This is a genomic window from Flavobacterium tistrianum (genome assembly GCF_003254545.1).
Classification (GTDB): domain Bacteria; phylum Bacteroidota; class Bacteroidia; order Flavobacteriales; family Flavobacteriaceae; genus Flavobacterium; species Flavobacterium tistrianum.
The window spans coordinates 115344-173014 of record NZ_QJRH01000065.1; the positions used below are offsets into that span (position 1 = coordinate 115344).

General features: G+C 33.4%; 58 protein-coding genes and 3 tRNA genes (2 of these 61 cut by a window edge). 36 read left to right on the forward strand and 25 right to left on the reverse strand.

Translation table 11 applies throughout. The features are described from left to right. From DMB71_RS07525 to map, 4 genes are all read right to left on the reverse strand, one after another. On the reverse strand, positions 1 to 2430 hold the 5' portion of the coding sequence (locus DMB71_RS07525) for a DEAD/DEAH box helicase (RefSeq protein WP_111364996.1). 477 nt of this gene lie to the left of the window's left edge; only the first 2430 of its 2907 coding nucleotides appear in the window; the start codon lies at positions 2428 to 2430; its stop codon lies beyond the left edge, outside the window. Between the two features lie 123 nt (positions 2431 to 2553). Beyond that, entirely contained in the window at positions 2554 to 3327 is a 774-nt protein-coding gene (locus DMB71_RS07530; RefSeq protein WP_008467221.1) for a class I SAM-dependent methyltransferase, read from the reverse strand. A gap of 44 nt (positions 3328 to 3371) precedes the next feature. Next, entirely contained in the window at positions 3372 to 3773 is a 402-nt protein-coding gene (locus DMB71_RS07535) for a GxxExxY protein (protein ID WP_111364998.1), read from the reverse strand. A 68-nt stretch (positions 3774 to 3841) separates the two neighbouring features. After that, positions 3842 to 4660 carry a type I methionyl aminopeptidase gene (gene map / locus DMB71_RS07540; RefSeq protein WP_057117239.1) on the reverse strand — a complete coding sequence of 273 codons (819 nt, stop codon included), beginning with the start codon at positions 4658 to 4660 and terminating at the stop codon, positions 3842 to 3844. 220 nt (positions 4661 to 4880) lie between these two features. On the opposite strand from map, the gene DMB71_RS07545 reads away from it, so the two are divergent. Beyond that, positions 4881 to 6134 carry a DUF445 domain-containing protein gene (locus DMB71_RS07545; protein ID WP_111365129.1) on the forward strand — a complete coding sequence of 418 codons (1254 nt, stop codon included), beginning with the start codon at positions 4881 to 4883 and terminating at the stop codon, positions 6132 to 6134. Between the two features lie 226 nt (positions 6135 to 6360). On the opposite strand, the gene gpmI is transcribed toward DMB71_RS07545, so the two are convergent. Then, positions 6361 to 7878: a 2,3-bisphosphoglycerate-independent phosphoglycerate mutase gene (gene gpmI, locus DMB71_RS07550; protein WP_111364999.1), complete on the reverse strand. Its 1518-nt coding sequence runs from the start codon at positions 7876 to 7878 to the stop codon at positions 6361 to 6363. Between the two features lie 512 nt (positions 7879 to 8390). Between gpmI and DMB71_RS07555 the strand changes: the two genes are divergently transcribed. Continuing rightward, entirely contained in the window at positions 8391 to 9116 is a 726-nt protein-coding gene (locus DMB71_RS07555) for a murein L,D-transpeptidase catalytic domain family protein (protein WP_111365001.1), read from the forward strand. Here the strand turns inward: DMB71_RS07555 and DMB71_RS07560 are convergent. Beyond that, entirely contained in the window at positions 9105 to 10688 is a 1584-nt protein-coding gene (locus DMB71_RS07560) for a L,D-transpeptidase family protein (protein WP_111365003.1), read from the reverse strand. The genes DMB71_RS07555 and DMB71_RS07560 overlap by 12 nt on opposite strands. A gap of 1 nt (position 10689) precedes the next feature. Next, the gene (locus DMB71_RS22165; protein ID WP_317048396.1) at positions 10690 to 11052 is read right to left on the reverse strand and encodes a GNAT family N-acetyltransferase; all 363 of its coding nucleotides are present in this window, start codon (positions 11050 to 11052) and stop codon (positions 10690 to 10692) included. Between the two features lie 211 nt (positions 11053 to 11263). Between DMB71_RS22165 and DMB71_RS07570 the strand changes: the two genes are divergently transcribed. Both DMB71_RS07570 and DMB71_RS07575 read left to right on the forward strand, forming a co-directional pair. Beyond that, positions 11264 to 11336: transfer RNA gene (locus tag DMB71_RS07570), tRNA-Gly, on the forward strand. A 96-nt stretch (positions 11337 to 11432) separates the two neighbouring features. After that, positions 11433 to 11505: transfer RNA gene (locus DMB71_RS07575), tRNA-Gly, on the forward strand. A 142-nt stretch (positions 11506 to 11647) separates the two neighbouring features. On the opposite strand, the gene pepE is transcribed toward DMB71_RS07575, so the two are convergent. After that, complete coding sequence (gene pepE / locus DMB71_RS07580) at positions 11648 to 12355, reverse strand: dipeptidase PepE (protein WP_111365005.1); 708 nt, start codon at positions 12353 to 12355, stop codon at positions 11648 to 11650. A 166-nt stretch (positions 12356 to 12521) separates the two neighbouring features. On the opposite strand from pepE, the gene DMB71_RS07585 reads away from it, so the two are divergent. The 7 genes from DMB71_RS07585 to DMB71_RS07615 all read left to right on the forward strand — a co-directional run bounded on the left by DMB71_RS07585 (position 12522) and on the right by DMB71_RS07615 (position 18623). Next, positions 12522 to 13289 carry a carboxypeptidase-like regulatory domain-containing protein gene (locus DMB71_RS07585; protein ID WP_111365007.1) on the forward strand — a complete coding sequence of 256 codons (768 nt, stop codon included), beginning with the start codon at positions 12522 to 12524 and terminating at the stop codon, positions 13287 to 13289. Further along, positions 13276 to 14001, forward strand: a complete 726-nt coding sequence (locus DMB71_RS07590; RefSeq protein WP_111365131.1) for a carboxypeptidase-like regulatory domain-containing protein — start codon at positions 13276 to 13278, stop codon at positions 13999 to 14001. Before DMB71_RS07585 ends, DMB71_RS07590 begins: the two co-directional genes overlap by 14 nt. Next, positions 13991 to 14746, forward strand: a complete 756-nt coding sequence (locus DMB71_RS07595) for a hypothetical protein (RefSeq protein ID WP_111365008.1) — start codon at positions 13991 to 13993, stop codon at positions 14744 to 14746. The genes DMB71_RS07590 and DMB71_RS07595 overlap by 11 nt, the downstream gene beginning before the upstream one ends. After that, positions 14743 to 15249 carry a DUF6702 family protein gene (locus DMB71_RS07600; protein WP_111365010.1) on the forward strand — a complete coding sequence of 169 codons (507 nt, stop codon included), beginning with the start codon at positions 14743 to 14745 and terminating at the stop codon, positions 15247 to 15249. Before DMB71_RS07595 ends, DMB71_RS07600 begins: the two co-directional genes overlap by 4 nt. Before the next feature lie 66 nt (positions 15250 to 15315). Then, a complete protein-coding gene (locus DMB71_RS07605; RefSeq protein WP_111365011.1) occupies positions 15316 to 17559 on the forward strand; it encodes a M1 family metallopeptidase in 2244 nt (747 codons plus the stop codon). A 153-nt stretch (positions 17560 to 17712) separates the two neighbouring features. Beyond that, positions 17713 to 18060: a Sec-independent protein translocase subunit TatA/TatB gene (locus tag DMB71_RS07610; protein ID WP_111365013.1), complete on the forward strand. Its 348-nt coding sequence runs from the start codon at positions 17713 to 17715 to the stop codon at positions 18058 to 18060. After that, positions 18060 to 18623, forward strand: coding sequence for a phosphatase PAP2 family protein (locus tag DMB71_RS07615; RefSeq protein ID WP_091492530.1), 564 nt, complete (start codon positions 18060 to 18062; stop codon positions 18621 to 18623). Before DMB71_RS07610 ends, DMB71_RS07615 begins: the two co-directional genes overlap by 1 nt. A gap of 276 nt (positions 18624 to 18899) precedes the next feature. On the opposite strand, the gene DMB71_RS07620 is transcribed toward DMB71_RS07615, so the two are convergent. The 7 genes from DMB71_RS07620 to DMB71_RS07650 all read right to left on the reverse strand — a co-directional run bounded on the left by DMB71_RS07620 (position 18900) and on the right by DMB71_RS07650 (position 24525). Then, positions 18900 to 19619, reverse strand: coding sequence for a phytanoyl-CoA dioxygenase family protein (locus tag DMB71_RS07620; protein ID WP_111365015.1), 720 nt, complete (start codon positions 19617 to 19619; stop codon positions 18900 to 18902). 155 nt (positions 19620 to 19774) lie between these two features. After that, positions 19775 to 20416, reverse strand: a complete 642-nt coding sequence (locus DMB71_RS07625; protein ID WP_111365017.1) for an O-methyltransferase — start codon at positions 20414 to 20416, stop codon at positions 19775 to 19777. A 114-nt stretch (positions 20417 to 20530) separates the two neighbouring features. Next, complete coding sequence (locus DMB71_RS07630) at positions 20531 to 20896, reverse strand: hypothetical protein (protein WP_111365132.1); 366 nt, start codon at positions 20894 to 20896, stop codon at positions 20531 to 20533. Positions 20897 to 21073: 177 nt separating this feature from the next. After that, positions 21074 to 21625 (reverse strand): hypothetical protein, encoded by a 552-nt coding sequence (locus tag DMB71_RS07635; RefSeq protein ID WP_111365019.1) that lies wholly within the window; start codon positions 21623 to 21625, stop codon positions 21074 to 21076. Between the two features lie 11 nt (positions 21626 to 21636). Continuing rightward, positions 21637 to 23088: a hypothetical protein gene (locus DMB71_RS07640; RefSeq protein WP_111365020.1), complete on the reverse strand. Its 1452-nt coding sequence runs from the start codon at positions 23086 to 23088 to the stop codon at positions 21637 to 21639. A 5-nt stretch (positions 23089 to 23093) separates the two neighbouring features. Further along, a complete protein-coding gene (locus tag DMB71_RS07645; RefSeq protein WP_239452944.1) occupies positions 23094 to 23663 on the reverse strand; it encodes a YceI family protein in 570 nt (189 codons plus the stop codon). A 301-nt stretch (positions 23664 to 23964) separates the two neighbouring features. Next, positions 23965 to 24525, reverse strand: a complete 561-nt coding sequence (locus DMB71_RS07650) for a YceI family protein (RefSeq protein ID WP_111365023.1) — start codon at positions 24523 to 24525, stop codon at positions 23965 to 23967. Positions 24526 to 24858: 333 nt separating this feature from the next. Here DMB71_RS07650 and rlmN point away from each other — a divergent pair, with 333 nt between their 5' ends. Continuing rightward, positions 24859 to 25902, forward strand: coding sequence for a 23S rRNA (adenine(2503)-C(2))-methyltransferase RlmN (gene rlmN / locus DMB71_RS07655; protein ID WP_111365025.1), 1044 nt, complete (start codon positions 24859 to 24861; stop codon positions 25900 to 25902). A 149-nt stretch (positions 25903 to 26051) separates the two neighbouring features. Here the strand turns inward: rlmN and DMB71_RS07660 are convergent, their stop codons facing one another. Next, positions 26052 to 26915: a hypothetical protein gene (locus DMB71_RS07660; protein ID WP_111365026.1), complete on the reverse strand. Its 864-nt coding sequence runs from the start codon at positions 26913 to 26915 to the stop codon at positions 26052 to 26054. 159 nt (positions 26916 to 27074) lie between these two features. Between DMB71_RS07660 and DMB71_RS07665 the strand changes: the two genes are divergently transcribed. The 5 genes from DMB71_RS07665 to dnaG all read left to right on the forward strand — a co-directional run bounded on the left by DMB71_RS07665 (position 27075) and on the right by dnaG (position 32828). Next, positions 27075 to 28052, forward strand: coding sequence for a polyprenyl synthetase family protein (locus DMB71_RS07665; RefSeq protein ID WP_111365028.1), 978 nt, complete (start codon positions 27075 to 27077; stop codon positions 28050 to 28052). Positions 28053 to 28252: 200 nt separating this feature from the next. Continuing rightward, a complete protein-coding gene (locus tag DMB71_RS07670; protein ID WP_111365029.1) occupies positions 28253 to 28813 on the forward strand; it encodes an RNA polymerase sigma factor in 561 nt (186 codons plus the stop codon). Then, entirely contained in the window at positions 28800 to 29531 is a 732-nt protein-coding gene (locus DMB71_RS07675) for a hypothetical protein (protein ID WP_111365030.1), read from the forward strand. Before DMB71_RS07670 ends, DMB71_RS07675 begins: the two co-directional genes overlap by 14 nt. Before the next feature lie 67 nt (positions 29532 to 29598). Continuing rightward, positions 29599 to 30627 carry a hypothetical protein gene (locus tag DMB71_RS07680; RefSeq protein ID WP_111365031.1) on the forward strand — a complete coding sequence of 343 codons (1029 nt, stop codon included), beginning with the start codon at positions 29599 to 29601 and terminating at the stop codon, positions 30625 to 30627. Between the two features lie 128 nt (positions 30628 to 30755). Next, positions 30756 to 32828: a DNA primase gene (gene dnaG, locus DMB71_RS07685; RefSeq protein WP_111365033.1), complete on the forward strand. Its 2073-nt coding sequence runs from the start codon at positions 30756 to 30758 to the stop codon at positions 32826 to 32828. Between the two features lie 95 nt (positions 32829 to 32923). On the opposite strand, the gene DMB71_RS07690 is transcribed toward dnaG, so the two are convergent. Continuing rightward, entirely contained in the window at positions 32924 to 33553 is a 630-nt protein-coding gene (locus DMB71_RS07690; protein ID WP_008467169.1) for a response regulator transcription factor, read from the reverse strand. Between the two features lie 92 nt (positions 33554 to 33645). Continuing rightward, positions 33646 to 34452 carry an NAD(+) synthase gene (gene nadE, locus DMB71_RS07695; RefSeq protein WP_111365034.1) on the reverse strand — a complete coding sequence of 269 codons (807 nt, stop codon included), beginning with the start codon at positions 34450 to 34452 and terminating at the stop codon, positions 33646 to 33648. Positions 34453 to 34551: 99 nt separating this feature from the next. Here nadE and gldB point away from each other — a divergent pair, with 99 nt between their 5' ends. Further along, positions 34552 to 35508, forward strand: a complete 957-nt coding sequence (gldB, locus tag DMB71_RS07700; RefSeq protein WP_111365036.1) for a gliding motility lipoprotein GldB — start codon at positions 34552 to 34554, stop codon at positions 35506 to 35508. Beyond that, on the forward strand, positions 35508 to 35840 hold the full coding sequence (gldC, locus tag DMB71_RS07705; RefSeq protein ID WP_008467164.1) for a gliding motility protein GldC: 333 nt from the start codon (positions 35508 to 35510) through the stop codon (positions 35838 to 35840). Before gldB ends, gldC begins: the two co-directional genes overlap by 1 nt. A gap of 96 nt (positions 35841 to 35936) precedes the next feature. On the opposite strand, the gene yihA is transcribed toward gldC, so the two are convergent. After that, entirely contained in the window at positions 35937 to 36548 is a 612-nt protein-coding gene (yihA, locus tag DMB71_RS07710) for a ribosome biogenesis GTP-binding protein YihA/YsxC (protein WP_111365037.1), read from the reverse strand. A 43-nt stretch (positions 36549 to 36591) separates the two neighbouring features. Then, positions 36592 to 37356, reverse strand: coding sequence for an alpha/beta fold hydrolase (locus DMB71_RS07715; protein ID WP_111365039.1), 765 nt, complete (start codon positions 37354 to 37356; stop codon positions 36592 to 36594). 379 nt (positions 37357 to 37735) lie between these two features. Between DMB71_RS07715 and DMB71_RS07720 the strand changes: the two genes are divergently transcribed. The 17 genes from DMB71_RS07720 (at position 37736) to DMB71_RS07800 (ending at position 55038) form a co-directional block, all read left to right on the forward strand. Further along, positions 37736 to 38209, forward strand: coding sequence for a division/cell wall cluster transcriptional repressor MraZ (locus DMB71_RS07720; protein ID WP_035691746.1), 474 nt, complete (start codon positions 37736 to 37738; stop codon positions 38207 to 38209). Beyond that, positions 38184 to 39092 (forward strand): 16S rRNA (cytosine(1402)-N(4))-methyltransferase RsmH, encoded by a 909-nt coding sequence (gene rsmH / locus DMB71_RS07725; protein ID WP_204251771.1) that lies wholly within the window; start codon positions 38184 to 38186, stop codon positions 39090 to 39092. Before DMB71_RS07720 ends, rsmH begins: the two co-directional genes overlap by 26 nt. A gap of 21 nt (positions 39093 to 39113) precedes the next feature. Continuing rightward, positions 39114 to 39461, forward strand: coding sequence for an FtsL-like putative cell division protein (locus DMB71_RS07730; RefSeq protein WP_111365040.1), 348 nt, complete (start codon positions 39114 to 39116; stop codon positions 39459 to 39461). Next, entirely contained in the window at positions 39452 to 41458 is a 2007-nt protein-coding gene (locus DMB71_RS07735; protein ID WP_111365042.1) for a penicillin-binding protein, read from the forward strand. The genes DMB71_RS07730 and DMB71_RS07735 overlap by 10 nt, the downstream gene beginning before the upstream one ends. Further along, entirely contained in the window at positions 41455 to 42918 is a 1464-nt protein-coding gene (locus tag DMB71_RS07740) for a UDP-N-acetylmuramoyl-L-alanyl-D-glutamate--2,6-diaminopimelate ligase (RefSeq protein ID WP_111365043.1), read from the forward strand. The genes DMB71_RS07735 and DMB71_RS07740 overlap by 4 nt, the downstream gene beginning before the upstream one ends. 80 nt (positions 42919 to 42998) lie before the next feature. Then, the gene (mraY, locus tag DMB71_RS07745) at positions 42999 to 44231 is read left to right on the forward strand and encodes a phospho-N-acetylmuramoyl-pentapeptide-transferase (protein WP_111365135.1); all 1233 of its coding nucleotides are present in this window, start codon (positions 42999 to 43001) and stop codon (positions 44229 to 44231) included. Next, positions 44232 to 45563, forward strand: a complete 1332-nt coding sequence (gene murD / locus DMB71_RS07750) for a UDP-N-acetylmuramoyl-L-alanine--D-glutamate ligase (protein ID WP_111365045.1) — start codon at positions 44232 to 44234, stop codon at positions 45561 to 45563. It abuts the gene before it with no gap. 88 nt (positions 45564 to 45651) lie between these two features. Then, positions 45652 to 45990 (forward strand): four helix bundle protein, encoded by a 339-nt coding sequence (locus tag DMB71_RS07755; RefSeq protein ID WP_239452945.1) that lies wholly within the window; start codon positions 45652 to 45654, stop codon positions 45988 to 45990. Between the two features lie 50 nt (positions 45991 to 46040). Beyond that, positions 46041 to 47360, forward strand: a complete 1320-nt coding sequence (locus DMB71_RS07760; RefSeq protein WP_111365048.1) for an FtsW/RodA/SpoVE family cell cycle protein — start codon at positions 46041 to 46043, stop codon at positions 47358 to 47360. Positions 47361 to 47405: 45 nt separating this feature from the next. After that, a complete protein-coding gene (murG, locus tag DMB71_RS07765; RefSeq protein ID WP_111365049.1) occupies positions 47406 to 48494 on the forward strand; it encodes an undecaprenyldiphospho-muramoylpentapeptide beta-N-acetylglucosaminyltransferase in 1089 nt (362 codons plus the stop codon). 1 nt (position 48495) lies between these two features. Continuing rightward, the gene (locus DMB71_RS07770) at positions 48496 to 48687 is read left to right on the forward strand and encodes a hypothetical protein (RefSeq protein WP_111365051.1); all 192 of its coding nucleotides are present in this window, start codon (positions 48496 to 48498) and stop codon (positions 48685 to 48687) included. Between the two features lie 5 nt (positions 48688 to 48692). Then, the gene (gene murC, locus DMB71_RS07775; protein ID WP_111365052.1) at positions 48693 to 50042 is read left to right on the forward strand and encodes a UDP-N-acetylmuramate--L-alanine ligase; all 1350 of its coding nucleotides are present in this window, start codon (positions 48693 to 48695) and stop codon (positions 50040 to 50042) included. Further along, positions 50029 to 50751 (forward strand): cell division protein FtsQ/DivIB, encoded by a 723-nt coding sequence (locus DMB71_RS07780; RefSeq protein ID WP_111365054.1) that lies wholly within the window; start codon positions 50029 to 50031, stop codon positions 50749 to 50751. Before murC ends, DMB71_RS07780 begins: the two co-directional genes overlap by 14 nt. Positions 50752 to 50757: 6 nt before the next feature. Then, on the forward strand, positions 50758 to 52164 hold the full coding sequence (gene ftsA, locus DMB71_RS07785) for a cell division protein FtsA (protein ID WP_111365055.1): 1407 nt from the start codon (positions 50758 to 50760) through the stop codon (positions 52162 to 52164). Positions 52165 to 52243: 79 nt separating this feature from the next. After that, the gene (ftsZ, locus tag DMB71_RS07790) at positions 52244 to 54232 is read left to right on the forward strand and encodes a cell division protein FtsZ (RefSeq protein ID WP_111365057.1); all 1989 of its coding nucleotides are present in this window, start codon (positions 52244 to 52246) and stop codon (positions 54230 to 54232) included. Between the two features lie 200 nt (positions 54233 to 54432). Continuing rightward, positions 54433 to 54882, forward strand: a complete 450-nt coding sequence (locus tag DMB71_RS07795) for a GatB/YqeY domain-containing protein (RefSeq protein ID WP_008467137.1) — start codon at positions 54433 to 54435, stop codon at positions 54880 to 54882. 82 nt (positions 54883 to 54964) lie between these two features. Then, positions 54965 to 55038: transfer RNA gene (locus DMB71_RS07800), tRNA-Arg, on the forward strand. Positions 55039 to 55112: 74 nt separating this feature from the next. Here DMB71_RS07800 and DMB71_RS07805 read toward each other — a convergent pair. The 5 genes from DMB71_RS07805 to DMB71_RS07825 form a co-directional block, all read right to left on the reverse strand. Continuing rightward, complete coding sequence (locus DMB71_RS07805) at positions 55113 to 55664, reverse strand: GNAT family N-acetyltransferase (RefSeq protein WP_111365059.1); 552 nt, start codon at positions 55662 to 55664, stop codon at positions 55113 to 55115. Positions 55665 to 55794: 130 nt separating this feature from the next. Then, complete coding sequence (locus DMB71_RS07810) at positions 55795 to 55983, reverse strand: hypothetical protein (RefSeq protein ID WP_111365060.1); 189 nt, start codon at positions 55981 to 55983, stop codon at positions 55795 to 55797. A 40-nt stretch (positions 55984 to 56023) separates the two neighbouring features. Beyond that, entirely contained in the window at positions 56024 to 56884 is an 861-nt protein-coding gene (locus tag DMB71_RS07815; RefSeq protein WP_111365062.1) for a hypothetical protein, read from the reverse strand. A gap of 142 nt (positions 56885 to 57026) precedes the next feature. Further along, a complete protein-coding gene (locus tag DMB71_RS07820; protein ID WP_111365063.1) occupies positions 57027 to 57491 on the reverse strand; it encodes an Mpo1 family 2-hydroxy fatty acid dioxygenase in 465 nt (154 codons plus the stop codon). Positions 57492 to 57536: 45 nt separating this feature from the next. Beyond that, a protein-coding gene (locus DMB71_RS07825; protein WP_162614799.1) for a DUF2199 domain-containing protein crosses the window boundary here: on the reverse strand, positions 57537 to 57671 show its 3' portion. It continues 381 nt past the right edge of the window; 135 of the gene's 516 nt are visible here — the last part of the coding sequence; its start codon lies beyond the right edge, outside the window; the stop codon is at positions 57537 to 57539.

Below are 57671 nucleotides of genomic sequence, written 5' to 3' on the forward strand. Positions count from 1 at the left end.
AAGATAATTGGTAACCGCAATATATTTTCCAGAATCAACTTCAGATTCCTGATCAACCATTTTTGGGTGATTGCTCAGCTGTCTCAGCTTCATCAAAGTATTAATGATGTTGATTTTGTCTGGACCAGATCCGTCAGTTTTAAGCAAGAAATTACGCGCCTTAGATTTCTCTTTTTCGTATAATTTTTCCTGTTCAGGATCCATGTCGCAGTAATAAATCTGCTCAGTCAATTCTGGCAAATCTTTTAGGACCTGTTCTTTAGTTCGTCGCAAAATATAAGGAGCGATGAGGTTTTTTAATTCTGTTAAAACTTCTTCATTTTGTTTTTTCTCAATCGGATTTTTGAAGTTCTCCATAAAGAAAGCATAACTTCCCAAAATCTCAGGATTGATAAACTGCATTTGCGACCATAAATCGTCAAGCGAATTTTCGATTGGCGTTCCACTTAAAGCAATTTTATGCCCTGTGCTGATTTTATTTATGGCTTTAAAAATCTTAGAATTTTTGTTTTTGATGTATTGACTTTCGTCTAAAATCAAATAACGGAAATCGTATTTTTCTAAAATAGAAATATCTCGATGAATGATGCTGTAACTTGTGAAAATTAAATCGGTCGAATTAATTCTGCTTGCTAAAGATTTTCTTTCATTACCCACATATTGTATTTTCGAAAAGTGCGGGGTGAATTTTCCAGCCTCATTAAACCAGTTAAAAACCAATGAAGAAGGCAGAACTATCAAAGCTTTTAATGGTTCTCTTTCAATAGTAGTTTCGTTGGCAAACAAATCAAAATTGGTCGTTTTGGTTGTAAAACCTAATTGTTCTTGTACAGAAACCAAAACAGATAAAGTCTGCAACGTTTTTCCAAGTCCCATATCGTCAGCCAGACACGCACCCATGTTGGAGTTGAAATGTCCTAAAAGCCATTTTACTCCGTCAATTTGATATGGTCTCAAAGTTGCTTTTATTAAATCAGAACCAGTAAATTCAGCTTGATGAATTTGGTCTAAATCATTGTCAATTTCTGAAATTCCGTCTAAAGCGGTAAAATTGCTTTTTCGTAAAAGTAAAGCGCCATTTTCTGTTTTAGCCAATTTTGCTAAAGAGCCGTACTTGCTAAACCATTCTAACGGAATCAAAAAGTAGTTTCCGTCTGGCAATGCAAAAAGTCTTTCTTTGCTTTTTATGTTCGGAATAATTTCGCTGAAATTGATTTTATAATTTCCAACTGTAATGATTATTTTAATGTCGAACCAATCTCCAGTTGTTTCTTTTGAAGCAGAAATAGTATAGTTTTCTGTAATGATTTCTTTGCTTTCCAGTTTTAGATTTTCAATAGTAAAACCTAAATTTTTCAGTTCTTCTTTATGGTCAATAATCAACTGAATATTGACGAAAGGATCTGTGTTTTCAGCTTCTGAATTTAATCCAAATAATTCGTTTTTGATTTTGGTTAAACCAATTTCATTTAATTTATCGACATATAAACTCTCGTCAGGATTTCTTTTAAACTGAATTATTTTAGGTTCATTAGCAATACTAAAATCTACAAAAGAATGTGTTTTTTTAATTTTGCTTGCATCAAATGAATATCCGTTATAATCAAAATAAAGATTAAGATAATAACAGTTTTTAAAGAAATCATGAATAGGCTGAATCGTGCAAGAAATGATTTTGTCACGAAGTTCAATTTCAAAACCTGTCGCTTCAATATCAATTTTCTTTGCGATTTGCGGAATGAAACTTTTAAAGTAATCGTCAACTAATTTTGATGGTATTTCAATAGATTTTTTCTTTAAAAAAGGTGTCAGTTTTTTAGAGTTCAACTCTTTTAGTTGCCCTAGTTTTTTGTCTATAATAAGCCAGCCTGGTTCGTCTAAAAGAACGTCGACTTTGCTATTCATTGGAGAAAAAGTGGTTTCATTTTCTTTTAAAGAAAGTGTATAAGTAATTCCTTCAGTATGTTTGTCAAACTGAATCTGTGGTTCAAAATCAAGCGGTTCAATGCTAACTCTCGAACGATAGAAATCTTTTTCAGGTCCAAGATTTAAAGACAGAGGAAATTGCTCTTTTACAATTAAATCGTAAAACGAACTTAAATTGAATTTTAAGTGTTGGCGAATCGCAAATTCAATTTTTGAATCTTTCTGTAAATCGGCAATTGTTTTGGCTGACTTAATTTTGGCACCGAATTTTTTAAAAATAAATTCAGGTTTAAGAGAATCGCATGCCGTTAATATTCTTTTTGAGTTGGAATCTAAATTATCAAAAGTGATTCCGAAACTTTCAAGTACATCGGGACTTGCTTTTTTGTCTAAATATTTGATTTCGCTAGTATTCTCAACAATGTATGCGGTTGGAATATAGACATTCAGATTTTTTTCCAAACTGATGTCAAAACAGAACTGAAATGATTTTGTAGGTTCCAAGATTTAGGGATTTGGTTAGGCTTGTAATTTAGGTTTGGGCAAAAAAATAAAAGGAGTTTTCAAAATAGTAATAATTTGAAAACTCCTTTTAAATGAACTTGTATCACTTATATGGTGAAAAAATTAGTTTTCCTGTTTAAAGCAAAGCGGAATAATTTCGCCTTTTGCTAAACAATATTTTTCAACCAATTCTGGTGCAATTTTATTCGTATAATCTTCTTCGATAACAATAAAACCAATGCTTCTTAATTTATCGAAATAATCGCGTCCGTAAACACGCACGTGATCGTATTGTCCGAAAATTTTAGCACGTTCTTTTTGATCTGTAATCGAATCATCTGCAAACGTAACTTCGCGAGATAAATCCTGAGGAATTTGAAGAATCGCCATTCCGCCTGGTTTTAAAACACGATACAACTCTTGCATTGCTTTTGTATCGTCTGGAATGTGCTCTAAAACGTGATTACATAAAATAACGTCATATTCGTTGTCTTTGAAAGGCAAATTACAGATATCTGCTTTTACATCTGCCAATGGCGAAAGTAAATCAGTCGTTGTGTAGTCTAAGTTTTTCTGCTTGCGAAATCTTTTGTAGAAAGCTTGCTCTGGAGCAAAATGCAATACTTTTTTTGGCGCTGTAAAAAAATCAGTCTGATCGTTTAAATATAACCAAAGTAAACGGTGTCTTTCTAAAGAAAGTGTACTTGGCGAAAGCACATTATTACGTTGTTTTCCGTAACCGTAAGGCAGAAAAGATTTAAAGCTTTTTCCGTCAATAGGATCTGTAAATTTATCTCCTTTTAAAGAGAAAGCTAAAATTGGGCGTGCTACATAACTCAAACGAATTAATAATGGACGCGGAATTGTATTAAGGACTAATTTAAAAAGTTTCTTCATGGGGGCTATTTCGCAGAGTTACACAAAGTGAGCACAAAGCTTCACTAAGTGTTTATAAATCTTTTTATATTGTTTTTTAATATTTTTGAATCAAAATTGATTAACAATCCTAAGGGATAATTTCCGAGTTTTAGATAGGTTAGTATTTGCGCAAAATGAACATCTGTAAAAGCTTCAACAGTTTTTAATTCAATTACGATTTTGTTTTCAATAAGCAAATCAATTCTGTATCCATGATCAAGTTTTACGTCTTTATAAATTATAGGTAGGGCTTTTTGTTTTTCAACAGTTAAACCAGAATTTATAATTTCGTAGTATAAGCATTCCTGATAAGCGGATTCCAGTAAACCGGGACCTAATTGTTTGTGAACTTCAATTGCTAAACCTATAATTTTATATGAGATAGTATTTAGTTCGTCTTGTGATACTTCATTTTCCAAATACATTTTTTAAAAGGCGTATAAATAAATTTTGCGAATCTCGGCGTATATCTTTGTGAATCTCTGTGGAATAACTACAATACCAAAGGCACTTGTCTGAATTCATCCTCTTCGTTGCTTTCGATTCCTAAAGCTTTATAGATGTATTGGAAAGTCGATAATAATTCAGGTTTTCCATCAATTAAAGCTACATCATGCTCAAAATGCGCACTAGGTTTTCCGTCGGCAGTTAAGATTGTCCAGCCATCTTTCAGTTGTTTGATGTTTCTAGTTCCCATGTTGATCATCGGTTCGATTGCTACAACCATTCCTTCAACAAAAAGCTTTCCACGTCCGCGTTTTCCGTAGTTTGGCATTTCTGGCTCCTCGTGCATTTTTTGCCCAACACCATGTCCAACCAATTCACGAACTACGCCGTAACCGTGCGCTTCAGTGTATTTTTGAATCGCGTTTCCAACATCTTCTACACGATTTCCTGCTTTAAATTCTCTAATTCCAACGTAAAGAGATTCTTTAGTAACACGTAAAAGCTTTTTAACTTCTGGTGCAACTTCTCCAATTTCGAAACTGTATGCGTGGTCTCCGTGAAAACCATTTTTAAAAGCACCGCAGTCAACCGAAATAACATCACCGTTTTTAAGAGGAACATTATTTGGGATACCATGAACAACCTGAGCGTTTGGACTCATGCAAAGCGAATTCGGGAAATCATACAATCCAAGGAAACTTGGAACTGCACCGTGATCACGAATAAATTCTTCGGCTAATTTGTCAAGATATAATGTTGTAACTCCTTCTTTAATTTCAGAAGCAATCATTCCTAATGTTTTTGATACGATTAAAGCACTTTCGCGCATTAATTCGATTTCCTCTCTAGTTTTTTGGATAATCATATTTTTTCCATTTTCAGTTGGCAAAAGTACAATTTTTAATTAAAATTTTTCGCCACGAATTCACGAATTATCTCAAAACAAAATTTTTAAAAAAGATATTTCACAGATCAATTAATTAATTTCTGAAGAAAATTCGTGAATTCGTGGCTATCAAAACAATCAATAGAGTTAAGTTTTTTGAGAAAAAAGCCATAAATTAGTAGTGCAAATGTTTATAATTATGGAAATTTCAACTGATCAAGATATAGCTAAAGTAAAGGCATTAAAGAAAATGAAAGCAACAGCTTTGTCTCTTTTGGGTTTCGCAGTGCTTCTTTTTATAATTGCCATTTACTTCAAAATTCCGATACTTCAGGCTTTTAGCGAGGCAGCAATGGTTGGCGGAATAGCCGATTGGTTTGCAGTTGTGGCACTTTTTCGCCATCCTATGGGAATTCCGATTTGGCATACGGCAATCATTCCCACAAAGAAAAATGAAATAGGAGAGAACCTCGGAAATTTTGTTTCTGAGGAATTTTTGAATCGTGAAAAACTAGAAATTAAACTGGATGAATTCAATTTTGCAACCAAAGCGTCAGAATGGCTTTCACAAGAAGGGAATTCTAATAAAATAGCAAGTGTTGTTGCGGTAAATATTATTCCAGGAATTTTAAGAACAATAAAAGATGAAGATGTTAAAAGATTTATTCAGGTTCAATTTAAGGAAAAAATTGAAGGAATAAATTTTGGCGATTGGGTTGCGTTGGCATTAGAACCTTTGCAAAAAGGAAATCTAAAAAATCAGATGCTGACAAATCTTTTGGAAGTTATGAGCAGTGAATTGACCAATAATAAAGATTTAATTAGGCAGAAAGTAAAAGCTTCAACGCCATTTTTAAGCTTTGGTCTTGCTGATAAAAGCATTACTGAGGGCGTGTTTAACGGTTTGCAGGATTTCTTAAACGAGGCGAAAAAACCTGAAAGCGCTGTTAGATTAAAGATTGACGAATACATTTTTAATTTCTTGGAAAAAATAAAAAACTCTGAAGAAATGAGAGTTAAAATCAATGATATGATTTTAGGTTTTGTTGGGAAAAAAGAAGTACAGGATTATATTAATGGAATTTGGGATGAAATTAAACTTTCTATAACAAACGATTTAAGTCGTGGTGATGATTCTTCGATAAAAAATAACATTGCTGATTTGATTCAGACTTTCGGAAACGGAATTAAAGAAGATTCTATTATGATTGACAAAATAAACGGATTTATCAAGAATGATTTATTATCAATGCTTTTGAACAATAAAAAAGTAATTGGAGATTTGATTTCGTCAACCGTAAAAAGTTGGGATGGAAAAGAAGTTTCAGAGAAATTAGAATTAGAAATCGGGAAAGATCTTCAATACATAAGAATCAATGGAACTTTGGTTGGTGGGGTTATTGGACTTGTGATTTATGGAGTGGAGCAGATTTATCATTATTTTATTGTTTGATAAAAAAGATTTCAAAAGATACGGTTGTCAGGCTGAGCGGAGTCGAATCCCTGTTATTACGTTTTATAAGCCTTCGACTCCGCTCAGGATGACAATTAGAGTGTGTGTAAAATAGTTCTCGCAAAGTCGCGGAGAAGCAAAGTTTATAAATTTCTTTGCGACTTAGCGTCTTTGCGAGATTTTTTTAAGTTCTATTTAATAAACTTATATAACTTATATGTGAAAATTATAGAAGTGAATGACAAGTCATAGCATTTGGCTGCTGAATTCCCATCAACTCTAAAATAGTAGGAGCAATGTCACCTAAAACACCATCTTGAATGTTTTTTAGTTGTTTGTCAACTAAAATAATTGGAACTGGGTTTGTTGTGTGAGCCGTGTTTGGAGAACCATCAGGATTGATCATGGTTTCACAGTTTCCGTGATCGGCGATTACGATTGTAGTGTAATCGTTAGCAAGAGCAGCGTCGATTACTTTTTTCGCGCAAGCGTCAACCGCTTCACAAGCTTTAATTGCAGCTTCCATAATTCCAGTATGTCCAACCATGTCTCCGTTAGCGAAATTTAAACAAACGAAATCAACTTCGCCTTTGTTCAATTCAGGAACAAGAGCGTCAGCCAATTCGTAAGCGCTCATTTCTGGTTTCAAATCGTATGTTGCTACTTTTGGAGAGTTTCTTAAGATTCTTTCTTCACCTTCAAAAGGAGTTTCTCTACCTCCAGAGAAAAAGAAAGTTACGTGCGGATATTTCTCAGTCTCCGCAATTCTGATTTGTTTTTTACCAGCTTTTTCTAAAACCTCACCAAGAGTTTCAGTGATATTATCTTTATTGTAAACTACTTTTACGTTTTGGTACGTTTCATCGTAGTTTGTCAATGTTACATAATATAGGTTTAGTTTATGCATGTTTTGCTCGTGGAAATCCTGTTGCGAAAGTGCTTCAGTAAGTTCGCGTCCTCTGTCTGTTCTAAAATTAAAGAAAATTACAACATCGCCTTCAACAATTGTAGCAAGAGGTTTTGCATTGTCATCAACAATAACAACAGGTTCGATAAATTCGTCAGTAACATCTTTTTCGTAGCTTGAAAGAACACTTGCAACGGCGTTTGTTGATGGAGTTCCAACGCCATTTACAAGAAGATCATAAGCTAATTTTACACGTTCCCAACGTTTATCACGATCCATTGCGTAGTAACGCCCAACAATAGAAGCGATTTTTACAGGAGTATCTTTAATATAATCTTCTAAATCATGAATATATTTTGCTCCAGATTTTGGATCAACATCACGTCCGTCTGTAAAAGCATGAACATAAACTTGATCTAAACCATATTCTTGAGAAGCATCAATTAATCCTCGAAGGTGTGAAGTATGTGAGTGAACACCACCATCTGAAACTAATCCTAAAAAGTGTACTTTTTTATTATTGTCTTTAGCGTACTTAAAAGCATCAACTAAAACTTGCTCTTTTGCTAAAGTTTTGTGTTCTACGGCTAAATTTATTTTGGCTAAATCTTGGTATACAATTCTTCCTGCACCTAGATTCATGTGTCCAACCTCGCTATTTCCCATTTGCCCTTCAGGAAGACCAACATTTAATCCGTCAGTTCTAAGCTGTGCGCTTGGGTAGTTTTTATAAAGACTGTTTATAAAAGGAACATTTGCATTGTCTATTGCAGATACTTTAGGGTCAGGAGATTTTCCCCAACCATCCAAAATCATAAGGATAACTTTTCTGTTCATTGCATTTTTGTTTTCTACAAATATAAGGCATTTCTAAAGTTTGAAACCTGAGCAATGTTACATTTATATTTAATAAAATGAACTATAAAAAAAAATATTGATTTAATTGAAGAAGCCTTTATTTTTTAAAATTAATTCACATGAAGCTCTTTTTCCGACTTTATTTTTGATAGCATTATAGTCAATAATGTATTTTGCACTAACATAAAAGATGTGTTTTAGGCGACATTATTTAATAGTCATGACGCATTGTGCTCGAAATCATTATTAATAACTCATTCAAAACTAGCAGAGTTGTATGTTTTGAATTTAAGATTTCCATTTTGTTTTACTTTTTTTAAGAAACGAGATAAAATGTTTTGTTTTTCACTATAAGATAAAATCTTACAGAAAGGCGGTTTAGTGTTAAAATTTAAACAAAAAATACCTGAAAATCAGGCTTGTATTTTGCACGGTATGATTTTTTTATATTTTTGCGATACCCAAATTTTTGTTTAACCTAAAGAAATTCAATGATTTACAAAATTTATCCGTTATTTGTGTTTTTGCTATTGTCTTTTGGAAAAGATTCAAAAAACACAGCCGATCTTAAAAAAAATGCCACTGTAAAAGCGATTGCTAAAGTCGAAAAAGTTACAGTTGATTCTAAAATCGAGAGCGTTTATAACTCTTTAAATTCGAACAATTTTAAAATGCCTGAGCTTAAAACTTTCTCAGAAGCTTTAAAAGGATTTTATTTGTTGAAAGAAAGAGGAGTGATCAAGAAAAATATCCTAACACTAATTGATTTCAGTTTGTCATCAAACACTAAACGTTTGTGGGTGATTGATTTAACTAGTAATACAATTTTGTTTAATTCGCTTGTAGCTCACGGAAGAAATACTGGTGAAGAATTTGCTTCAGCATTTTCAAATCTTAATTCATCATTTAAAAGCAGTTTAGGTTTTTATGCAACTGGTGAAATTTATCAAGGAAAACATGGCGCTTCTTTGCGTTTAGATGGTTTAGAAAATGGCGTAAATGACAATGCTCGCGAAAGAGGCGTTGTAATGCATGGTGCAGATTACGTGTCTGAGTCCTTCATCAGAGATCATAAAAGATTAGGCAGAAGTCAAGGCTGTCCAGCACTTCCAGTTGAATTAACAAATGAGATTATCGAATTAATAAAAGACAAATCGTGTTTATATATCTACCATCCTTCAAGAAGTTTTGCGATGGAAGAGAGGTTAATTTCTTAATTGCGCATATAAATCCGAATCTAAATCATAAATATCAGCTCTGAAAATGAGCTGATTTTTTTTGCTCCATGCTGTCCAATACCACTGGTATAAAGCGTACTTTTTGGTAATCTTGAAACTCATTGTTGTTTTACTAGCTATAATAGTGTCAATTCTGTCTTGAGGCCAGTTTCCATCAACATCTAATATATGTTGGGCCAGTTCCAATGGGTTTTCAACACGCACGCATCCAGAACTCATAGAACGATTATTGCGCCCAAAAATATTTCGGTGATTTGTATCGTGCAGATAAACACTGTGATGATTTGGGAATAAGATTTTCATTAATCCTAATGAGTTGTCATAACCAGGACTTTGAACATAACGATAATTGTTTGGTTTGTTTTCATTCCATGCCATCGGAGAAACAACCTTTCCAGCAGTATCATAGATAGTTATGTTCTTATTGGCTAAATAATTTCGGTTTCTTTTCATTGCAGGAACCACATCTTCTTTTAAGATTGTTGGAGGAACAGTCCATGTGGGATTAAAAACAACTGTTTTCAAAAACGAAGTAATAATAGGCGTTCTTCTTTTGCTGGTTCCAACTACAATATTTCTAACTAAAGTTGTGTCTTTGTTTTCGACAACATTTAAGCTGTAATCAGGAATATTGATAATGAAATAATTTTCAGCTAATTCTGACGGATACCATCTCCATCGTTCCAAATTGGCAATGATCTGTTTTTTTCTATCTTCTTTAGAATAATTTAAAGCGCGAATAGTTCCTGCTCCGATAATACCGTCCGAAGCTAAACCGTGCCTTTCTTGGAATCTTTTAACTGCTTCAAAAGTTTTGTGATTATAAATCTTTGTAAGGCTGTCTTTTCCAGACATGTCGTTCCAGTACAAAAGCCTTTTTTTAATGTTTATTAAAACAGGATTAGTATCGTTTAAAACAATTTTATCAGCAGATTCAATATTATTTACATTGTCGTCTGGAAAAGTATTGATGATTTCCAGTGCTTTTAGTAATTCTTTGTAAGTTTCGGTTTTAGGCTGAATATTTTCAACAATGCTATCTAATTTATTTCTATTGAAACCTTTAATTAAAACAGAATTCACATCAAATTCTTTTTCTTCCAAATCCCAATTGGTGTACAATTTTTTAGGGTCTAATTTTCCTTTATAAATATGATTTAGATATTTTTCAAAATTATAAGTCACTAAAATATCATACTTAGCCAGATCTTTATCGCTAAGTGAAGTTACTTTACTTTCGTATTTTTTAAGTTGGGATATTTTGTAATCTTCAGGTTCTAAACCTAATTCTTCTGATTTTTCTAATTGGGATAAAACAAAAGCTCTCTTTTTAAGGTTTCCCCATACGGTTTGGTTCTCAGATGCAATGTAAAATTGCTTTAAGGTTTCGCTTTTAAAAGTTCCTATTAATGCAGTGTCAATTTCGACAGTTCTCTCGTCAGTAAGTATAATTGCTGGTGCCTTTTTTTTGATATTAGATGCGGGTTTTGGATTTTCTTTTTTACAGCCCAGAAAAAGGCATATTACTACTAAAGAGTAAAGTATTCTCATTTTATAATTTTTTAAACATCAAATAATGTTCGCCGACATCTTTAATCTCAAATGCATCACCGAGTGGCCGATAGTTCATTTTTTGATAAAAGCCGACAGCGGCAGTTCTGGCATTAAACCATATCAAGTCGACTTTGTTATTATTGCAATACGTTTCGCAATGCCTTACCAAAGCCTCTCCAAATCCTTTTTTTTGATGTGTTTCTAAAACAGCCATCCCTCGAATCTGTGCTTGATTTTGAGCGGCAAATATAGGATTGATTTTTTCAAATAACGAAATAATTCCTGTTAAATTTTTGCCTTCAAATAAACCAAAATGATGCGTAGATTCGAGATCGTCTCCTTCAAATACGCAACTTTCTATGGGGTTTTCCTTTTCTTAAAACAGGTTGAGGAACGGCATAAGTTTCTTTTGATGGAATTTCTCTGATTGTAATCATGATTTTTTGAAAAAATAATGTTTTTATAACTTTTTAATTTTAAATAAGTTATAAAAAAATGTTGATTTTTATTGATTTTTTTTGCCCAAAAGCTTGTTTTTAACTGAACTTTCTTTCTATATTTGCACAACCAATGCGAAAGTAGCTCAGTTGGTAGAGCTCCAGCCTTCCAAGCTGGTTGTCGCGAGTTCGAGCCTCGTCTTTCGCTCTAAAAAGTAAACGCGTTTTACTTTATGTGAAAATAAATTTTTTGATTTTTATTTTGTTTTAAAAATTAAATTTTTTAAGTTTGCACCCGATTAATGCGAAAGTAGCTCAGTTGGTAGAGCTCCAGCCTTCCAAGCTGGTTGTCGCGAGTTCGAGCCTCGTCTTTCGCTCTTCAAAAGCCTCAAACATTGTTTGAGGCTTTTTTGTTTTTTAGACTAGACGTAAATTCTAATATTTTTAAAATTCCAAATTCCAATTCTGTATTCATTATTTTGACTTAAATTTTGGAATTTGGAATTTAAAAATTGGATTTTACTTTAAATCGCTTAAGTCGCTTTCTGGTGCTAATTCTTGTGCTTCTTGATTTTGTTTGAACAATCTCGCAGATAAAGAACCCTTCAAAGTAATTTTTTCTCCTTTAACTTCTAGCCAGCTTCCTTCTCTTAAACCTAAAACTGGAATCGAATTAAATGCATGAAATTCTTTAATTCTTGTTTCGCGAGTTTCTCCCATGTGTTTCGATTGTAAATCGGCATCCAGATAATGCGGATTTAAGTTAAAAGGAATTAATCCTAAAGTCTGAAAGCTAGGAGGGTAGATAATTGGCATGTCATTAGTGGTTTGCATTGATAAGCCGCAAATATTGCTTCCTGCACTTGATCCTAAATAAGGAGTGCCATTTTTTACAGTTTCAGAAAGCAGTTGCATAATGTTGTTTTTGTAAAGTTGGGTAACCAATAAAAAAGTATTGCCTCCTCCTGTAAAGATTCCTTCAGCGTTTTTTACTGCATCCTGCGGGTTTTCAAACTCATGAATTCCTTTTACATTGATATTGATTGTGTTAAAAGCCTCTGCGGCTTTTTTTGTGTACTCGTCATGCGAAATACCGCTTGGACGTGCATAAGGAATAAATAAGATTGTTTTACAGTTTTTAAAATGTGTTTTTAAAGTAGGTAAAATATATTCTAAGTAATTGCCTCCGTGTAAAGTAGAAGTGCTTGCGATGATAATGCTTTTCATGATGTTTAAGCTCAAATTTTTGTTTGTTAAAGGTATTAAAAAACTCTGTTTTTGATTGCGTTTTTTAATGGTTTAATTAACATATTTTTACCAAGTCGTTAATATTAAATTTGGAACGACTTAGGATATTTTTACCGTTTTAAGAATATTTTTAAATTATTTTATTTTGCTTCAGAAAATTACTTGTTTTTTAATTATTGTGGCTGGACAGGCTTGCTGGTCACAAAGCCAAGATCGCTCCGTTTTTAACGGTAAAGTGGTTTCAAATACTTCAGATTTAGAAGGGATTCATGTAATCAATGCGCAAACAGAAGAAACCGTAACAACAAACGCGGCAGGATCTTTTTCTATTTCGGCGAAAGCAAATGATATTCTGGTTTTTTCTTCAATAAGTTTTAAAGAAAAAAGGGTTTTGCTGAAACAAGAAGATTTTTCAAATCTTAATTTTTCCGTCAATCTTACAATGATTATGTATCAATTGCAAGAAGTTGTTGTGAAGCGATATGATAATATTAATGCTGAAAGTTTGGGGATAATTCCTATGGGGCAGAAAAAATACACTGCAGCAGAACGTAAATTGCAAACGGCGACTGCGCTAAATGCTACTGCAAATGGAGGAACAATGGCTGGTGGATCTATTTCTGCTGATCCATTACTGAATTTTTTCTCAGGAAGAACTGCTATGCTTAAGAAAGAAGTTGCAGTAGAAAAGAAGGAGTTTTTTATGAAACTTTTGGAAAATATGTTTAGTCTGGAACATTTTGTTGACAGATTAAAAATCCCGGCAGATTATGTCAAAGGTTTTGAGTATTATGCGGTAGAGAATGAGAAATTTACCGTGATTTTGAATTCTAAAAATAAAACTTCTACGGAGTTTTTGCTTGGAGAATTAGCTGTAAAGTATAAAGAAATGATTGCTGGTGAAAATAAGTAGGCTTATATCGATTATTGTTTTTCTTTTTGTTCAGATTGTTTTTGGACAAAAAAGCGATGCAAAACTGTTGACAGGAAAGGTGCAGGAGCAGTCTACTTCTGTTGAAGGAGTAAATATTATAAATAATGCGACTCAAGTCGCAACAGTTTCAGATTCTGAAGGTAATTTTTCAATTGTAGTCAGAGAAGGAGATGTTTTGGTTTTTTCTGCAGTAAACCTTGATCCTGTTAAGCATAGAATCACTTCAGAAGATATGACTGCCAATCTTTTGGTTATTAAAATGACTGCTAAAGAGGTGGAATTAAAAGAAGTGGTTGTGAATGAAAATGCCAATATAACTGCAGAAAATTTAGGAATTATTCCGTACGGACAAAAAAAATATACACCTGCAGAGCGAAAGGTGTATACGGCAACTTCAACATCGGTAGATAAGCTTTTAAATGCAATTTCAGGACGAACTGCAATGTTGAAAAAAGAAGTGAATGTGGAGAAAAAAGAAGCTCTTTTTAGAAAACTGGAATATCTTTTTGAAGAGAATTATTATACTAATCGATTAAAGATTCCTGTAGATGATATAAAAGGATTTCAATTATTTTGTGTAGATGATGCCGATTTTGCTGTATCTTTGAATACTAAAAACAAAACAATGAGTATGTTTTTAATCACAGATCTAGCAAGAAAATATCTAACAATTCTCGAAAATGAAAAATAAATTAGGAGTACTCGTTGTCTGCTTATTTTGTCAATTTGTATTAGGGCAAAACGGTTTCAGGAAACCATTACACGGTCAGGTTATCAATGATTTTTTAGCCATAGAAAGTGGCTATGTAATGAATATTAATGCTAATGTCAGAACATTTATTGGAGCTGGCGGTTTATTTGATATAATGGCGCAACCTAAAGATACCTTACTGTTTTCAGGTCTATCATTTCAATCAAAAAAAGTAGTTTTAACTGAAAAAGATTGTGCTGAGGTTCTTTTAAAAATAAAGCTGGATTTGGTTAATAATCAGCTTAAGGAAGTTGTGGTTCATAAAGAATTAAAAGTAAAAGCACTGCAAGGTGGTTCTCAGAAATATGTAGATATGCAGTTTGAAGATGACAAGCAGTCTACCGCAAAAAATAATGCAATGCTTTCTGATCAGACTATAAAATACGGAACTGATTTTGTTAGAATTTTTAAAGATGTCAAAAAACTTTTGAGCAAAAAAGACGAAGTAAAAGAAGAAGAAATTACAGATATTGCTTTTGTAGAATATGCGAAGGATAATTTTACAAAAGATTTTTATTCTAAAACACTCAATCTTAAAGCTGACGAAGTAGAGCTTTTCCTGATGTATTGCTCAAACGATCCGCATTCTAAAGAATTGGTAGATCCAGATCAGAAGTTTCAGTTAATGGATTTTATGATCAATAAGAATAAAGAATTTAAGAAGGCTGAGGCTGCTCAAAAATGAAAAAAAGAATAATTTATCCCTTGCTGGGAGTTTTGTTTGTATTGACTTCGGCATTTGCTTTTCATAAATTTTATGTTGGTGTTTTTCAGGTAAATTATGCTGCAGAAAAAAAGATGTTGCAAATTACTTCTCGCATTTTTATTGATGATTTGAACAATGCAATGGAGAAAAAGTATCATAAAAAGACATTTGTTGGTACAAGCAAAGAAACTCCAGCAGATGTTGAATTATTGAAAAAATATCTATCCGAACATTTTTTAATTAAAGTAAATGGGCAGTCAAAAGCGATAACTTTTTTATCTAAAGAAGTTGAGACTGATGATGTTTTGGTTTGTTATTCCAGAATTAAAGACGTGGATAAATTCAAAACCCTTGAAATTTCAAACACTATTTTGGTTGATTGGAATTCAGAACAGCAAAACATTACGCATATTTCAGCATTTGATACAAAAAGAAGTGTGCTTTTTACAGAATCTTCAAGGAAAGAATTGTTAAAATATTAAGATATTGATAAAATTAATGTTTTAATTACTATTTTCACAGCCTAAAGAAATTACCATTAAATTTTTATGAAAAAACTTTCATTATTATTGCTTTTTCCTGCAATGTTAGTGGCGCAGGATAAACCAGTAACAGCTCCTGCCAAACAACAAGGAAAGTACGACACCAACAAGTTTAGCCAAATGTACGATTTGTTGGCAACACCAAATATGTTTCGTACAGCTTCTGGAGCTCCAGGACCAGCTTACTACCAACAGCAGGCAGATTACAAAATCGATGTTGAACTGGATGATAAAAATTCAAAATTAAGCGGATCTGAAACTATTACCTATACTAATAATTCGCCAGATAGTCTGGAATATTTATGGGTTCAATTAGATCAAAATCAGGCAAAAGCAAATACACAAAGTTCATTAGCAGAAAGTGATAAAATTAATCAGGTTTTGCCACTTGATGGTTTTTCTTCTAAATATTTGAAAAAAGATTTAGAGCGTGGTTTTAATATTGAACAAGTTAAAGATGCTAAAGGAAGTGCCATGTCTTATACGATCAACGAAACGATGATGCGTATTAATTTGACTTCGCCTTTAAAACCTGGAGAGAAAATTTCATTCTCAATCAAATGGTGGTATAATATTAACAACTACAGAAAAGAAGGCGGTCGTTCAGGATATGAACTATTCGAGAAAGACGGCAATAAATTATATGTAATCGCGCAATTCTACCCAAGAATGGCGGTTTACAATGATGTTGAAGGATGGCAAAATATGCAATTCTGGGGAAGCGGAGAGTTTGCTCTTCCTTTCGGAAACTTTGATGTAAACATTACAGTGCCTGCAGATCACGTAATCGATGCGACAGGAGAATTAATGAATAGAGCCGAAGTATTTACAGCTGAACAGGTGAAAAGATACGAACAAGCGCAAAAGTCATTTGACAAACCAGTTGTAATTGTAACGCAAGCAGAAGCCGAAGCGGCTGAAAAAGGTTTTTCTGAAAAGAAAAAAACTTGGAAATTCAGCGCTAAAAATGTTCGTGATTTCGGAATTGCTTCTTCAAGAAAATTCATTTACGATGCAATGGCTGTGAAAATCGGAAACAGAACTGTTATGGCAGAATCTGTTTATCCAAAAGAAGCAAATCCGCTTTGGGGAGAAACTTCTACAATGGTTGTGGCTCATACTTTAAAAAGCTATTCTTCTCATACTTTTGATTATCCTTATCCAAAAGCAGTTTCTGTTTCTGCAGAAGATCAAGGTATGGAATATCCAATGATTTGCTGGAATTATGGTCGTCCTGACGAAAATGGTGTAACCAGCAAAGAAGTTAAAAACGGAATGATTGGTGTTATTATCCACGAAGTTGGACACACTTTCTTCCCTATGATTGTAAACTCTGACGAACGCCAATGGACTTGGATGGATGAAGGTTTGAATTCGTTCTTACAATATTTGGCTGAACAGGAGTTAGATTCAAATTTCCCTTCAAGAAGAGGACCTGCAAAAAATATTGTTCCTTACATGAGCGGTGATCAAAAGTTTTTAGAGCCTATTATGTCTAACTCAGAAACGATTCACCAATTCGGAAATAATGCTTACGGAAAACCAGCTACAGGTCTTAATATTTTAAGAGAAGTAGTTATGGGAAGAGAATTATTTGATCATGCATTCAGAACCTATGCAAACAGATGGAAGTTTAAGCACCCAACGCCAGAAGATTTCTTTAGAACAATGGAAGATGCTTCTGCAGTAGATTTAGATTGGTTCTGGAGAGGTTGGTTCTACTCAACAGATTTTGTTGATATCGGAATTAAAGATGTAAAACAATATTACGTTTCAGATACTCCAACTGCAGATATTAAAGATGTTAAAGTAAGAAAAGGGCGTTTTGGATTCGAAAAAGGACCTTTTGTTTACTTGGTTGCAGGAGATAACGCAGAAGTAAGCGATTCTAAGAAAAAAGCTTTAAAAGTAGAAGATTTTAAACCTTTAGCAGATTATGTAGATCAGACTTTTACAGCTGAGGAAAAAGCGAGTATTAAATCTCCTAAGTATTTCTACGAAGTAGAGTTTAATAAACCAGGCGGAATGATTATGCCTATTTTAGTTGAGATTACTTACGAAGATGGTTCTAAAGACAATTACAAATATCCAGCGCAAATTTGGAGAAAAAGTAATGATACGGCTAGAAAAGTTTACGCTACTACAAAAGCAATTAAGAGTATTCAAATTGACCCGCAATTGCTAACGGCAGATATTGATGTAACTAATAACTCTTGGCCAAAAGTAGAAACAAAGTCAAAATTTGACTAAATAAATTAAAAATATATAAAAAGCTCATCAGGTTTATAAATGCTTGATGAGCTTTTTTATTTTAATTAAATGCATTTTCAAGGACTTTTTAAGTTAATTTTAAAACTCTAAGCTGCAAAATTTAATATCTTTGCGACTACAAAATTAAAAGTTATGTTTGGTATAGGAGGAGGAGAATTAGTTTTTATTCTGTTTATTGTGCTAATGCTTTTTGGTTCTGATAAAGTGCCGGAAATCGCTCGTACAATGGGAAAAGCTATGGCTCAATTAAAAAATGCGACTAATGATATTAAAAGCGAAATTCAGAAAGGAGCAGAGGCTAATGGTCTTGATGCAAAATCTCTGAATGATATTACTGGAAATATCAATGCAGAAATTAATAATGCAAAATCGAATTTACTTGGAGATTCAGGAAATCTTTTAGGAGATACTGCAACTGAAATCGAAAAAGTAAAAGAAGATATTGACACTCTTTCTGGACCTATTAAACGCCAAATGTAATGCTTGAAAAAATACAGGAATTAGATAAAGATCTTTTAATCTTTCTTAATGGATTAGGCTCTGAAACATACGATAAATTATGGCTTATTATTACCAATCAATTGTATTGGACGCCATTTTTCTTATTTCTATTCTATCTTATTTATAAAAAAATTGGAGGAAAACAAACCCTATATTTATTGCTTTTTATTGCAGTTCTGATTGCCTTTACAGATCAAACCTGTAACTTATTCAAACATACTTTTCAGCGTTTGCGACCATGTAATGATCCAGAAATAAATTCAATTATTAGAGTTGTTCAGGTTAGAAAATCATATAGCTTTTTCTCTGGACATGCGGCTAATACTATGGCGGTGGCGACTTTCTTATTTTTGATTTTAAAGCGCTATTTCAAATATTTCGGATTCATATTTCTTTGGCCTTTAATCTTTGCTTACAGCCGAATTTATTTAGGATTACATTTTCCTGGTGATATCCTTACAGGTTATTTCTTCGGAGCTCTTTTCGGATTTTTACTTTATTTAGTTTATAGAAAACTAAAACCACAGTATTTTCCGGGATAGATTTTTTTAGAAAGGTTCTAAGTTGCTAAGGAACTGAGGTTCTAAGGTTTTTCTTTAGGATTTTGAAAAACATATAATTGAATTGCCTCCAGCTTTAGCTGGAGGTTTTTTTATGAGCAAATAAATAGGCTTTAGCCAAAACACCTCCGAGTATTTGGCTAAAGCCTTGGATTCTAGATGAGATTCCTCCAGCTAAAGCCGGAGGCAACACAATAATATATTTGTTCCGTTTAAGAAACTTAGCATCTTAGGATCTTAGCATCTTTTAAAAAAAAACTAATTCAGGATTGTTTTTTCACTCCATTCCAAACCATTTGGAAGCTGTTGTTTGCTGAATTCAATATGAATAACTCTTCTTCGTTCGTTATTTGTGGTTTTGTTCGAAGCATGAAAAAGGAGCGGTTTCATAATCATAATACCGCCTTTTTCGACTTCACAAATCGTTTCTTTTTCTTTTTCGAAATCAAGATTTTCAATTCGTAAAATTCCTTTTGAATGTGAATTATTGATCACTTTTAAAGCGCCATTGTCTTTGGTGGTTTTGTCGATATGAATTCTTATTGTGAAATTATTTTCTAATATTTCTGTAGGTGGCTGAACTGCAAATTGATTTTGTTTTACAGTCCAGTTTCCAAAATTTTCAGCTTCAATTTTTTGATTTACAGAAATTGTTAAATCTTGATGATAAGCTACAAACCAATTTGATTTTTCGGGTTTATCAAAATAAATCGATTTGGTTATGAAATATCCCTTTCCAAAATTTGTTTCGATAATTTCTTTTAAATTTTCATTAAAAATAAAATCTAAAGTCTCAGGTATTTCTTTGTGAAATTGTCTGATGGCAAATAAATCTTGTGATTTTCTGAAAGTTGTATTATCTGAAGCATTCTTAGTTTTGTTTTCAATCAATGCGATTAGATTTTTAATTTCATTTTCTGTGAAAACATTATTTATAATTGAAAAGCCTTCAGAGTTAATTTCAGTTCTGTAATTCATCTTAAAAAAATTGAATTGCCTCCAGCTTTAGCTGATGGTAAAATAATATTGAAAGGAAAAGGCTTTAACCAATTAGAGAGTATTTAATTTGGCTAAAGCCTTGGTATCTTAATTTTGTTCCTCCAGCTAAAGCTGGAGCAAGTCATTTTCTGTTTTTATAAAACCCTACTCACAGTCAATCCATCGCGAATTGGCAATAAAACCGTTTCTACTCTAGGATCGTCTTTTAAAAGCTGATTATATTCTAAAAGTACTTTTGTACTTGCATCATTTGGATGAACCGGTTCTAGAATTTTTCCGCTCCATAAAACATTATCTGATAAAATAATGCCGCCTTTATTCATTTTTGGAACAATCATTTGCCAGTAATTCAAGTAATTTTCTTTATCGGCATCGATAAAAACCAAATCAAATTTCAGGTCTAAATCTGGAATAATGTTTACTGCTTCGCCTAAATGCTGAAAAATTTGTTTTCCCCAAGGCGATGCATCAAAATATTTTCTCTGAAAATCAACTAATTCTTCTTTGATGTCAATTGTATGAAGTTGTCCATTCTCTTGCATTCCTTCGCACAAACACAAAGCAGCGTAGCCAGTATATGTTCCAATTTCAAGAATATTAACTGGACGAATCAGTTTTGAAAGCATGCTTAAAACACGGCCTTGAAAGTGACCACTTAGCATTCTCGGTAAAAGTATTTTCTGGTAAGTTTCTTTATTAAGTTTCGCCAATAATTCTGGTTCGTTTTCAGAATGCTGTTCGATGTAATCTTCTAATTCTTGAGATATAAAATGCATGTTGTAGTATCTTGTAATTTGAAGACAAAAATACAAAATTATCTGGTTGCGATTGGGCATAAAAAAAAACCATCCGCGAACGGCGGATGGTTTCTGTTTGCGTTAGGATGAAATTTATTTTTTCAAAGCTTCGTTTACCTCTTTAGCTGTTTTCACGGTTCCGTCTTTTGCAGCTTTTGCAGCATTTTCTACTTTTTCAGCTCCTTTTTTAGTAGCATCTTTTACATCTTCAGCTGCTTTTTTAGTAGCGTCTTTTACATCATTTGCCGCTTTTTCTGTAGCATCTTTAGCTTTTGTAGCTGTAGTTTCGGCTTTGCTTACAGCACTGTCTTTTACCTCTTCAATATCAGATGTAAGAGAATCTACTTTGTTTCCAAGTGTTAACTCGTCTTCAGCAGTTTTGTTTTCTTTTTTCTCGCATGATTGAACAGCGAATGCTAATAAAGCAATTACAGCTAAACTTAAAATCTGTTTTTTCATAATTTTCATTTTTTTTTAGGTTGATAAAACTTAAAGGTTAAATGGCTGAAAAATAAAATTACAAATTTTAAAATGATTGAGCTCTTTGTAAGATTATTTTTCTTTTAAGAGCTAGACAATTCTCGTGCCAAAATTTTTAAATTATGATGTGACACTATTTTTTTTAGAAGAAAAAAATTAGTTTTTGTATAAACTGAAATTAATAACAATGTCATCTTTTACTTTAATGAGCCCAGCCATTTTTACTGGCGGTTCCAATTCAATATCTGAGAACTTTAAACTAAGTGTTCCTTGAATTTTATCGTCGGTGTTATATAGTATAAAATCTTTGTATTTGAGTGTTTTGTCTGTTATAAAAAAGTTTAGCCTGCATTTGTAATTTTTTCCACAAGGCTTAATATCGCTTATAGAAACTGTACTGTTGGGGAATTTTTTCACTTTTACGGTTCCTTGTAAATCTTTCGTCATTATTTTATTTCCACAATCAAAGTTTGACATTTTAATGTCGGTATTAAAAGTGTTTTTTTTAACTGAGTTTACGTAAACAGTATCCTTAATAGTAAACGTATTTGAGCAATTGTATTTGCCAACAGTTGATAAGCCAGTGATTTCTATCTTTATTTTATTTATTACCACAGCTGTATCCTCTGCATAAAAAGTGGGTTTAGCACTTCCTAAGAAAAAGAAAACTACTAAACCCATAATTAAGATTGAAAATCTTGTTTTCATTTTTTTTTATATTAGAATGCAATTGTTGCTTCGAATACTAAACCTTCAAATTTACCACCATAAAAGTTGTTAAGATTTCCAGTAGCAGGATCTCCTGTAAATTGTGAATAATCTTTATATTTTTGATTAACGTAGTTTAATTTAGCTAAAATGTTTTTAGTCATAAACCAGCCAGCGCTTGCTTCAAACTTATCTACAGTAACCTTTTTAGCATCAGCATTAGATAATTTTCCAGATACGGTATTGTATTTTCCTCCGATATAGAATTGTTCTGTTTTTCCAAATCTGTAAATAAGCTCTGAAGCATATTGATTAGCGGTACGTTTGTCATCAGTACCAACTTTATCTCCTCCTGAAGCTAATTCGATTGTTCCGAAGAATTCAAGTCCTTTATATTTTACAAATGGGTTAATCATGTAGGTAGTAGCCCAATTTTTGAAATTAGGGTTAAACGTAGCCTCTGGAGTAGATGTTTTATTGAAACTAGTAGGTACATCAGTTGTAGTTGTAGAAATGACAGTTCCATTTGCATCCGTTTTAGTAATCGTATTTTTATAAGCATTATTATTCAATATACCCCAATACCCAAATCCAGATCTATTAGCAGCATATATGTTTGCGTTACCAAGATTTGCATTATGATAAAGAGAACCAGTTAATCTCACTCTTAAATCTTCATTAAGCTGTTTGTCATAACCCAATTTAGCTAAGATTGAAGGGCTATGCGTTGTGTTAGCGTTTGGTCCAGCAGGGTAAAAAACCTCTTCGTTACTTTGATTTAAATTACCGTTTGTAACACCTAACATACTTACCAATCCATTTCTGTTATAGTAAACCTCCATACCCATTTCTGTAGTGAAAGAATACATAATGTTATTTCCAACAAATGCATTTCTGATTGTATTACCATTATCAGAACCTCTGAAGTGAGCATCACCAAAATTGTTCTCCATTTGTCCAATTTTAATTGTAGCATATTTCATGAAATCAGCCAAGAAGTCTTTTTTGATGAAGTCTAACTTGTCAATTTGCAAGTATCCACCTTTTACATAAGAATCATTGTGGTGTCTTGATGCTAAATAAACATCTAAATTCACTCTTACTCCGTCAAACAATTGAGCACCAATATACATATCAGCTGCAGGAAGAGTAAAATTGTTTTCAGTATTCATTAAACGATATCCCGTAATTGATCTAGTGGTTGTTCCAGTAGCTGTTGTGGTTGTAGTCGTAATGTTATTTGGTTGGTCGTTGAATGAATTTGTTGCTTGAAAATCCATGTTGAAAGCACCACCAAGATCAATGCTAAGACCTTTAAATTCTCGATTGTCTTTTTGTACGTCGAAAACGTTGATACCATCTTTTCCTCTAGAGATTTGATTTTGCATGTTTCCAAAACTGACCTGTGCCTGAACAGCAAATGTGCTGATTAATGTGACGAATAGAATAGAAATTTTCTTCATGGCGTTTATAAATTAAAGTTTAAATTGAATTTTATAGTTAGGTCTTGACCTGTTTTTATTGTTCCAAGCATTGCTGTTGGAGACTTCATTCCAAAATCTGTAAAAGTGATTTTGTTAGTTCCCTGAAGGTTCAATCCGTCTTTTGTAACAGTTGTTTTTACAGAAGTTTTGTAAACTTTGCTAACTCCAGCAATGGTGTAAGTTCCTGTAAGTTCCCAAGTAGTTTCATTTACTTTTTCAGCAGATTTAAGAACATATTTAATTTGTTTGTTTTTATCTGTTTTTAAAGTTTCGTAAGCTACTTTGTCCATGCTTTTTTTCTCGCTTTTTACGCTTTCAGCTAAAAGAGTTACTGTCAAAGCTTCAATATCGGTTAGCTTTCCGTTGGCAATGTTCAATGATGCCGTTCCAGTTCCAGAAGCCGACTTCATTTCCCAGTCGTGAAGCGTAGAAGTGCCCGCAACAGAAAAAGTTGATTTGCTATCTAAAGCATATGATTTTTGTGCTGTTGCTAAAGTGCTGATTCCTAAAAATGCGGTTACAATGGTGAAAAGTTTTAATGTATTTGTTTTCATTTTTGTCATGTTTAAATTGTAAAAAAATAAGTTAATCGTCGGCCAGTTTCTATTTAGTACTAAGAATGTTGTTTTAACTTGAATCAAAGATCCTTTTATAAATCAGCTTTGTACATGATAAAAATCATTGTTAAAATTTTATTAAATAGGTATTTAATAACTACAACGTTTTCATTTTTTAGAGAATCGATAACTAAAGCAAAAAGGAAGGTTTGATTTTATCAAATTGATATTTTTTAACATTTAGTTTGAATTACTAAAAAGTTAAAAAGAAGTATTCTTTAACATTTCCAATAAGATTTTAGCTCAAAATAATATTGAAGATTACAGTTAGATCTTTACCTGCTTTTACAACACCCAAAGCCGCTTTAGGAGGTGTCATTTCAAAATCGCCAAAAGTAATTTGATTAGAACCTTGCAAAATGAAACTTCCTTTGCTGCTAGTTACCTTTACCTGAGTTTTGTATTCTTTGCTCACGCCAGCAATAGTATAAACCCCTGTTAAGTTCCAAGTTGTTTCATCTATCTTTTCTGCAGATTTTAAAACATACTCAATGTATTTGTGAGTTTCGGTGTCCATGGCTTCATAAGCTACTTTGTCCATACTTGCTTTATAGCTTTTTAGACTTTCGGCCAATAAGGAAACAGTCAAACTATTTATTCCAGTTAGTTTAGAGTCTTTAACCATTAGACTGGCAGTTCCTATTCCTTCTGTAGATTTCATGACCCAATCGTGTACGGTAGAAGTTCCTGCTACTTCAAAAGTTGAATTTGGATTTACATTATAAGTTCTTTGCGCACTTGTTTGTAAAGAAATAAAAGTGAAGATTACGGTTGATAGGATTGATTTAATTGTTTTCATCTTGATAATGTATAGGTTATTTTAATTAGGAAAGTTCTTTGGTGTGGTTGTGAACTAACCTTGTTTCTTGGTTCAAAATTATTGTGGACATTGTGGAAACGAGATGATAAAAATCATGGCTAAAGTTTTATTAAATTTTTATAGTAAAGGATAGACCATATATTGCTACACAATTCAAAAGCTTTTTGATGAATTGTTTTTAGTGTAAATAATTGTCTTTTATTGGTTTATGTGTTTTTGCGAAAAACCTTGACAATTTGCCTTTTTTGAAACAGATTTTAAGAATGTATCTAAAAAGGAAAGAAAAATGACAAAAGTGATTAACTTTGCAGCATGCAAATGGAGAAAAAAGACATACGAGCCTTATCAAAAGAACAGCTTCGCGATTTTTTTGTTGAAAATGGAGATAAAGCTTTCCGTGGAAATCAGGTTTATGAATGGTTGTGGAGCAAAGGCGCACACAGTTTTGAAGATATGACAAATGTAGCGAAAGCTACAAGATCAATGCTTGAAAATAGTTTTGTAATCAATCATATTAAGGTTGATACCATGCAGAAGAGTAGTGACGGAACGGTAAAAAATGCCGTTCGACTTCATGACGGGCTTGTGGTTGAATCGGTTTTAATTCCGACAGAAACAAGAACTACTGCCTGTGTTTCTAGTCAAGTTGGTTGCAGTTTAGATTGTAATTTCTGCGCAACAGCAAGATTAAAAAGAATGAGAAATCTAGAACCAGGCGAAATTTACGATCAGGTTCTGGCTATCGATAAAGAAAGTCGTTTATACTACAATCATCCGCTTTCAAATATCGTTTTTATGGGAATGGGAGAACCTTTAATGAATTATAACAATGTCATTAAAGCGATCGATATGATTACTTCAGAAGAAGGTTTAGGAATGTCTCCCAAACGAATTATGGTTTCGACATCAGGAATTCCGAAAATGATCAAAAAAATGGCTGATGATGATGTGAAGTTCAAATTGGCAGTTTCATTGCACTCTGCAATTGATGAAACTCGCGCACGCATTATGCCTTTCAGCAAAAACTTCCCTTTAAAAGATTTACGAGAAGCTTTGGAATATTGGTATAGAAAAACCAAAAGCAAAGTATCGTATGAATATGTAGTTTGGAAAGGAATTAACGATGATAAAGCTTCGGTTGATGCGTTAGTTAAATTCTGTAAATATGTACCGTGCAAAGTCAATTTGATCGAATACAATCCGATTGATGATGGCGAATTCCAACAAGCTTCAGAAGAATCGATTATGGCTTACATAAAAGCGCTTGAGAATATTGGAGTAGTTGTAAAAGTAAGACGAAGCCGAGGAAAAGACATCGATGCAGCCTGCGGACAATTAGCCAACAAAGAAGCGTAAAATACTCCGTAGGATTATCTGGTCGATAGAAAAAAATATTGAGAATGATGAATATGTCCCATCGGGACATTTGATTGGTATAAAAAAAGCATTAAGAACAAGAATTATTTCTCGTTCTTAATGCTTTTTACTTTGGACAAAAAGGATGCTTATTTTTTCAAATCTATTTCTTCTGTAACTCCATCTTTGGTTACTTTTGCTAGAGTATCGCATTCTCCATTTCCATAATCAATAGTTGCCGACGCGCCATTTTTAGTAATAGAAACAATTCCTTTTACTGCGAAAGATTTTCTGCAAGAAGCATTAAATTCCAAAGGCGTTGTGATTTCTGCCGAAAAAGTGTCTCCATTAGGAAAAGTTGTAGAACCACTTCCTGTTACAACAAATACATTATCATCCCAATCAAACCAAGTGTCGTAACCAGAAGTCATTTCTTTTATCAAAGTTCCTTTTCTGGCATAAATTTTTCCGTCATCAAAAGTAATCGTTAAATCTATAGCAGCTGTAGAAACGGGATGTGGGGTCACTAATAAATTGGTTTCTTTAATAGTTCTTACAATGCTTTTGCTTCCCTGAATTTTTTTGCCATTATGATAAAACCCTTCAAAAGTGTAGCTGATGGTTTGTGTCGAAGAAGTAAAATCGTTAGAAAAAGAAACGACCATTTTTCCTTTTACGGTATTTCCGTTATTAAGAGTACAACCTTCAGCACCAAAATCTACTGTTTTTGTCCAAGTATTATTGGTTAAAACGGTTGTGATTGTGGCACAGCTCGGAAGGTAATTTTTTATCGGTCCGCTTGGTTTTGAAGTTATGTTAAGCTGAGAACTAAACTGGTCTTCAGCAATATTAGTAACATCCTCTACAGAGGCATCAATTTTAGAATTAGCTATAATTTCGTCGTTTGTAATCTTAGCCGAAGATCCGTCATTTGTTTTTTCATCAGAATTACAGCTAATGAAAAAAGATAATGTAATTATACATGTTCCAATTAATAAAAATTTTGTTTTCATAAATAAATAGTTTTGGGTTTCTTTTACGTTAATGAATTCAAATCAGTATTAGTTAGAGCTATTTTTGGTGGGAGTTTTTGGTTTAAGACATAAAATATTAAAATCCTAACCTAAAATACACAACGTATTTTTATTTAAAATAGTATATTTGGAGTCTAAATGAATATTACGTCTCAAATAAAGCAGCCTATTTTTAACGAGATGGAACTTTTCGAAAAAAAGTTCCATGAATCGATGACTTCAAAGGTTGCGTTATTAAACCGAATCACTTATTATATCGTGAACCGCAAGGGAAAACAAATGCGTCCGATGTTTGTTTTTCTTACTGCAAAAATGGTTTCTGGCGGTACTGTAAATGAAAGAACCTATCGTGGAGCTTCAGTAATTGAGCTTATTCATACAGCAACTTTAGTACACGACGATGTGGTTGACGATAGTAATCGCCGCCGCGGATTTTTCTCAATCAATGCGCTTTGGAAAAACAAAATTGCAGTTTTGGTTGGAGACTATTTATTGTCTAAAGGTTTATTGCTTTCTATTGATAATGGCGATTTCGATTTATTGAGAATTATTTCTGTAGCCGTTCGCGAAATGAGCGAAGGCGAATTGCTTCAAATAGAAAAAGCTAGAAGACTTGATATTACCGAAGATGTTTATTACGAAATCATCAGAAAGAAAACCGCAACGCTTATTGCAGCTTGTTGTGCGCTTGGCGCGAAAGCCGTAATCGAAGATGATCTTCAGGTAGAAAACATGCGCAAATTCGGTGAATTAATCGGAATGGCATTTCAAATTAAAGACGATTTATTTGATTACAGCGAAGAAGCCATCGGAAAACCAACAGGAATTGATATTAAAGAGCAAAAAATGACTTTGCCTTTAATTCACGTTTTAAATACTTGTACTCCGCAAGAAAAAAAGTGGCTGATAAACTCCATCAAAAACCATAACAAAGACAAAAAACGCGTAAAAGAAGTTATTGCTTTTGTAAAAAACAATAATGGTTTGGCTTACGCCGAAAATAAAATGGTGCAATTCCAACAGGAAGCACTTGCTCTACTTCAAAACTTCGAAGATTCTGAGTACAAAGATGCCTTGACTTTGATGGTCAACTACGTTATTGAAAGAAAAAAATAATCTTTTTAATTAAATAATTAGAAAATTTGTCAATTAGATAATTGGTTTACTTTGTTGTAAATCAGTTGTGTATTTCTTGTGGTTGGAATTTAGAATTTGTTTTTTCGATTTTTTTTTACTCCCATGCAACCATTTCAAATCGACAATCGTCTATGCTAATAGAAGTCTATTTCTAAAACCAAAAACCGAAAAGCTTATTAATGAAAATTATTTCGTTACATCAAGAAGAAACCAAAATCATAAAGCTGGCTGTCGAAAATAATCGTCAGGCACAGCAGCAGATTTATGGTAAATATTCTTCGAAAATGTTGAGTGTATGCCGTCAATATATAAAAGACATACAATTGGCAGAAGATGTAATGATAACGGCTTTCATGAAAGTGTTCACCAATCTAAAAAACTTTGAGCACAAAGGAAGTTTTGAAGGCTGGATCCGCCGAATTATGGTTAACGAATGCATTTCGTATATAAGAGTTCAGAAAAAAGTAAAATTTGCCGAAGATGAATTTTTTGTAGAAGAAAGCTTCAATGAAATCGACAGCCAATTTACGGTAGAACAAATACAGTATTTAATTGATGCTTTGCCCGACGGCTACAAAATGGTTTTCAATTTATATGCTATTGAAGGCTACAAACACAATGAAATTGCCAAGATGTTAGGAATAAATGAAGGAACATCAAAATCGCAATTATCGCATGCTAGAAAAATGCTGCAAACACAAATTACTATTTTAAAAAGACAAGATAATGGAACCGAATAATTTTGAAAAGGATTTCCGTGAAAAACTAAACCAACGCGAAATTGAACCAAGCAGCAAAGCCTGGGATCGATTGGATGCTATGTTGAGTGTGCAAGAAGAAAAGAAACCTAAGAAAAACAGAAAATGGCTTTATATAGCGGCGAGTTTCATTGGGTTTTTATTGATGGGAACTTTGTTTTTCAATCAAAATAAAAATGAAGTTAAAACGCCAGAAACGATAGTTGTTGAAAAAGAAAAAGAAAAAGAAAAAGAAACTGAAACTCAAAAAAAATCGGTTACAGAACCTGTTTTAAATACTATTGATCCAGTGAAAACTGAAACTGCAATTGCTGAAAAAACTTCAGAAGAAACAGTTAATAAAGAAAAAACAACCAACAGTCAAATCTCAAATAAAACCATTAAAAATGAATCAAATCAAGTAGAGGAGTCTTCAATCATCATCAAAAACAATCAAGATAGACAATCAGTAAACAATGAAACTCAAATTGCTGAAACTTCGAAAAAAGAAAATATAGATCAGTTATTAGAAACAGCTGAAAATAAAGTTGTGGCTCAAAATCCGACCAAAAAATCAAGAGTAAAAATCAATGCCAACGATTTACTTAATCAGGTAGATGGAGAATTGGAACTTTCTTTTAGAGAAAAAGTAATCACAAAAGTGAATAAAAACCTTCAAGAAGTTAAAGTTGCTATATCTAATAGAAATCAGCAAGAGTAAGAATTCACAATTTATAATTAAAGAATCATCATCAATCAAATATTCAATCATTTTAAAACAATCAATCATGAGAAATTTTACCATTTATCTTATACTTTTCTTCTTTTTAGTAGTAAGTAAAGTAGTAGGACAAGAGACTTTTGAATCTGAAACCAAAAGAATTGCTAATAAAATAGAGAAAATTACAAAAGAAGAAAAAGAAGCTTTAAAAGAAGAAGTTGAAGCAGTAAATGTTCAATTGTCTGAAGGGAAAATTACGCAGGAACAGGCTGAAAAGCGAAAAAAAGAATTGGCAGAGGCAAGAGCTGTAATTATGGAAGAAAAAATTACTCTAGCTCAAAATGAACTAAACGATTTAGTTCAGAAAAAAGTGGACGGAAAAATAAAAGAGGATTCGGCAAAAGTGTATATGATTCGCTGGAAATCGTATAGCCATCATAAAGATTCTATTCGCAGTGAAAAGAGAACAACATCCCAATTTGTATTTGCAATGGGACTAAATAATATGATGGTCGACGGAAAACTTCAGGATTCAAATTATAAATTTATGGGATCGCATTTTTACGAATGGGGATTTACATATAATTCAAGACTGATGAAAAATGATAATCTGCTTCATGCCAAATACGGGCTTTCATTAATGTACAATAATATACGTCCAACAAATAACAGAAGTTTTGTAGTAGATGGCGAACAGACAAATCTAGTTGAAAATCCAGTTCATTTAACCGAATCTCGTTTTAGAAATGTGTATTTGGTAGCACCTGTACATTTAGAATTTGATTTTACAAGACCAATAGAACGCGACGGAAAAACGTATTTTAAAACCCATAAAAGTTTCCGTTTTGGTGTTGGAGGTTATGCAGGAATCAACGTAAAATCAAAACAGATTTTAAAATTTGAAGAAGAAGATTTGAAATATAAAACCACAATAAAAGGCGATTACAATGTGAATAATTTTATTTACGGTCTGAGTTCGTATATCGGTTATAGAGAATTGAGTTTGTATTTTAAGTATGATTTAAATCCATTATTTCAGAATAATCTAGTAAAAGAGAATAACATATCGTTAGGACTTCGCATAGATTTAAACTAAAATTACTGGTCGTTTAGTTAGTAAAAGGGCATCTCGAGAGAGATGCTTTTTTTGATTTAAAATGATAAAAATTCCAGTAAGAATTGCGTATTTTTGCTAGCTCGCAACTTTTAAAATTTTAATACACTTTGATTTCACAAACCACCATTGACGCTGTTTTTGAAACTGCTCGAGTAGAGGAGGTTATCGGCGATTTTGTCAATTTAAAACGCGCAGGAAGTAATTTTAAAGGTTTGAGTCCATTCTCAGATGAGCGTTCGCCTTCGTTCATGGTTTCTCCAGCAAAAGGGATCTGGAAAGATTTTAGTACAGGAAAAGGAGGGAACTCGGTTAAATTTTTAATGGAGCATTCTCAGTTTACTTATCCAGAAGCCATTCGGTATTTAGCCAAAAAATACAATATCGAAATTGAAGAAACCGAGCAGACAGAAGCAGAAAAAGCAAATACAGATATTAGAGAAAGTATGTATCTGGTTTCTGAATTTGCGGCTAAATATTTTCAAGATGTTTTAGTGAATTCTGAAGAAGGAAAAGCTATTGGTTTGTCTTATTTTAAAGAAAGAGGCTTTACCAACGAAACCATTAAAAAATTCAATTTAGGATATTCTCCAGAAACTTGGGATGCTTTGACGAAAGAAGCCTTAGGTAAAGGTTATAAATTAGAATTTCTGGAAAGCACAGGTTTAACAATCCCAAGAGAAGATCGTCCGTTTGACCGATTCAAAGGACGTGTAATGTTCCCAATTCAAAGTATGTCGGGACGTGTTTTAGGTTTTGGTGGGCGTATTTTAACCAACGATAAAAAAGCGGCAAAATACCTAAACTCGCCAGAAAGTGATATTTACCATAAAAGTAAAGTGCTTTATGGAATTTATCATGCAAAACAATCAATAGCCAAACAAAACAACTGTTATTTGGTTGAGGGGTATACTGATGTGATTCAGTTTAATCAAGCCGGAATAGAGAATGTTGTGGCTTCGTCTGGAACAGCTTTAACGCCAGATCAAATTCGTTTGATAAATCGTCTAACGCGAAATATCACCGTTCTTTTTGATGGAGATGCTGCTGGTTTAAGAGCGGCGATTCGAGGGATCGATTTGATTTTGGAAGAAGGGATGAACGTTCGTGTCTGTTCTTTCCCCGAAGGAGAAGATCCAGACAGTTTTGCTAGAAAAAATTCACACGGCGATTTAGTTGCTTACTTAGAAAACAATAGTAAAGACTTTATACAGTTTAAGGCTTCGATTTTAATGGGCGAAGCTAAAAATGACCCAATACAAAAGGCCGATCTGATTCGTGATATGGTAGCGAGTATTTCTAAAATACCAGATCGTATTCAGCGAGAAGTATACATTCAGGAATGCGCTCGAATTATGGATATTTCTGAGCAGGTTCTTACGAGTACTTTAGCGCAGCTTATCCAAAAAGATATTGCTGAAGCGAATAAAAAGCAGAAACAAGAACAAAAACCTTTTGAGGTAGTTAGAAATCAGCCTCCGCAAGCAGGAACATTTTCAGGAGGAGATCCAGAAGATCCAAGAACGGGGCCACCAGAAGGTTACGATTATCCTGGAGATCCAGGATTTTACCCGCCACAACAAACTCAAAAAGTGGATATCTTATATGAATTTGAAAGAAAAGTTATTGAGGTTTTACTTTTGTATGGAAGTGTAGAAGAAGATTTTGAAGATGTTTTCTTGAAAGCAGATGAAGAGGGGAATGTAAAAGAGGTGTCTGAAAAAAGAAAGTATAAAGTATTCGAAAAAATATATCTCAGTCTGCAGGAAGATGAGATAGAGCTATCGAATGTTTTATTTAAAAATATTTACACGAATATTATTGATTTTTATAATCAGAATGAAACTTTTAGTTTAGATAAATATTTGATGCATTTAGAGCCTGAATTTGCTCAGGAAGTAACCAATATTTTAATGGAAGACGAAAGGTTGACCATTCATAATTGGGAAGGACAGAATATTTTTCCAAAACAAAAAAGCGAAACGATTGAGCAGAATGTTTCTGAGACCATATTTGCTATGCGATGGTATTTGGTGTCTGCAATCATAGCAGAATTAAAGAATTCTCTTCTAACGAATCCGCAAGAAGATAATTCAGAAGTTTTAAGTATGGTGATTGATTATTCTAAACTACTGAATAATTTTTCGAAGAAACTAGGACGTGTAGTGGTGCCGTATCACTAAAAAGAGAAAAACTCTATCTGATTTTGATTGATTCAAAAAAAGATAGAGTTTTTATAGGTTTTCGATTTGCTTAAATTAAGCTAGTCGAGCTGTAATTAAATAATTTCTAAAGTCTTAGCTTTGTTTACTAAGTCAACCAAATTAGTAACGTTTAATTTCGTTAATAATCTCAGTTTGTAAGTACTGATTGTTTTTTCGTTCAGATTTAAGATTTTAGAGATTTCGTTGTTTTTCTTACCATCACTTAAGTAACGTAAAACTTCGATCTCACGGTTAGAAAGTTTTCTGTACAGACGCTCACTTTTGCTTTGTTTAGCAATAAGTGCCATGTTTTTACGTACTGTTTCGTTGATGATAATTTTTCCTTCGTGTACTTTAATAATAGAATGACCTAATGTTTCAAGTTTTTCTGTTTTGTGCACATACCCAGAAACTCCTGCTTTAATTGCGTTTGGAGCGTACATTTGCTCAGCAAGATCACTGAAAATAACAATTTTTGTTTTTGGGAAATTTTTCAGGATTGATTTGATTTCGAAGATACTTGAAAGACCTTCTAATTCTAAGTCTAGAATTAAAATGTCGATCTCCTTCGTTTGAAGGATATCTCTAACCATTGAAAAATTGCCTACGTTGGCAACAATTGAAATTTGATCGTGGTCTTTGAAATAAGACTTAACGCCAAAGTGCGTCACAGGATGATTGTCTGCTAGACATACTTTAATCATAATTTTTACCTTTTTTAGAATTGTTCATGTTTTTGGAACGGTAAAAATAATAAATAAATTCTGTAATAACTCGCAGAGAATGTTAAAATGTGTTATTTTAACGTTTTTGGTATCAAACAAACCGGAATTGGATCCATTTTATGCTTGTTGCTGGTGTTTAATCGTTTATAAATTTCAAAGACAGATTTTTCTCTCCCTTCAAAGTCAGATGCCGTATTTCCTGACTCCGCGGCCAACATCGCCCATTCCAATTCGTCATAACTTGCACCTAATTGATCCTCATCGGTACGATTGTCTCCAAATAATCCGTCAGTAGGAGCAGCTGTTAAAATTGATTGTGGAATTTGCAAAAATTCTCCTAAAGCGTACACGTCAGATTTCATTAAATCGGCAATCGGACTTAAATCTACACCGCCATCTCCATATTTTGTATAAAATCCAACGCCAAAATCTTCAACTTTATTTCCAGTTCCAGCAACCAATAAACCATGAATTCCTGCTAAATAATATAAAGAAGTCATTCTGATACGTGCACGTGTGTTTGCCAAAGCTAAATTTACTTTTGCAGTATCTTCTGTCGCAGGAACGGCGTTTTTAAACGATTCAAAAGTTTCTGTCAAATCTGTCTTAACATCAGAAACATTAGGGAAACGCGCTTTTAACTGTTCAATATGTTCTCTTCCTCTTGAAACTTGGCTTTCTGCCTGATGAATGGGCATTTCTACACATAAAACTTTCAGTCCTGTCTGTGCGCATAAAGTTGAAGTTACTGCAGAATCTACACCTCCTGAGATTCCAATTACAAAACCGTTTACTTTTGCATTAGTAGCGTAATTTTTTAACCACTCTACAATGTGCGTATTTACTTTTTCTGTCTGAATTGTGCTTTTTTTAGCCATAATAGTTTAAGTTTTAAGATACAGGGATGTATATTTGCAGAATTATTTTGAGTATGCACTTACTTAAAATTCTGATAACACAAATCTAATTAAAATAAAATGAAAATATATCGCTTTGCAGTGGTTCTGTGCCTGTTTTTTTTGTCTTGCAACCAAAAAAGTAAGGTTGAAAAAGAAGTAGAAGAAATTCCTGTTGATATTAAGGTAGAACGATTTGATAAGGTGTTTTTTGAAACTAAACCGCAAGATCTTCCAAAAATAAAAAAACAATATCCGTTTTTCTTTCCTGGTAATGATGATAATATCTGGATTCAGAAAATGAACGATCCGATTTGGAGAGAAGTTTATGAAGAGGTTCAGAAAAAGTACAGCAATTTTGAACCTGTTCGCAAAGAGTTTAATGAGCTTTTCCAGCACGTAAAATATTATTTCCCTAAAACTAAAATTCCAAAAGTAATCACGGTTATTGGAGAAATGGATTATAATGCCAAATCAATTTATGCAGATAGTCTTGTGGTTGTAGCTTTGGAATTATATTTAGGAAAAAATCATAAGTTTTATGAGTTTCCAAATTATTTAAAAGAGAACTTTGAAGAAAGACAAATTATGCCAGATGTGGTTTCTAGTTTTTCGTATCGAAATATTCCAAATTCTATAGACAGGAGCTTGGTTGCTCAAATGGTTTTTGAAGGGAAACAGCTTTACGCAAAAGATTTATTGATTCCTGAATATACCGATGCTGAAAAAATAGGATATACTCCTGAACAAATTAAATGGTGCGAAGAAAATGAAGCGTACATGTGGCGTTATTTTATAGAAAATGAAATGCTTTACAGTGAAGATCCGAAATTGAGAGCTCGATTTATAGCACCGGCACCTTTTTCAAAATTCTTTTTAGAAATAGATAACGATTCTCCAGGACGAGTGGGAGCCTGGATCGGCTGGCAGATGGTACGTTCTTACATGAAAAATAATAGTGATGTTACTTTGGCTGAATTATTCAAGCTTGAGCCAAAAGAAATCTTCGAAAAATCAAAATATAAACCTAAAAAATAATGGCAAATATAAACTCAGAAATTAAATTTAATATAGAATTGGACGAAAACCGCGTTCCAGAAAAATTAACATGGAGTGCGCAAGACGGTGGAGTTCAGGCTGAAGAAGCAAAAGCAATAATGCTGTCAATTTGGGATAGTAAAGCAAAAGAGACCATGCGTATCGATCTATGGACAAAAGATATGCCAGTAGACGAAATGAAAATTTTCTTCCACCAGACTTTAGTGGCAATGTCGGATACTTTTAAACGTGCAACAGATGACGAAAAAATGTCTGACACTATGAAAGATTTCTGTGATTACTTTGCAGAAAAATTAGAGCTTACGAAATAGATAATTTTTAAATAAAGAAATCCCAAATTCCATTTGTAAACTTGGAATTTGGGATTTTTTATGATTGTTAATTTTTGGAATTTAACTCTAAAATTCTCAGTTGTTTTTAAAAACTTCCTGATTCAATTGATCGATATAAGATAAAAGCTCTTCTTTTCCGATTGCTTCTGTAGATGAGGTTACAAAATATTGTGGCATTTCGGCCCAGTTATTGGCAAACATCTGTTTTTTGTAAGCTGCAATATGCGAATCTATTTTGGTTTTACCGATTTTATCTGCTTTGGTAAAAATAATGCAGAATGGAATTTCGCTTTCGCCCATATACGACATGAATTCAATATCAATATTCTGTGCTTCGTGACGAATATCAATTAAAACAAAAGCGCAAACCAATTGTTCTCTGTTTTCGAAGTAATCTGTAATAAACTGCTGGAAAATTGATTTTGTTTTCTTTGAAACCTTAGCGTATCCGTAACCTGGTAAATCGACCAAAAACCAATTGTTGTTGATTTTGAAGTGATTTATTAATTGTGTTTTTCCTGGTTTTCCAGACGTTTTAGCTAAGTTTTTATTGTTGGTAAGCATGTTTATCAAAGATGACTTACCTACGTTTGATCTTCCTATAAAAGCATATTCTGGCAAAAAATCCTTCGGACATTTTGATGCATCAGAATTGCTGACAATAAATTCGGCGGTGTTAATTTTCATAATCTCTCGTTTTAAAACCTCCTAAAAAAAATAAATTTTACGGCTAAAAATTCTTTTCAGTAAGCCATTTTTCAAGAATTTCATTGAATTCCTGAGGGTGTTCCATCATTGCTGCGTGTCCGCATTTGTCAATCCAATATAAAGTTGAATTGGGTAGTAATTTATCAAATTCTTCAGCTACATTTGGAGGGGTTACAGAGTCATTTCTTCCCCAAATAATGCAGGTTTCAACGTCCATTTTTGGCAAATCTTTGGCCATATTATGACGAATTGCGCTCTTTGCAATAGTCAAAGTTTTGATCAATTTGATTCGGTCATTAGCTGTTGCATATACTTCATCAATCAAATCTGGAGTTGCAATTTTCGGGTCATAAAATACAGCTTCAGCTTTTGTTTTAATGTATTCGTAATCGCCTCTTCGTGGGTAACTGTCTCCCATTGCGCTTTCGTAAAGTCCAGAACTTCCGGTGATTACAAGTCCGGCAACTTTCTCAGGGTAAAGTTTTGTGTGGTATAAAGCGATATGCCCTCCAAGAGAATTTCCTAAAAGAATTACTTTGTCAAAGCCTTTAAAAGTGATAAAGTCTTTTACGTATTTCGCAAAACTTTTTACGTTCGTTTTTAAAATGCTTTGAGTATATATTGGCAAATCTGGGATAACAACTTTATATCCTTTCGTTGGGAAATATTGTGCTACACCATCAAAGTTACTAAGACCTCCCATTAAACCATGCAGGATAACGATTGGAGTTCCTTCTCCAGCTTCGAAATAGCTGTATTTGCCTTCTTTTTTATAGTGTTTGTCCATCTAATCTAATGCCAATTTCAATTTCGACAAATATAGGGTTAATTCAACAAAAATGAATTTTTGATGCCATTTTTTAACTAGATAATTTGAGTAGAACTTGTAAATGATTAAAAATCAGTAATTAAAGTGGTTTTTGCTAAAATAATCAAATGTTAAGAAATATGCATTATAATCAATTTTTTAAGAAAATTAGCGCATTATTTTTTTGAATGAATAACGTATTTAAGAATCTGTTAATTAATAGTTAAGGTATTGATTGAATGAGGATTATGGAAAGTGGTAGCAAAGTGGTTAAACTTATTAACAAAGTGGTATAAAGTGGTAAAATGTGGTAATATTTTTTATATTTTTGCTGTATAACATGTTAACTAGTTTTTTTTTGAACACAATTGTTGGAACATATGAGTGCAAAGTCGATGCTAAAGGAAGGCTAATGATGCCTGCGCCTTTAAAAAAGCAGTTGACGGCTTCTCTTCAAGACGGATTTGTTTTGAAGCGCTCTGTTTTTCAGCCGTGTTTAGAATTATATCCTATGGTAGAATGGGATGCGATGATGAAAAAAATCAACAAGCTTAATCGCTTTGTAAAAAAGAACAACGATTTCATTAGACGGTTTACTGCTGGTGTTAAAGTAGTTGAGGTTGATGCATTAGGGAGATTGCTTGTTCCAAAAGATTTGGTAACGTTTGCCAGTATTTCTAAAGATGTGGTTTTTTCATCTGCGGTTAATATAGTTGAGATTTGGGACAAAGATTTATACGAAAAATCAATAAGCGGCGAAGATATGGATTTTGCAGATTTAGCCGAAGAAGTAATGGGAAATATTAATGACGACGAAGATGGAATATCATAATCCGGTTTTGCTTCATCCAACAGTAGATGGTTTAAATATTAAACCTGATGGTGTGTATGTAGATGTTACGTTTGGGGGCGGTGGTCATTCAAAAGAGATTTTAAAAAGATTAGGGCCAAACGGAAGGCTGTTCGCATTTGATCAAGACGAAGACGCGCTTGCCAATGCATTGCCAGACGAAAGGTTTACCTTAATAAATGAGAATTTTAGGTTTATAAAAAGGTTTTTACGTTTTCACGGAGTAAAAGCGGTTGACGGAATCTTGGCAGATTTGGGAGTTTCATCACATCAGTTTGATGTTCCTGAGAGAGGTTTTTCAACAAGATTTGATGCCGAATTAGATATGCGGATGAGTCAAAGAAATGATTTAAATGCTTATCGAGTGGTTAACGAATATGAAGAACAGGATTTACGTCGTGTTTTTTTTGATTATGGGGAGTTGAAAAATGCGCCAGTTTTAGCAAGAACAATTGTTGAGGCAAGAAAAGATTACCCAATCAAAACGACTGAAGAATTGAAAGAAGTTTTGAAAAGGTTTTTGCCGGAGAAAGTTCGAAACAAAGTTTTGGCTCAGATTTATCAGGCAATCAGAATCGAAGTAAATCAAGAAATGGACGTTCTGAAAGAATTTATAGAACAGTCATTGGAGATTTTAAAACCTGGAGGAAGATTTTCGGTAATCTCTTATCATTCTTTAGAAGATCGTCTGGTAAAAAGATTTATCAAAAACGGAATGTTTGAAGGGGAGCCAGAGAGAGATTTTTACGGAAACTTTTCAGTTCCATTCAAAACTATCGGAAAACTGATTGTTCCAGATGATGAAGAAATCAAAATTAATAATAGAGCAAGAAGTGCCAAATTAAGAGTTGCAGAAAAGCTATAATATATATTAAGGTAGGAAATAATGAAAAGTGGTGTATTTAGCATATTAAAAGCAAGATTCCTGATTCATGAAGATGCAGTAAAAAATTGGCGATTTATCGTCTTTATAATTCTGCTGGCCATTTTGATGATTGCCAATACACAGCGATACGAACAAAAGGTTTTTGAAATCGCGAAATTAAATAACGAAGTAAAAGAGCTGAGATCTGAATTTGTAGATCGACGTTCAGAATTGATGAAGTTAAAAATGGAGTCGACTATCTCGGATAAAATGTTAGAAAAACAAATTTTTCCCTCGACGGTTCCCCCAGTGAAAATAGAAGTTGAAAAAGAAGAAGAAAAAAGTTTCTTTAAAAGAATATGGCAGTAGAAGATAAACATATATCCTACAGAATTTACCTCGTAGCAGTTTTCATCTTTTTGATGGCAATTGCTATTGTTGTTAAATTAACCAATATTCAATGGGTTGAAGGAGATTATTACAGAAAACTGGCAAAACAGCGTACCGTAAGAAACTTTGTGATTCCTGCAAATAAAGGTAATATTTATTCTGCTGATGGAAGTTTGCTAGCCACTTCAATTCCGAATTATGAAATTCGTTTTGATGCAAAAGCGCCAAAAACAGAAACTTTTGAAAAGTATGTAAAACTATTGTCAGATTCATTGGCAACAGTTTTGGATAAGCCAAGCAGTTATTTTCAGAAAGAATTGCGAAAAGCACGCGAGAATAAAAACCGCTATTATTTGATTGCCCGTAATTTAAGCTATACTGAATATGTAAAAATTAAAGGTTTTCCATTGTTTAGTTTAGGAGCTTTTAAAGGCGGAATTATTGTTGAGCAAGAAACAGTTAGAAAACATCCAATCGGTAAAATTGCAGAAAGAACAATTGGTTACGATCGTATAGATCCAGCGACTGGAGTAGAAGTAGGAAAAGGAATTGAGTGGGCTTTTAAAAATTATCTGAACGGAAAAGATGGTAAAATTTTAAAGCAAAAAATCGCAAAAGGACAATGGAAGCCAATTCGAGATGTAAACGAAGTAGATCCAATTGATGGTTACGATGTCATTTCGACTATAGATGTTTTCATTCAAGATATTGCGCATCACGCTTTGTTGAAACAATTGGAAGATTATGAAGCAGATCACGGTTGTGTGGTAGTAATGGAAACAGAAACGGGATACATAAAAGCGATTTCAAATTTAGGAAGAGCAGAAGATGGTTCTTATTATGAAACCACAAATTATGCTGTTGCTGAATCTCACGAGCCAGGATCGACTTTTAAATTAGTTGATTTAATGGCGATTTTAGAAGATAAAGTAGCTGACACAAGTACAGTTTACGATAGTCACGGTGGGGAAATCAGATATTATGGGAGAGCTGTTCGTGATTCTCATAAAGGTGGTTACGGGAAAGTTACTTTAGCACGCGGATTTGAGCTTTCATCAAATACAGTAATGGTTCAGGCAGTATATGAGAATTACAAAAGTAATCCATCTAAGTTTGTGAATCATATCAACGAATTAGGTTTAAATAAACCGCTAGGATTGCATTTTAAAGGAGAAGGAAGACCTTATATTCCGCAGCCAGGAGACAAACATTGGTCAGGAACTACACTTCCGTGGATGGCTTTTGGATACAATGTTTCGGTCACGCCAATGCAGACTTTAACCTTGTATAACGCGGTTGCAAACAATGGAGTAATGGTAAAACCACAATTTGTATCAGAAATTAAAGAATGGAATAAAACCATCAAAAAGTTCGATACAGAAGTAATGAATCCAAAGGTTTGTTCGCCAGAAACACTTAAAAAAGTAAAAGCAGTCTTGGCGAATGTGGTAAAAAAAGGAACTGGTTCTAAGCTGTATTCAAAAGATTTTTCGATGGCAGGAAAAACAGGAACAGCTATGGTGAATTATGGTAACGCTGGAAGAGAAGGTATGTATTATGCTTCTTCTTTTGCTGGATATTTTCCAGCAGATCACCCGAAATATTCTTGTATCGTAGTGGTTCATAAGCCAAATACATCTAGAAATAACTATTATGGAGCAGATGTTGCTGGGCCAGTTTTCAAAAGAATCGCTCAAAAGATTTTTACTGATGCACCTTCGACAAATAAAATTAAAAAATTAGATTCTAGAATTCCAAAACAGGATGCTAGTTATGATAAATATACGGCTGAGTCTAATAAAAAGCTTAATCAGATTCCTAATTTAAAAGGAATGCCTGGAATGGACGCGATTGCTTTGCTGGAGAATTTAGGTTTGAAAGTAAAAGTAAATGGAATGGGGAAAGTGAAGAATCAATCGATTCAAGCGGGAACCAGTATAAGCAAGAACACAACAATTGTATTAGAATTATCGTGAAAGTATTAAAAGACATATTATATAAAGTAGCTATTGAATCGGTAAAAGGTTCAACAGATATTGCTATTTCTAAAATTGAATTTGATTCACGTAAGGTAGAAACAAATGATGTTTTTGTGGCAATTAGAGGTTCGCTTTCAGATGGACATGATTATATCGAGAAAGCAATCGAACTTGGAGCAAAAGCAATTATTTGCGATACACTTCCAGCAAATACTGTCAATGATGTAACTTATATTCAGGTAAAAGACACCAATACAGCTTTGGCTTTTATGGCCGCTAATTATTTTGGGGATCCGTCTGCAAAACTGAAATTAGTTGGAGTAACTGGTACAAACGGAAAAACAACAATTGCTTCATTATTGTTTCAGTTGTTTGAAAAAGCAGGCTTTAAAGTTGGATTGCTATCAACTGTAAAAATTGTAGTAGATAAAACAGAATATCCAGCAACCCATACAACGCCAGATTCTTTGACTATTAATCATTATTTAAATGAAATGGTTGAAGCTGGAGTTACGCATTGTTTCATGGAAGTAAGTTCGCATGGAATTCACCAAAAACGCACAGAAGCTTTGCATTTTGTAGGTGGTATTTTCACGAATCTGTCTCACGATCATTTAGATTATCATCCAACATTTGCAGAATACAGAGATGTTAAGAAGTCATTTTTTGATTCACTTCCAAAATCGGCTTTTGTATTGTCAAATATTGATGATAAAAATGGTTCTGTAATGCTTCAGAATACAGTGGCTAAAAAACTGACTTACGCTTTAAAATCTTATGCAGATTACAGAGCGCAGATTTTAGAAAGCCAATTGTCTGGATTATTGTTGAAAATTAATGATAATGAAGTTTGGGTAAAATTGATTGGTACTTTCAACGCATACAATGTTTTAGCTATTTATGGAACTGCGGTAGAGCTAGGAATTGATAGTCTAGAGGCGTTACGATTACTGTCTGATTTAGAGAGCGTTTCGGGACGTTTTCAATATATCGTTTCAGATGGCGGAATTACTGCTGTTGTAGATTACGCGCATACGCCAGATGCACTAGAAAATGTTTTGAAAACGATAAACGACATCCGCACTAAAAATGAACAGTTGATTACTGTAGTGGGTTGCGGAGGAAATCGCGATAAAACAAAACGTCCAATTATGGCAAAAATCGCTTCAGATTTGAGTGATAAAGCGGTTTTGACTTCAGATAATCCAAGAAATGAAGATCCAGAAGTTATTTTGGATGAAATGGAGCAAGGAGTTGAGCCACACAATTATAAAAAAATGCTGCGAATTACTGATAGAAAACAGGCAATCAAAACAGCTTGTCAATTTGCTCAGCCTAAAGATATCATTCTAATTGCAGGAAAAGGGCATGAAACATATCAAGAAATAAATGGTGTTCGCCATCATTTTGATGATATGGAAACGGTAAAAGAAATTTTAGAACAACTAAAAAAATAACAAAGGAAATTTCAAATTCCAAAACCAATTTATGATTGGAATTTGGAATTTAAAAATTGAAATTAAAAAAACAAAGAAATATGCTGTACTATTTATTTGAATATTTTGATAAAACATTGGACATTCCTGGAACAGGAGTTTTCCAGTACATCACATTTAGGTCAGCTTTGGCATTTATGCTTTCGTTGCTTTTGTCGACAATTTATGGTAAAAGAGTAATTAACTTTTTACGCCGTCAGCAAGTAGGAGAAACAGTGCGTGAGCTTGGTTTGGCAGGTCAAAATGAAAAAGCTGGTACGCCAACAATGGGAGGGTTAATCATTATTTTTGCAACTCTTATTCCTGTTCTGTTATTTGCAAGATTGCATAACATTTATATCGTTTTGCTGATTGTTACTACATTGTGGATGGGGACAATTGGTTTCGTTGATGATTATATCAAAATATTCAAAAAAGATAAACAAGGATTAAAAGGTATTTTTAAAGTTATTGGTCAAGTTGGTCTTGGAATCATCGTTGGAGCAGTTCTTTATTTTAATCCTGCTGTTACGGTAAGAACAGATACAGGCCGTGCAGATATTTTTAAAACAGCTACAAATTCAACAGTTGTTGTGCCTGCAGGTATTGAAGAGAAATCTACGGCAACTACAATCCCTTTTGTAAAAAACAATGAATTTGACTATGCTGAAGTATTATCTTTCATGGGTGATGGATATGAAAAATGGGCTTGGTTAGTATTTATTCCGGTTGTAATTTTTATTATCACAGCAGTTTCAAATGGAGCAAATTTAACAGATGGTATTGACGGACTCGCCGCAGGAACTTCGGCAATATCTGTCCTCGCGCTCGGGATTTTTACATTCGTTTCTGGTAATATCATTTTCTCAAATTATCTCAACATTATGTATATCCCCAATTCCGGAGAGATGACGGTCTTTATTTCGGCCTTTGTTGGAGCCCTTATCGGATTTCTTTGGTACAATTCGTTTCCGGCATCGGTTTTTATGGGAGACACAGGAAGTTTGACTATTGGGGGAATCATCGCAGTCTTGGCAATTGCAGTTCGTAAAGAAATATTGATTGTTCTTTTTTGCGGAATTTTTTTAGCAGAAAGTGCTTCAGTAATTATTCAAGTAACTTATTTTAAATATACAAAGAAGCGTTTCGGTGAAGGACGAAGAATTTTTCTGATGTCGCCACTCCATCATCATTATCAGAAAAAGGGATATCACGAAAGTAAAATCGTAACCCGTTTTTGGATTGTTGCCGTAATGTTAGCCATTTTATCAATCATTACTTTAAAATTAAGATAGATGAGGCTAGTAGTACTTGGAGGAGGAGAAAGCGGAGTAGGAACCGCGATCCTCGGTAAGAAACAAGGATATGATGTTTTTGTATCCGATTTTGGAAAAATAAAAGAGAGTTACAAAGAAGTTCTTATCATTAATAAAATTGCTTGGGAAGAAGAGCAGCATACAGAAGATTTAATTCTCAATGCAGATGTGGTGATGAAGAGCCCAGGGATTCCAGATAAATCTCCGATAGTAAAAAAGCTCATTGCGGCAGGAGTAAAAGTGATTTCGGAAATTGAATTTGCATTTCCTTACACAGAAGCAATGACAATCGGAATTACAGGAAGTAATGGTAAAACGACCACCACAATGCTCACACATCACTTGCTAAAATATGCAGGATTGAATGTAGGATTGGGAGGGAATATCGGAAAAAGCTTCGCCTGGCAGGTTGCAGAAAATAAATTTGATGCCTACGTTCTTGAATTAAGCAGTTTTCAGTTAGACGGGATAATAAATTATAGGCCCGATATTGCGATAATAACCAATATAAGTCCGGACCATTTAGATCGATATGAATATAAATATGAAAATTATATCAATTCGAAGTTCCGAATAACGATGAACCAGACTGAAAATGATTATCTCATTTACGATGCAGATGACGAAGCAAGTACAGAATGGTTAAAGAAGAACAAAACAAAAGCAAAACTAATTCCTTTTTCATTGACGAAAAAATTTGATGAAGGGGCTTCTATAAATAACAACAAAATGGAAATAAAGATCAACCAAGAAGAGTTTACAATGGATACAGAACACATTGCGTTAGAAGGAAAACATAATATGAAAAACGCCATGGCAGCAAGCTCTGTAGCTAAATTGATGCAAATTAGAAATGCAACAATTCGTGAAAGTCTATCTAATTTCCAAGGTGTTGAGCACCGTTTAGAAAAAGTATTAAAAATACAGAACGTTCAATATATCAACGATTCAAAAGCAACAAACGTAAACGCTACTTTCTTTGCTTTAGATAGTATGAATGCACCAACAGTATGGATTGTTGGAGGTGTTGATAAAGGAAACGATTACAACGAATTAATGTCGTTAGTACGCGAGAAAGTAAAAGCCATTATTTGTCTTGGAATCGATAACCGTAAAATTATCGATGCTTTTGGAAACGTTGTTGATATCATGGTTGAAGTAAACAATATGAATGATGCAGTAAAAACTGCTCAAAGATTAACAGAAAAAGGCGATGTCGTTTTATTGTCTCCAGCCTGCGCGAGTTTCGATTTATTCGAAAACTACGAAGACCGTGGAAAACAATTTAAACAAGCAGTACACAATTTATAATTTTAGATTTTAGAGTTCAGATTTTAGATTGATTCCAATCTTTCAGCTCAAATAAGTTCTTTTGAATATGACGACGAATGAAATGAAGATGAGAACAAAGAAGTTTTCTTTGATGATAATTGATTTAGCAGAAAAGCTTCCAAATTCCAATGTGGTAAGATCTATTGCGAGTCAAATTGTAAGGAGTGGAACATCAGTCGGAGCGAATTATCGAGCAGTATGTAGAGCTCGAAGTGATAAAGAATTTGTGGCCAAAATGAATATAGTTTTAGAAGAAGCTGATGAAACTTTATTTTGGATTGAAATTATAAAAGAGAAAATGTGGATTGCGAAAGAAGAATTAGAAATGGCACTTAAAGAAGCCAATGAATTAACGGCAATTTTTGTAAGCAGTCTAAAAACAGTAAACAGTAGAATTAATAAATAAAAAATCGAAGATTTTAAGAATAATCTAAAATCTAAAATCAGAAATCTAAAATGAAGGAACTCGTAAACAAATTAAAAGGAGATAGAGTAATATGGTCATTCGTGGCCTTATTGGCGTTGTTTTCGTTTATGCCTGTTTTTAGTGCGAGTAGTAATTTGGCTTATATCGGTCATGGAACAGGAAATACATTGGGGTATTTGGTAAAACATCTAGCTCACGTTTGTATCGGTTTCTTGATTATTTACTGGGTTCATAAAGTACCGTATCATTATTTTAGAGCAATTTCAAAAATTGCGCTTCCGGTGGTTTGGCTTTTATTATTGTATACTTTATTGAAAGGAACTGTGATCGCAGGAGCAAATGCAAGCCGTTGGATTCAGGTGCCGTTCATTGGAATTACGTTTCAGACTTCGACTTTAGCGGCAAGCGTATTGTTTATTTACGTTGCACGTTATTTATCGAAAACCAAAGAAGAAAATGAGCCGTTTCAAACCTCGTTTATTCAGCTTTGGATTCCGGTATTTATCACTTTGGCATTAATATTACCAGCCAACTTTTCAACCACAGCGTTGATATTTTCAATGGTAATGATGCTTACGTTCATTGGTAAATATCCATTAAAGTATATTGCTTTTATCATCGGATCGGGAATTGCAATGTTGGCTTTTTTCCTTTTGGTGGCAAAAGCATTTCCAGATTCAAGATTCTTCAGCAGGGTTTCAACATGGGAAAGTCGTATTATGAACTTTACAACAGACAAGCCAGATGAAGATGATTATCAGATTGAAAAAGCAAAAATTGCAATTGCATCGGGAAGATTAGGCGGATTAGGGCCAGGAAAAAGTGTTCAAAAGAATTTCCTGCCACAATCATCTTCAGATTTTATTTATGCAATTGTAGTAGAAGAATATGGTTTAGTTGGTGGTGTTGCAATATTGGTTTTGTACTTGTTATTGTTGTTCCGATTTGTGATCGCATCGCATAAAGCGAATACGTTGTTTGGAAAACTAGTCGTCGTCGGGCTCGGATTTCCGATGATATTTCAGGCGATGATTAATATGGCGGTTGCAGTAGAATTATTGCCGGTAACAGGACAAACGCTTCCGCTGATAAGTTCTGGAGGTAGTTCTATCTGGATGACATGTTTCTCTCTCGGAATCATTATTAGTGTAACCAAAAAAGAAGAAGAAATCGCCGAAGAGCAAGGAGAAAAAGCAAGAAGAAAAGAAGCGCTTCAAAGATTAATAGACAAAGAATTGGCAGAAGACGATTTGCCAGTTAATGAAAAAGAAGAGATTTACGAAGAAGAAGCTTTGTATTCCATCGAAGATAATTCAAGAAATCCGATGAATGCGGTTTTAAACAAATAAGATTAGAATATAAAAATTTTTTAAAAAGTTGTAATTTTTAGAAAGATGACAAAGTATAAATTCATACTTAGCGGAGGAGGAACAGGAGGGCATATCTATCCTGCAATTGCGATTGCAAATGAATTAAAATTACAATTTCCTGATGCAGAATTTCTTTTTGTAGGCGCCAAAGATAAAATGGAAATGCAGAAAGTGCCTCAGGCTGGTTACGAAATAAAAGGTCTTTGGATTGCTGGTTTACAGCGAAAATTGACTTTACAGAACTTGATGTTTCCGCTTAAATTGGCAAGCAGTTTATTAGAATCAAAAAGAATAATTAAAAAGTTCAAGCCAAATGTAGTAATTGGAACTGGAGGTTTTGCCAGCGGACCTTTATTGCAAGCGGCAGGAGCGGCAGGAATTCCAACTGTGGTTCAGGAGCAGAATTCTTACCCTGGAATAACAAATAAATTGTTGAGCAAAAAAGCGAATGCGATTTGTGTAGCCTATCAGAATTTAGAACGTTTTTTTCCAAAAGAGAAAATTGTATTAACTGGTAATCCGGTTCGTCAGGATTTAATTGATATTGAAAGCAAGCGTGATGAAGCAATTGCTTTTTATGGTTTAGATCCGAATAAAAAAACATTATTGGTTTTAGGAGGAAGTCTAGGGGCAAGAAGAATCAATCAGTTAATTGAAAAAGAATTGCAAAATTTTCTTTCGCAAGATGTACAGGTGATCTGGCAATGTGGGAAATTATATTTTGAAGACTATAAAAAATACAATCAGCCAAATGTAAAAGTGGTTGATTTTATTGAAAGAATGGATTTTGTTTACGCAGCCTCAGATGTCATAATTTCACGTGCAGGTGCTTCGTCGGTGTCAGAATTATGTATTGTTGGAAAACCGGTAATTTTTATTCCATCTCCTAATGTAGCTGAGGATCACCAAACTAAAAATGCGCAAGCAATTGTAGATGAAAAAGGTGCGATTTTGTTGAAAGAATCTGAGCTTGACAGTCAGTTTAGCATTGTTTTTGAAGCGCTGCTGAAAGATTCAGGAAAGCAGAAACAATTAAGTGATAACATTAAGAAATTGGCAAAACCAAAGGCTACACAAGATATTGTAGCAGAAATTGTGAAGTTGATTAAATAATATGAAGTATGTTTTAATTATTTTTTTTCTGTTCGTTATTTTAATAGTTGTAGCTTATTACTACGATTATAAAAAGAATAAAAAGTATTTCAAAAAATCGATAAAAGATATTTTATTGTTAATGATGATTATAGTTGGAGTTTGCATCATTTCAGAGTTAGGAGATAAAGTATTAGAATATTTTTATAAATAAAGAAAATGAATTTAAATCAAATACAAAACGTTTATTTTATTGGTATCGGAGGTATCGGAATGAGTGCTCTGGCTCGTTATTTCAAGTTTATTGGAAAACAAGTTTCAGGTTACGATAAAACGCCTTCTATGCTAACTAATGAATTGATTGAAAGTGGTATTGATATTCATTTTGAAGATAATATTAATTTAATTCCAGGTGATTATTACGTTGAAAATACGCTTGTAATCTATACGCCAGCGGTTCCAAAAACACATTCTGAGTGGAATTATTTTATTGAAAGAAATTTTGAGGTTAAAAAACGTGCCGAAGTTCTCGGAATTATAAGTAGAGATACTTTCTGTTTTGCAGTTGCTGGAACACACGGAAAAACAACAACGTCAAGTATTTTGGGACATATTTTGTTTCAAAGCGGTGCTGATGTAACAGCTTTCATTGGAGGAATTGTTGAAAATTACAATTCGAATTTAATCGGAAGCGGTAAAACGGTAACAGTTGTCGAAGCAGATGAATTTGACAGATCGTTTTTGCATTTGCGTCCAGATATTGCTTGTGTGACTTCTATGGATGCGGATCATTTGGATATCTATGGAACTAGCGATGCAATTCAAGCTTCTTTTAGAGAATTTGCTGCCAAAGTAGAAGATAAAAATCATCTTTTTATAACCAAGGAATTGCCTTTAGATGGTGTTCAATGTGCTATAAATGAAGATGCTGTATATAAGGCTTATAATGTTCGAATAGAAGATGGAGCTTATGTTTTTGATGTGCAGACGCCATCAGAAATTATGAAAGATTTACGTTTCGGATTGCCTGGAAAACACAATTTAATGAATGGATTGATGGCTATTGCGATGGCTAAAACTTTCGGCACCCCGACCGATTCCATTGCAAAAGCCATTGCTTCATTCAACGGAATCAGAAGACGTTTTTCGTATCAGATTAAGAGCGAAAATTTAGTATATATTGATGATTATGCACATCATCCAACAGAAATAAATGCTGTTCATCAAGCAGTTAGAGAGCTTTATCCAGGAAAGAAAGTTTTAGCAATTTTCCAGCCTCATTTGTTTAGCAGAACAAGAGATTTTGTTGACGGATTTGCCGAAAGCTTATCGCAGTTTGATGAAGTGTTTTTGATGGATATTTACCCTGCTAGAGAGCTTCCAATGGAAGGAGTTACTTCTGAGTGGCTTTTGGGTAAAATGACAAATACGAACAAAAAAATTGTTGCAAAAGAAGATTTATTGGGTGAAATTAAAGCCAGCGATGCACCTATTATTGTAACAATTGGAGCTGGTGATCTGGGAGAAATGGTTCCGTCAATTAAAAAGGTTTTAAATGAAAATATTTAATTGGATAAATATCAGATTAGTACTTATTTTCGGACTGGTTTTGTTTCTATATTCTTTCGCTCAACATCGAAATGGCGATCGAAAATTGAAAAAATCGATGGTTGTTTTTGTAGGAGAAAATACGCTTTTTGTGAAGCCAGAAACGGTTAATAAATTGTTGATAGAAAATAAAAGAGACGCTTCCAGTATTAGAAAAGATGAAGTAGATTTGAATAAGATAGAGAAAACCCTCGATACGCAAGACATGATTGAGAAGTCAAATGTTTTTGTAAGTATCGATGGAGTTCTAAAAGCAGTAGTAAAACAGAAGACGCCCATAGCAAGAGTTTATGATGGCGGCGTTTCTTTTTATATTGACTATGAGGGTAATAAAATGCCCTTGTCGGACAATTTCACTGCAAGAGTTCCTCTTGTTTCAGGGGCAATAAATGAAAAAAATAACGAAGATTTAGCAGCTTTATTTCGCACAATTTATGACGATGCGTTTTTGAAAAAAAACATCATTGCTATAGAGATTATGCCGAATGGAAGCTTAAAAATGTTTAATCGTAACTATGATTACTTCATAGATTTTGGAAGAACGATGAATGTTGATAAGAAATTTAGAAACTATAAAGCCTTCTTTCAAAAAGCGGTTTTAGATAGTTCGTTATACAAATACAAAAAAATTGACCTTAGGTTTACGGAACAAGTAGTTTGCACTAAATAATAGAAAATGGAAAAAGATAACATTGCAGTAGGTCTAGATATTGGAACAACCAAAATCGTTGCCATGATTGGCAAAAAAAATGAATATGGTAAGTTGGAGATTTTGGGCATTGGTAAATCCAAAAGTTTGGGTGTTGCCAGAGGAGTAGTAAACAACATTACGCAGACGATACAATCGATACAGCAAGCGATTCTCGAAGCAGAAAATAATTCAGGATACAAAATCAAAGATGTGGTTGTGGGTATTGCCGGACAGCACATCAGAAGTATTCAACATACTGATTACATCAGCAGAAATAATCCTGAAGAAGTAATTGGCGAAAAAGATATTCAGCTCCTAATTGATCAGGTGAATAAACTGGCGATGTTACCGGGAGAAGAAATAATTCACGTTTTACCGCAAGAATTTAAAATCGATGGGCAATCTGAAATTAAAGAGCCAATCGGAATGTATGGCGGAAGATTAGAATCTAGTTTTCACGTTGTAGTTGGTCAGGCCTCTTCAATCAGAAATGTTGGAAGATGTATTCAGAGTTCAGGAATTGAATTGTCTGGTTTAACATTAGAACCATTGGCTTCGGCTGATGCTGTTTTAAGTCAGGAAGAAAAAGAAGCTGGTGTTGCGCTTATCGATATCGGGGGCGGAACAACAGATTTAGCTATTTTCAAAGACGGTATCATTCGTCATACAGCAGTAATTCCTTTTGGAGGAAACGTAATTACAGATGATATCAAAGAAGGATGTTCGATTATCGAAAAACAAGCTGAGCTTCTAAAAATAAAATTCGGATCTGCTTGGCCAGGGGAAAATAAAGATAACGAGATTGTTTCTATTCCAGGTTTAAGAGGAAGAGAGCCGAAAGAGATTTCGCTTAAAAACTTATCTAAAATTATCCATGCAAGAGTTGTGGAAATAGTAGAACAGGTTTTTGCAGAAATTAAAGCTTATGGACACGAAGATCCTCGTAAAAAATTAATCGCTGGAATTGTTTTAACTGGTGGTGGTGCACAATTAAAACACATTAAACAGCTGGTAGAATACATTACAGGAATGGATACTAGAATTGGTTATCCTAACGAGCATTTGGCAGGAAACTCTAGTGAAGAAATCTCTAGCCCGCTATTTGCAACTGCAGTAGGATTAGTAATGAACAGTATCGAAAACAGTTCGCAAAGTGCTGTTAGATTGGAAATGGTTCAAGAACAGCCAAAAGTTGTTTACAGAACTGCTCCACCAGTGCAGCGATACGAAGTTGAAGAAAACTACGTTGAGAAAGTAGAAACCATTGAAGAGCCTAGAGAAACCGTAAGTCAAAGGGCGCCTAAAAATGAATCTACCGAAACAAAAATAAGAAGATCATTTTTTGATCGATATGTCGACAAAATCAAAGAATTTTTAGACAACGCAGAATAATAAAAAGAGAAGGATTATTTCTTGCCCCAAGTCAAGAAGTAAAAAATGTACTTAATAAGAATTTCAAAAAACCAAAAAGATGATGAGCAACTCAGAATTTGGAAGTATTTCATTTGATTTACCAAAAAATCAATCAAATGTAATCAAAGTAATAGGTGTAGGTGGGGGCGGAAGTAACGCAATTAACCACATGTTCAAACAAGGTATTAAAGGCGTAGATTTTATCGTTTGTAATACCGATTCGCAAGCGCTTCAAAATAGTTCAGTACCCAATAAAATTCAGTTAGGAGTTAATTTAACTGAAGGGCTAGGAGCAGGAGCAAATCCAGACGTTGGACAGCAGTCGGCTATCGAAAGTATTTCGGATATTGAAAAAATGTTGGATAAGAATACTAAGATGGTATTCATTACTGCTGGTATGGGTGGAGGAACTGGAACTGGTGCAGCTCCGGTAATTGCTCAATTAGCAAAAGAGAGAGAAATATTAACAGTTGGTATCGTGACCATTCCGTTTCAATTTGAAGGGAAAGTGCGTCAGGAGCAAGCTATTATTGGAATTGAGAAATTGCGTAAGCAGGTCGATTCTTTAATTGTAATCAACAATAATAAATTAAGAGAAGTATACGGAAATCTTGGTTTTAAAGCAGGATTCTCTAAAGCGGATGAAGTTTTGGCAACAGCCTCTAGAGGTATTGCCGAAGTAATTACGCACCACTATACTCAAAATATCGATTTACGTGACGCAAAAACTGTTTTAGCAAACAGCGGAACTGCAATTATGGGATCTTCTGTGGCTGAAGGCGACAACAGAGCTAAAGATGCTATTGTTTCAGCGTTAGATTCTCCTTTGTTAAATGACAATAAAATTACGGGTGCCAAAAACGTATTGTTGCTTATCGTTTCTGGAACTAATGAGATTACTCTTGACGAAATTGGAGAAATCAATGATCACATTCAAGCTGAAGCTGGTTACAATGCAAATATCATTATGGGGGTTGGTGAAGACGAAACTCTTGGTGAAGCTATTGCAGTAACTATTATTGCTACAGGTTTTGATGTAGAACAACAAAATGAAATTGTAAATACAGAACCAAAGAAAATCATTCATACGTTGGAGGATGAGCAAAGAAGTGTTCATAATTTAACGAATAAACCGCTTGCTTCTTTTGACCTAACTGTTGATACACCAACAACAAAAGTGGAAGATAAAGTTGTTTTTGATTTAATTGACGACGACGAAACATTTACTCCAACTGCACAAGCTGTTGCTCCAGCAATCAATCAGGAAGAGTTAGTGGTGATGTCTGAGTTTATCAAAAATCTAGACGTAACTTTCGAAATTGTTTCGCCAATTACAGATATCGATTTTACAATTTCATCTCCTGAAACACCAGCTGTTCAGCAAGTGCAGCAACAACAGCCATTCCAGCCAGTGCAACAACAAAGAGTTTTTGAAAAAGAGGAACAAACAACTTTCTCTTTTGACCTTCCTTTGTTTAAGCAAGAGCCTGTAAAAAGAGAGCCAGTTGTAGAAGATAACAGAGTTCTGTTCGAATTGACAAATGAAACTCGTGATATTAAAGTAAACGATCCAGTACAATTTGTTCCTGTAACTGAAGTTTCAGATAACGGAATTATTAAATATTCTCTAGAAGAATATATGGAAGTTGAAAATGATTTATTGGCTTCTAAACCGGTTGAAAAAGTTGTTGAACCTACAATTCCAGAGGAATTAAACATCACGTTGAAAGCAAGACCTGATTTTGCAAGTCAGCCAGATATTACAACAACTTCTGAAGTTTCTCCTTTAGAATTAACTATTGAAGAAACATTGCGCTTAAGAGCAGAAGAAAGAAGAAAGAAACTAAAAGAATTTAACTATAAATTCCATAACAATGTTTCTAGAATCGATGAGTTGGAAAAAGAGCCTGCTTACAAAAGATTAGGAATAGATTTGTCTAATTCTCAGTCTAATACTACAAATTCTAGAATCTCTGTTGGAACAGACAGTAATAATGATTTGCAGTTACGTTCTAACAATTCATTTTTGCACGATAACGTAGATTAATTTTTAAAATCATAATATTAGGTAACCCGAAAATTGGATTTAATTTTCGGGTTATTTTTTTTATCTTCGCACAGAATTTCAAAATTTGACTTTCTAAATAGGTTTTTAAAGTGAATCTTATTGTCACCCTGAGTGAAGTCGAAGAGCCAAATCAATATATCAATTAATAAGCATTAGCTTATTTTAAATAAAATATAAACATGAGTTTACAAACACAAATCATGGACGAGATCAAAACGGCCATGAAAGCAAAAGATACAGTAGCATTAGAAGCTTTAAGAGCTGTAAAATCTGAATTATTATTAGCATCAACAGCTTCAGGATCTAAAGAAGATTTGTCTGAAGATGAAGAGATTAAATTACTTCAGAGATTGGTTAAAACTCGTAAAGAAAGCGCAAGAATCTTTACAGAGCAAAATCGTCCAGATTTAGCAGAACCAGAATTGGCTCAAGTTGCTGTAATCGAGAAGTTTTTACCAGCACAATTAAGCGAAGAAGAAGTAGAAGCTGTAGTAGCAAAAATCATTGCTGAAACAGGAGCTTCTGGAATTGCTTCAATGGGTAAAGTAATGGGATTGGCATCTGCTCAATTAGGCGGAACTGCTGAAGGAAAAACCATTTCTACAATTGTAAAGAAATTACTTTCGTAAAAAATAATTTTAGATTTTAGACTGTAGATTTTAGATTCCAATCAGCAATCTAAAATCTATAATCTAAAATCATAAATAAACTGACCTCGTAGTTCAACTGGATAGAATATCAGATTTCGGCTCTGAGGGTTGGGGGTTCGAACCCCTCCGGGGTCACTATAAAATTTAAAAAGCCTGAGAATTTAAGTTCTCAGGCTTTTTTATGATTCGAAGATTTTAAATATTTTCGTCTAGTTATTAATTGGACTATTTCTTAAAGTATAAGTTACCAGATTTTTTATATTCTCATGGGTATTATTATATTTTTTATTCTCCAATTCAAAGTTCATTTTTTTTAATATTGATACAGAATTGATATTATCAGAAGATGGAAAAGCAGTTATTATTTTTGCTTTTATTTTTTCAAACGCATATTCTATTACTTTTTTGATTGCTTCAGTCATTATTCCTTTGCCTTGAAATTCACTCAACATTTCATATCCTATTTCTACAATTTCATTTTCAATATCAAAATTCCATAAGCAAATTGAACCAATTAGATCGTTATTTCCTTTTTCAGTTATAATCCAATAAATGCATTCATTTTTCGTAATTAAATTTTGCATTTTGATTATATATTCTTCTGCTTTTTTTAAGCTTGAAGAATTCTCTCTTCCAACAAAAGCATTTACAATTGCATCAGAATGTAATTTATGAATTAAAGCAACATCAGTGTTTTCAATATTTCTTAATACTAATCTTTCGGTAATCAGTTTAGGGAAATCTTTAAAATTCAATTCCATTCTGCAGTTTTTTGATTATTTTTTTATGTGAAATTTTGGCTTTCGTTTGATATTAACTAGGTTATAATAACTATATCAGGCATATTAACTCAAGCAGGATAGATGTCTGATAAACGTCACGGTTTTTATTTCACTGCTTCTTTCCAGAATTTTTAATGATATAATAAACCGAAAATAAAAAGACAATACCATAAATAACAGCCATTGCTGGATTCTCAAATTTTAGATTCTTAAAATCAAATTGCTTGTATAAAGTTACGCCTAAAATGATGGCTACTATCCAAAAAACAAATGTTATAGGTTGGTTTTTATTTTCCATATTTAGATTGTTGGTTGTTAAATGTGTTTCTACTTCAGATTTACAATTTATCCTGTTCAGCTCTTAATAAATCAAAAATACTCTCGCTTTTAAAATTTTCCATAAACAAGTTAATGAGAGGAACAGTTGGGCTTTTTGGATATTTTTTCATGAATCGGTTAAATTCCTGAATGTTTTCTGGGTAAATATAATTTTCATCTGTTGCTCGCTCTGCAGTCGGTGTATTGTCCTGACCAACAAGATAATCCATTTGATAATTTTTGTACTGTTCTTTTACAGATGTTATCAAGCTTGAATTTGGATATTTGGTCATGAAATTTTCCCACGAAATTACTCTGTCTCCCAAATCTTTAAAAGAGATTACAAGTCCAGCATCTGCAGAATATAGTGTTTTGTTTTCTTCACTTTTTAAGTACAGATAATCTTTGTAATCGCTCGTTACGTAATCTTTGAAAATTCTATAATAAAAATCATGTACAGGTTCTATTTCGACATATCCTTCCCCAATTTCCCAAAACTCTAATTGATGCTTATTAAGATTCTCACCCAAAAGCTTTACAGCTTTTTTATCAGCTTCATCTTCATTGTAAAATTTATCCAATATTCCAGATTCTTTTTCGGCTATCTGTCGCAACAAAGTATTGTTTGCTTCAATATACTTTTCGTATAGTGCGTTTCCAGCTTCTTTATTGGGCAATGTTTTTAATTTTAGAACAATTTCATTTTTGTTTTTAGAAAATTGTTCTAATAAATCAGAATTTGATTGTGCAGTTTGTGAAGAACTTTCAACTTTGGCGCTGTCTTTCTTTGTTGTCTCTTTATTTTGAACATTTTTAGTATCTGTTTGCTTGCATGAAGAAAGTAAAATTACGGAAGTAATTACTATGAAGAATTTTCTCATTTTTCAGTTTAGTTTATTCAGCTAATATAGAAAAATATTCAAAGTATATTTTATTCATAAAAAAGGACAAATTTTATTTTGTCCTTCTATCTAAATTTCTAATGTTTGCTCCTAGTTCTAATTTGTCAGTTTCCAAAAATCACTATTTCCTAGAAAACAAATTCTCTACAACCCAAGCAGGACCAATTAATAAAAACTGAAGATCTTTTAAGAAAGAAGGTTTTTTACCTTCAATATTATGTCCATAAAATTGTCCGATCCAAGCAATGACGAAAACGCCGATTGAAAATGCCCACAACGGAACAACTTGTCCGATATAATAATTTAGGACTAAACAGATTCCCGAAAACAAAGCAATTTTAACCGCCATTGCAACCGATAATCTGATGTAGAAAACCAAAACAAAAAGCAAAACAACAAAAGCCCAGTTTTCGATAATAGGCAAATTTAAGTTTAAAGTATTGGCAATAATTCCGCTAGGAATACTCATTAACAATCCAACGATAGAAAAGAAAATTGCGGGAACGCAAATGTAGTGAATCGCTTTATTGGTCGGGTTCTGATGACTTACGGCATATTCTGCAAACCATTGATCTAATGTTCTCATTTTTGTGGTTTTAAGGTTAGATGCGTAAATCTAATAAAATTTCTTTTAGCTTTTACCGTGCTGTATTTTCATTATTTCATCAACAATCGAAATGGCTTTTTTTAAGGTAATTCCGTTTTCTTGATCTAAGGTTAAAGGATGATTTTCTTCAATCATTTTTATTTCAGGAATTAATCCTAA

What these genes read in the sequence shown, in the direction of transcription:
- DMB71_RS07530 (WP_008467221.1), bottom strand. Translation starts at nt 3,327, where the DNA reads ATGAAGAAACTTTTTAAATTAGTCCTTAATACAATTCCGCGTCCATTA.
- DMB71_RS07535 (WP_111364998.1), bottom strand. Translation starts at nt 3,773, where the DNA reads ATGTATTTGGAAAATGAAGTATCACAAGACGAACTAAATACTATCTCA.
- map (WP_057117239.1), bottom strand. Translation starts at nt 4,660, where the DNA reads ATGATTATCCAAAAAACTAGAGAGGAAATCGAATTAATGCGCGAAAGT.
- DMB71_RS07545 (WP_111365129.1), top strand. Translation starts at nt 4,881, where the DNA reads ATGGAAATTTCAACTGATCAAGATATAGCTAAAGTAAAGGCATTAAAG.
- gpmI (WP_111364999.1), bottom strand. Translation starts at nt 7,878, where the DNA reads ATGAACAGAAAAGTTATCCTTATGATTTTGGATGGTTGGGGAAAATCT.
- DMB71_RS07555 (WP_111365001.1), top strand. Translation starts at nt 8,391, where the DNA reads ATGATTTACAAAATTTATCCGTTATTTGTGTTTTTGCTATTGTCTTTT.
- DMB71_RS07560 (WP_111365003.1), bottom strand. Translation starts at nt 10,688, where the DNA reads ATGAGAATACTTTACTCTTTAGTAGTAATATGCCTTTTTCTGGGCTGT.
- pepE (WP_111365005.1), bottom strand. Translation starts at nt 12,355, where the DNA reads ATGAAAAGCATTATCATCGCAAGCACTTCTACTTTACACGGAGGCAAT.
- DMB71_RS07595 (WP_111365008.1), top strand. Translation starts at nt 13,991, where the DNA reads ATGAAAAATAAATTAGGAGTACTCGTTGTCTGCTTATTTTGTCAATTT.
- DMB71_RS07600 (WP_111365010.1), top strand. Translation starts at nt 14,743, where the DNA reads ATGAAAAAAAGAATAATTTATCCCTTGCTGGGAGTTTTGTTTGTATTG.
- DMB71_RS07605 (WP_111365011.1), top strand. Translation starts at nt 15,316, where the DNA reads ATGAAAAAACTTTCATTATTATTGCTTTTTCCTGCAATGTTAGTGGCG.
- DMB71_RS07610 (WP_111365013.1), top strand. Translation starts at nt 17,713, where the DNA reads ATGTTTGGTATAGGAGGAGGAGAATTAGTTTTTATTCTGTTTATTGTG.
- DMB71_RS07615 (WP_091492530.1), top strand. Translation starts at nt 18,060, where the DNA reads ATGCTTGAAAAAATACAGGAATTAGATAAAGATCTTTTAATCTTTCTT.
- DMB71_RS07620 (WP_111365015.1), bottom strand. Translation starts at nt 19,619, where the DNA reads ATGAATTACAGAACTGAAATTAACTCTGAAGGCTTTTCAATTATAAAT.
- DMB71_RS07625 (WP_111365017.1), bottom strand. Translation starts at nt 20,416, where the DNA reads ATGCATTTTATATCTCAAGAATTAGAAGATTACATCGAACAGCATTCT.
- DMB71_RS07630 (WP_111365132.1), bottom strand. Translation starts at nt 20,896, where the DNA reads ATGAAAAAACAGATTTTAAGTTTAGCTGTAATTGCTTTATTAGCATTC.
- DMB71_RS07635 (WP_111365019.1), bottom strand. Translation starts at nt 21,625, where the DNA reads ATGAAAACAAGATTTTCAATCTTAATTATGGGTTTAGTAGTTTTCTTT.
- DMB71_RS07640 (WP_111365020.1), bottom strand. Translation starts at nt 23,088, where the DNA reads ATGAAGAAAATTTCTATTCTATTCGTCACATTAATCAGCACATTTGCT.
- DMB71_RS07645 (WP_239452944.1), bottom strand. Translation starts at nt 23,663, where the DNA reads ATGAAAACAAATACATTAAAACTTTTCACCATTGTAACCGCATTTTTA.
- DMB71_RS07650 (WP_111365023.1), bottom strand. Translation starts at nt 24,525, where the DNA reads ATGAAAACAATTAAATCAATCCTATCAACCGTAATCTTCACTTTTATT.
- rlmN (WP_111365025.1), top strand. Translation starts at nt 24,859, where the DNA reads ATGCAAATGGAGAAAAAAGACATACGAGCCTTATCAAAAGAACAGCTT.
- DMB71_RS07660 (WP_111365026.1), bottom strand. Translation starts at nt 26,915, where the DNA reads ATGAAAACAAAATTTTTATTAATTGGAACATGTATAATTACATTATCT.
- DMB71_RS07665 (WP_111365028.1), top strand. Translation starts at nt 27,075, where the DNA reads ATGAATATTACGTCTCAAATAAAGCAGCCTATTTTTAACGAGATGGAA.
- DMB71_RS07670 (WP_111365029.1), top strand. Translation starts at nt 28,253, where the DNA reads ATGAAAATTATTTCGTTACATCAAGAAGAAACCAAAATCATAAAGCTG.
- DMB71_RS07675 (WP_111365030.1), top strand. Translation starts at nt 28,800, where the DNA reads ATGGAACCGAATAATTTTGAAAAGGATTTCCGTGAAAAACTAAACCAA.
- DMB71_RS07680 (WP_111365031.1), top strand. Translation starts at nt 29,599, where the DNA reads ATGAGAAATTTTACCATTTATCTTATACTTTTCTTCTTTTTAGTAGTA.
- DMB71_RS07690 (WP_008467169.1), bottom strand. Translation starts at nt 33,553, where the DNA reads ATGATTAAAGTATGTCTAGCAGACAATCATCCTGTGACGCACTTTGGC.
- nadE (WP_111365034.1), bottom strand. Translation starts at nt 34,452, where the DNA reads ATGGCTAAAAAAAGCACAATTCAGACAGAAAAAGTAAATACGCACATT.
- gldB (WP_111365036.1), top strand. Translation starts at nt 34,552, where the DNA reads ATGAAAATATATCGCTTTGCAGTGGTTCTGTGCCTGTTTTTTTTGTCT.
- gldC (WP_008467164.1), top strand. Translation starts at nt 35,508, where the DNA reads ATGGCAAATATAAACTCAGAAATTAAATTTAATATAGAATTGGACGAA.
- yihA (WP_111365037.1), bottom strand. Translation starts at nt 36,548, where the DNA reads ATGAAAATTAACACCGCCGAATTTATTGTCAGCAATTCTGATGCATCA.
- DMB71_RS07715 (WP_111365039.1), bottom strand. Translation starts at nt 37,356, where the DNA reads ATGGACAAACACTATAAAAAAGAAGGCAAATACAGCTATTTCGAAGCT.
- rsmH (WP_204251771.1), top strand. Translation starts at nt 38,184, where the DNA reads ATGACGACGAAGATGGAATATCATAATCCGGTTTTGCTTCATCCAACA.
- DMB71_RS07730 (WP_111365040.1), top strand. Translation starts at nt 39,114, where the DNA reads ATGAAAAGTGGTGTATTTAGCATATTAAAAGCAAGATTCCTGATTCAT.
- DMB71_RS07735 (WP_111365042.1), top strand. Translation starts at nt 39,452, where the DNA reads ATGGCAGTAGAAGATAAACATATATCCTACAGAATTTACCTCGTAGCA.
- mraY (WP_111365135.1), top strand. Translation starts at nt 42,999, where the DNA reads ATGCTGTACTATTTATTTGAATATTTTGATAAAACATTGGACATTCCT.
- murD (WP_111365045.1), top strand. Translation starts at nt 44,232, where the DNA reads ATGAGGCTAGTAGTACTTGGAGGAGGAGAAAGCGGAGTAGGAACCGCG.
- DMB71_RS07755 (WP_239452945.1), top strand. Translation starts at nt 45,652, where the DNA reads ATGAGAACAAAGAAGTTTTCTTTGATGATAATTGATTTAGCAGAAAAG.
- DMB71_RS07760 (WP_111365048.1), top strand. Translation starts at nt 46,041, where the DNA reads ATGAAGGAACTCGTAAACAAATTAAAAGGAGATAGAGTAATATGGTCA.
- murG (WP_111365049.1), top strand. Translation starts at nt 47,406, where the DNA reads ATGACAAAGTATAAATTCATACTTAGCGGAGGAGGAACAGGAGGGCAT.
- DMB71_RS07770 (WP_111365051.1), top strand. Translation starts at nt 48,496, where the DNA reads ATGAAGTATGTTTTAATTATTTTTTTTCTGTTCGTTATTTTAATAGTT.
- murC (WP_111365052.1), top strand. Translation starts at nt 48,693, where the DNA reads ATGAATTTAAATCAAATACAAAACGTTTATTTTATTGGTATCGGAGGT.
- DMB71_RS07780 (WP_111365054.1), top strand. Translation starts at nt 50,029, where the DNA reads ATGAAAATATTTAATTGGATAAATATCAGATTAGTACTTATTTTCGGA.
- ftsA (WP_111365055.1), top strand. Translation starts at nt 50,758, where the DNA reads ATGGAAAAAGATAACATTGCAGTAGGTCTAGATATTGGAACAACCAAA.
- ftsZ (WP_111365057.1), top strand. Translation starts at nt 52,244, where the DNA reads ATGATGAGCAACTCAGAATTTGGAAGTATTTCATTTGATTTACCAAAA.
- DMB71_RS07795 (WP_008467137.1), top strand. Translation starts at nt 54,433, where the DNA reads ATGAGTTTACAAACACAAATCATGGACGAGATCAAAACGGCCATGAAA.
- DMB71_RS07805 (WP_111365059.1), bottom strand. Translation starts at nt 55,664, where the DNA reads ATGGAATTGAATTTTAAAGATTTCCCTAAACTGATTACCGAAAGATTA.
- DMB71_RS07810 (WP_111365060.1), bottom strand. Translation starts at nt 55,983, where the DNA reads ATGGAAAATAAAAACCAACCTATAACATTTGTTTTTTGGATAGTAGCC.
- DMB71_RS07815 (WP_111365062.1), bottom strand. Translation starts at nt 56,884, where the DNA reads ATGAGAAAATTCTTCATAGTAATTACTTCCGTAATTTTACTTTCTTCA.
- DMB71_RS07820 (WP_111365063.1), bottom strand. Translation starts at nt 57,491, where the DNA reads ATGAGAACATTAGATCAATGGTTTGCAGAATATGCCGTAAGTCATCAG.